Source organism: Paenibacillus sp. FSL K6-0108, assembly GCF_045040695.1.
GTDB classification, from domain to species: domain Bacteria; phylum Bacillota; class Bacilli; order Paenibacillales; family Paenibacillaceae; genus Paenibacillus; species Paenibacillus pabuli_B.
This window is the reverse complement of record NZ_CP150288.1, coordinates 1,441,783-1,499,453: the sequence shown is the minus strand read 5'-3', so window position 1 is coordinate 1,499,453 and position 57,671 is coordinate 1,441,783. Positions and strand designations below refer to the sequence as shown.

Below are 57,671 nucleotides of genomic sequence, written 5' to 3'. Positions count from 1 at the left end.
AATAATCATCAGCAGGATACCTGTCCAAGTTTTCAAAATGCTGGGCTCCTTATCTGTAGTGGAATACTACCATTATATCTTCATTTATCGCCCAAGCGTTGCGAATTTGTTAATGTTTCATAAAAATAACTTTACAAATTTCAGTTTTTACGAAAGAATGTTCGGCTTTAACCATAATAAGCAAAAAAACACCCCGGAAACAGCTCAAGGCTGCATCCGAAATGCTTTCGTTTTGTCCATTAATCGATCTGTTAACTGTCTCAGCTCTTCAGCTGAGGATGAAATCTCCTGCATGATTGCGGTCTCTTCATGTGCAGCATCCATAATTCGTCTCGCTTCATCCGAGAATGATCCGGCTTTCCCCTGGATCTTTTTCACATGACTGTGCGTCTGTTCCACGCGGCTGGTTTGTTCGCCAATTTTGGATCCGATTTCATAAGCGCCCTTCATAAACACTTCTACCGTTCCTGTAAGTTCCTGCAACGTCTGATCTACCGAGACCGTTCGTTCGGATTCGTTCACAACCAGACCATGCTGTTCATGAATCAGTTGGGCCGTATCGCCGATACGCTGCTGAACGCGGCTGATCAGCTCATTAATCCGATGCACTGATTGTTTGCTCTCGTCTGCCAGCTTGCGGATCTGCTGAGCTACGACCGCAAAGCCTGCTCCCTCTTCTCCCGCACGTGCAGCCTCTATGGAAGCATTCAGGGCAAGCAGCCCTGTCTCCTCTGCGATGTCTTTGACAGATTGAGTAATGACTTCAATATCGGATGCTTCCTTCTCGAGCAGAACCATGATGTCACGGGAACGGTTGTGGGATTCCGTCAGCTCGTCCATTCCTTTCATCAGAGAAGAGAACGTCTGCTTCGTATGATCGACTGAACGTTCCATTTGGCTGGACATTTCTGTCATCCCCATCGACTGGCTGTGCATACGCTGAAAATCGCTCAGCATTTCATCCGCTGTAATCAAGGACTGATGTGAAGTCGTCTTCTGCTCTTCTACCCCCACAGCAATATGGTCCACCGCATCGGACATCATCTCAATCTGTTCTGCTGCCTGGGCGATGGCTTCACTAAGTGACTGAGCGTTCTGTGAGGTTGTTCGTGTACTATCCGTAATATCGTTTACAATACTTCTCAGATTGGAAACCATTACGCGAAAAGCATCATATAATACAGTAATTTCATCCTGCGTACGCCGCTCTGGAATCTCAGCAGTCAAATCCCCCGATGAGACTTGTTGTGCCGCACGGGACAAATGTACGATTGGACGAGTCAACCAACGGGAAGCAAACCAGCCCAGAATCGCGTTCCAGCACACGCCCATAATGAGCACGATAGAGATATACAACCAGCTTGGCATCGAGAACGAGAGCCAATCCTGAAGGAAAAATATAAAAAAGCCGCTAGTTCCGTACGTAATCAGAGAAATCAGTACCAAACCTGCGACGGTTTTTGCGCCTAAAGTCCATTTCATATTCACACCTCATAGTCCTTTTTTCCTATTTTACCAATAGATAACCAAATAACATGTGATTTAGATCACTGAAAACGACAAATCCACCACCCATCTTATTCTTCATGCATGACTTCTCCTCCAAGTGGAGCATAATTGAATAAGAGAAGTCATAACTGTCCGAACCTTCAATCTGCCAGGGTGATATCCTTAATTTAAATTATTTATCGGCAAGAAGGGTGAAATGATTTAGCTTGGCATCCATTTTGCTTAAATGATATACTGAGTGCGCTTCGGCTTGCCGGAGTTGACCTATTTTTGGATGCCACTGGAGGCGAACGAAATGTCTACGATGTCCACTCGGACGGAGAAAGATTTTATTGGAGAAAAAGAAATTCCTGCTTATGCTTATTACGGAATACAGACGGTTCGGGCTGTAGAGAACTTCCCGATTACTGGCGTTCCGGTACACCGGGAGCTGATTACAGCTCTGGCCGCAGTGAAAAAGGCTGCGGCAATCACGAATATGGAGCTTAAGATGCTGCCACGCAAAATTGGCGATGTCATTGTCATGGCTGCTGAAGAAATGATGAAAGGCCATCATCTGGATCATTTTATTGTTGACTCCATTCAGGGCGGTGCAGGCACCTCCATGAATATGAATATGAACGAAATTTTGGCCAATCGCGGATTGGAACTGTTGTTGCAAAACAAGGGTGACTACTTCCACTGTAACCCGAATAACCATGTAAACATGTCCCAATCCACCAATGACGTGATTCCAACTGCTTTGCGTATTGCTGCATACCGCTTGTCTGAAACGCTGCTGGATACGATGAAACGTCTTCAGGATGCGTTCTACAAAAAAGAACAGGAATTTAACGATGTAGTCAAAGTAGGTCGGACACATCTTCAGGATGCCGTGCCTATTCGTCTTGGACAAGAGTTCGGTGCCTATGCGCGCGTGATCGGACGTGATATCGAGCGCCTTGAATTCGCAAATCGTCGCCTGCTCACCATCAATCTGGGTGCCACGGCTGTAGGTACTGGCCTCAATGCCAAACCGGAATACATCATTAAGGTAACGGAGCATCTGTCCGATGTGACAGGATTGAATTTGCACACGGCTGAGGATCTTGTGGATGCCACACAGAATACGGATGCTTATCTGGAATTGTCGGCTGCACTGAAAGTATGCGCTGTCAGTCTGTCCAAAATCTGTAACGATATTCGCATGATGGCTTCCGGTCCACGTGCAGGATTCAATGAGCTGCGCCTTCCACCACGTCAGCCAGGTTCCTCCATCATGCCGGGCAAAGTGAATCCGGTCATGGCGGAAGTGATCAATCAGGTGTCCTTCCAGGTAATGGGGAATGACCATACGATCTGCATGGCCTGTGAAGCTGGTCAATTCGAATTGAACGTCATGGGCCCTGTTATTGCGTTCAACTTGCTGCAATCGCTGAAAATCATGAATAACGGCATTGATGTATTCACTCGTTATGCTGTTGAAGAGATGGAAGCGAACCGTGAGCGTTGTGCATTAATCATGAAGCAGAGCTTCAGTGTAATTACAGCTCTCAATCCACATCTGGGCTATGATGTGGCAGCCTCCATTGTGAAAGAAGCGTTAAAGACCGGACACAGCTTGCAGGAGATTATTCTGGAACGGGGTTTGCTGACACCGGAAGAACTGGAAGAAATTTTGCATCCTGAGCAGATGACTACTCCTGGTATTGCAGGTGAGCACTTCCTGCGTAATATGGAACGGTTGTAGGCTATTTAAGTTCAACTAATGAATATTTACACTGACAGTCCGATGACATAACATCCTTCCGATCGCTGTCAGATCGGAACGAACAACCCCCGCAGACCGTTACCACGGCTTGCGGGGGTTACTTGTTTCTCAGTTATGATTTTGTTACTAACACATGGTCATTTCCCCCAGCGTTTACGCTCAAATGAAGGCAAAATCTGAAGCTCCTCCCTGTATTTCGCAACCGTTCTGCGGGAGATAACGATGCCTTCATTCGAGAGAAATGCTGTGAGTTGGCTGTCCGTGTATGGGCGGTCCGACCGTTCCGAACGAATCAGCTCTTTCAATCTGAGCTTCACCGCCGGCGCAGAGGCCATTTCTCCGTTCGTTGTTTCAAGACCTGATGCAAAAAAAGACTTGAGTTCAAACACTCCATGCGGTGTCTGAACATACTTGCCTTGGACGGCACGGCTCACCGTCGACTCATGCATACCAATAGCCTCGGCAATAACCGCCAGATTCAGCGGTTTCAAACCGGCAGGACCTTCACGCAAAAATGATTCCTGTTCGCTCATGATTGCAGCCAGGACACGCATCAAGGTTCGGCGGCGCATGCGTATGCTGCGAATAATGGCTCTCGCTTCTGCTGCCCGAGCAGACCAGACCTCATCTGCATCGATTTCCCTGATCCAGCGACAACAAGCTTCGTTCAGTGATACCCGCGGCACCCCTGCTGAGTTTAAACGTAGAGAAAGCTCATCATTTCTTATCTGCACAACTGCATCCGGAATAATATAATGTGCACGTTCCGTACACCCGATGGATCGGCAGGGTTTCGGGTCCAGACAAGTAATATATTCAAAAGCGGCCTGAGCCTGCTGTGACGAAATTCCCAGTCTTGTTCCTGCTCTGCCTGGATGGAAACGAACCAACTCCTCCAGACCTTCCTCCACCATGTGCTCCGCATGCTGGTTAGCAAACGGATCACGTTTAATCTGAATTAACAAGCATTCACGCAAATCGCGTGCGCCCACACCTGCCGGGTCCAGCGACTGGAGAATATCCAGGGCTGCTTCAGCCTCCGGCATCGATACCCCTTTTGCCAATACAACTTCAGTCAAATTCATTGTCAGATAACCATCATCGTTGACACAACCGGCCAAATATACAGCTGTTTTCTCTAGTGCAGACGGAAGATTCTGTGCCCGAATCTGAGATATTAACAATTGTTCAAGTGTAGGTTCGGTTCCTTTTACCTGTAACAGCGAATCATGAGAGGAGAACCTCCCCTGATTCAATCGTCGGGGAAGACGAGTGCGCGGGCGCAGGGCAGAAGGCTCTTCTAACTCAAGCACCGGGTTTTCATCTGCAGCTTCCTGCAAAAAACGAGCCAATTCCTGACCCGACATGGTCAGCAGATGAATGGATTGCTTCATCTCCGGCGTAATGGATAATCGAATGCGCCCATCCTGCACCAACTGAAATCCTAACATCCGTCTCCCCCCTTAAGTGCTGCTCAAGCAACTCCAATAAACTGAAGAATAAAGACTATTTTCAGGAAATAATAACATAAAAAACAAGAGATTGTTAGCGTGCCCAAACCCAATTTCAACTTAATATTTCTCCGATACCAGCTTCGCTTGAGTGAACAGCAGCAAGTAGTCCCTGCCCCCTGCCTTGGAATCCGTTCCCGACATGTTAAAACCGCCAAAAGGATGTGTACCCACCAATGCACCTGTACATTTACGGTTAAAATATAAATTCCCAGCAAAAAATTCCCGTCTGGCTTGTTCCAGATGTTCGCGATTGCGAGAGATCACCGCACCTGTCAGTCCATAATCGGTATTATTGGCAATATCCAGTGCATCCCCGAAGGATTCTGCCTTGATGAAGGCCAATACCGGTCCAAAAATCTCTTCCTGTGAAATCCGTGCTTGCGGGTCCACATCAGCAATAATGGTCGGTTCAATGAAATAACCTGCCTCGTTTCCTGTACCACCACCGAGCACAAGCCGTCCTTCACCCTTGCCTATTTCAATATATTCTGTAATCTTGGCATACGCCTTGTCATCGATAACCGGACCTACCTGATTGCCAACTTCAAGCGGGCTGCCCATGCTCAGCTGTTTGGTTCGTTCAATCACTCTCTGCAATACCTCGTCATATACATCTTTATGAATAATGGCGCGGGAACACGCAGAGCACTTCTGTCCTGAGAAACCAAATGCTGAAGCCGTGATGGATTCCGCAGCCAACTCCAGATCACTGTCGCAATCTACAACAATGGAATCCTTGCCGCCCATTTCAGCAATAACCCGTTTAATCCATTTCTGCCCCGGAGCGGTGCGGGCTGCACGTTCATTGATCCGCAAACCAACATCTCTGGAGCCTGTGAAGCTGATAAAACGGGTAAGTGCATGATCCACCAGATAATCGCCAACCTCACTGCCCGGTCCTGGCAAATAGTTCACTACGCCATCCGGCACACCTACTTCGGCAAGCAGTTCCATGAATTTGGCTGCAATCACCGGAGTTGTACTGGCTGGCTTCAAAACAACCGTGTTGCCGGATACCAATGCAGCAGAAGTCATGCCCGCCATAATGGCGAGCGGGAAGTTCCATGGTGGAATGACAATCCCCACACCAAGCGGAATATAACTCAATTCATTATCTTCGCCTGCAATGCGTGTGAGCGGCTGTGGTTCACTCAGACGCTGCATCTCACGGGCATAAAACTCCATAAAATCAATAGCTTCAGCGGTGTCCGCATCCGCTTCCGGCCATGTCTTGCCCGCTTCATATACCATCCAGGCGGAGAATTCATGCTTGCGGCGCCGCATGAGCGCCGCCGCTTTGTACAAATAACGGGCACGTTCATTCGGGTCCGTATGCTTCCAGGTGCGGAATGTTTCCGCAGCCGTTTGGATGGCCTGCTCGGCGAGTTCTTGATCCGCCTGATAAATCTTTCCGACGATCTGATTTTTGTACGCAGGATTTACGGAGGATAACGTGCGGGCGCTCGTTATTTTTTGCCCCCCGATAATAATAGAGTACTCCTTGCCAAGTTCAGCCTCCACCTTGCGAAGTGCGTTCTCAAAAGCTTCCCGGTTGGCCGGAACTGCAAAGGATGTGAATGGTTCGTTAGCAAAAGGGATATTCATGAATGATTCCTCCTTCAGATGTGGGGATTCGCTGGCTGTTTGCCTGAGTTGCTGTGCATTTTACCCATCACCCAATATATGTAGCAAGATCCGTGCCAACTCCGGTTGAAGAATGATTTTTTTCTAAAAATAAATATCTTTTGTTTAAATCACTGCCCATTTTCTTCTATGAAGACCAACTTTGGCATGATTATTGCTTGATAACTTTGATTAAAGAAGCATGATCCATAAGGAGGAAACCCGATGAGTATCGGAACGGAAATGTACCGCAAAACGCTGCTGACCGTCGCAGGTAATAAAGCTGTGGAGAATCTCTCCATCAAATACGGCAAAAAGCTGGCTGGCAAGTTTATCGCAGGCAACACACTGGAAGAGGCTCTCGAAGAGATTCGGGTACTCAACAACAAAGGCATTATGGCTACACTGGATCATCTGGGTGAGGGTATCACCCATTTAAGAGAAGCCGCATTGTACCGGGATGAGTATATACGTTTGGTGGAAGGCATTGCCCGTCAGGGCGCTGACTCCAATGTCTCACTAAAACCAACCCAAATGGGACTTGCGCTGGACCCTGAAGAAGGTTATCGAAATATACGTGCCGTTGCCACCCAAGCGAAGCTGCATGATCTGTTCGTGCGAATTGATATGGAGGACAGCCCGTTTACCCAAGCAACTATAGATATTGTGCGCCGTTTACACTCGGAAGGTCTGGACAATACAGGAACGGTATTACAAGCCTACTTGCATCGTACCGTCGAAGATACACGTGATATGATTCGGGAAGGAATCCGCCTGCGTCTGGTCAAAGGCGCTTACAAGGAACCTGCATCCGTAGCTTATCAGAACACCTCAGAAGTCATTGATCAATTCAAAACGATGATTCGCAATCATCTCGATCAGGGTGTATACACTGCGGTTGCTTCACATGATGACCACATTATTTCCTGGACCAAACAATACGCGAAGGATCGGGGCATTTCCCCGGATGCATTTGAATTTCAAATGTTGTACGGCTTGCGTATGGGCGAACAGGAACGCCTGGCCAGAGAAGGATACCGTATTCGTTGTTACGTTCCCTATGGAACCATGTGGTACCCGTACTACACCCGCCGTCTGGCCGAGAAACCAGCAAATCTCTGGATGGTGGTCAAAAACATGTTCAGATAAACTTCCGGATGAATTAACTTATATAAAACACAACGACAAGAACAAAAACCATGCTGTCATTTTCTTTCAGGGCACATGGTTTTTTCTATTTGCACAGCATTCCGGAGAATCCAACTTCTTCTTCTCCTCGACTCAACTCTTAATGTCTAAAAAATGAGCATCCCCAATTTAAAATGTCCATTCTCCTGGACACTTTTTAAATATTCTTGCATGAATACCGCCCCGCTTGAGCCTGAGTGCTCAGAATTTATGTAGCGACGATCATATTATATGTTAGTTTTCATAACTTACAACTCACCTGAAATTCCGATCTATCCTTATGAATCCACAACAACTCCTAAGCTATAGAAATGAAAGCGCATTATAAAATTAAATAACCAATACCTCTCTCTTCCACTCCGACAACATGTACGCTTCATGTCAAAAAATATATACACAATACATTTTGAAAGCTATAATATGGATAACCCTCATTACCTTAATTTTTTCTTGTGCAGACCACTTGCAAGCAGCTTGTGTTACAGATGTAGTTTCCGAAAAGTTATGCCCTAACTGAGGTGATTCCGATGAAACATTTACTTCCAGATTTGATGACCTTATTACGTACAGACATGAGTACCCTGGATTCAGGACTCTCCATGACCGTAATCCCTTCCTCTACAACGTTGGCAGAAGCATTACCGCTATTCAACACAAGTCCTTATCTGTTCATTCAGGATGAAGGACCTCTATTGGGCTATATCGCTGTATCCGATGTTCTGCAAGAAATGATCCATGCCCATCGGCTTATGGAAGCTTATTTTGAGACAACACTGGAGACGGCAGGCTCAGCTCTGACATTGATTAACGAAGAAGCTGAGGTGATCTACTGGACATCAGGTGCCGAGCATGTTTTTTCCATTAAAAAAGAAGATATCATCGGGAAACCGGCAGCTGACTTCTTTCCCCCTGACCGCCTTCAATCGCTCAAGACGTTATATACAGGGGAAACCGTATACCGAAAGCAGCACCAGCCAAGGCCCGATCTATTCGCCCTGATTAATGCACGTCCGGTGCAGCTCGATGGACGTATTGTAGGCGCGGTTGCTGCCGAAGTGGATATAACAACCGAAATCCGTCTGCATCAAGAGTTATTACATATGACATCCAAAGTCCAGCATCTGGAGAAAGCCGTTGCCCGTCTGCGCCCGGATTCCGATCCGTTCGCCAGAATCAAGGGCAGCAGTCCGGTAATCAACCAGTGTCTGGAGACTATTCGCAAGATCAGTACTACCTCAGCTACTGTGCTCATTCTTGGAGAGAGCGGCACGGGCAAGGAGCTGTTTGCCAAAGCCATTCACGACCTGCGTGAACCGCAGACAGCGCCGTTTATCGCCATTAACTGCGGGGCTATTCCCGGTTCATTGTTTGAGAGTGAGTTATTCGGCTACGAAAAGGGTGCATTTTCAGGAGCTGATCCAAAGGGAAAAAAAGGGAAAATCGAACTGGCCGAAGGTGGCACGCTCTTTTTGGATGAAATAGGTGAAATGCCGCTGGAACTTCAGGTGAAGTTACTGCGAGTATTGCAGGAGAAAAGTTACTTCCCTGTTGGCGGAACACGCATGAAACAGGCAAACTGCCGGATTATCGCCGCTACCAATCAGAATCTGTTAAGCATGATTGCCCGCAATCAGTTTCGGGAAGATCTCTACTATCGACTGAATGTCATTAATCTCGTCATTCCTCCCCTGCGTATGCGCAAGGAAGATATTTACGAGCTGACACAGACCTTCCTGCAAGAGTTTTCCTTACTCTATAATCGTCATATTGAACTGGTTCCTCCTGAAGTGTTCAAGCTGTTATTCCAGTATGACTGGCCGGGTAACGTACGGGAATTAAGAAATGTGATCGAACGGATCACCATTCTCACCACGGATGGCGAGGTCAAGCCCGAATATCTGCCCGACACCTTTATTCCATCCATGGATCACGGACAATCCATTTTACACGAGGAGGTACAGCTTCATCCACAGCCTGACCTGGCATCAAACTCTTCTCCATTCCCTGGCAGCGCTGACCCATCAGTTCCATCACATGTAGGAGAAATGGATAACTCCCCGAATTCTTCTACCCTTTCCTATCAGGAGCAGTTGGATACCTATGAGTCGGAACTCCTTCTGCAGTATCTGAAAGCCGCCGGTGGCAATAAAAGAACGCTCGCCCGACAGCTCGGTATCTCCAGAGCAACACTCTATAACCGCATGAAGAGGCTTGGTCTATGACCAGCCTCTTCTTGTCGTTATAATGAATGTTTCATAGAATGGTTAAGCCTTGATGAAGAGTGGGTTGTAGCTCATGAAGATACAGAATCATTCTGAACGTGGAAGCCGGACCAGAAGGGTTCGAATATGATTGCGTTTATTATAAAGCAAAACGGTTAGCTATAGCACTCTTGCCAGTCGAACCAGAGCAGATCGCAGATGCCGATAGAATGTCGCCCGGCTCATTGAGCATGCCTGCGCTGCGGCAGTTGGATTGCCAGCATGTGTCCAATAAGCTGTATGTAGCAGCATCTGATCCTGCTGGGAGATACCATGAATCCGCCCCTCCAGCAGACCCAGGATATGCGTCTGCAGATAAATTCCATCCGTCACACCATCCACCCGCGCTGCGTATTCATGCAATTCTCCGGGAGAATGCAGATGAGTCAGCATTTTGCGCACCTCCTGCTCGGACCAGGGTTCCCGGCTGACACCACCAGATGTCCACTGCTGTAACGCGCCGCCCTTCGTATCCGGAAGCAAAAGGGACATCACCCAGTCACCGAATTGTCCACTGCGCAAATCCAGATCCAGCACATATGCCTGATCTGCATACAGGTCACATAAACGTGTACGTGCTCTTTTACTCCGAAAACCAATACTCTGCAAAAACAACTTCAGATACGGGTTGGTTGCGACCAGTATGACCCGGGCCCCCTCCCCCAATAGGGACAACCGGTCCAGAGACATGTAACCCACGAGTTCTTCACGTTTGTAACCTGGCACATCATCCCTTGCTGCAGCGAGTACTGCAAAGTGAGTATCCGTCTGGTCCGGGTCGCAATCCAGCTCTTCCGGTGTGAAACACTCCTGCATTTCGGCCGGAAAATAGTTGGTCAACATCCCGCTGCTCTCCCGGTGCACAAGCACCGTAATAAACATCGCGATCGGATCGCCCTCCTTGTCACGCATCAAAACAATTCCTTCAGGATAACGCTGTGCGAGTTCGTCTAAAAAAGCAGGGTAAGACGGCGCCTGCCAGGGTTCTACACTATATTCACACCACTGTTGGAGTAATTTTTGTAGTGCCGGCAAGTCTTCCTTTCGCATCACTTCCAAGGGAGAAAATAGTGAATCCGCCGATACATCAGCGTACTTCCGATGCTGGAGCATGGATTCCTGACACAAAAGAAGCATTTTCCTGGTAATCTGGCGTCTCTCATGTGGACCCGCTTGTTCATGCAGCGGCTTAAGCAGCCCTGCTATTCGCACACGCATGGCTTGCAGACGCTGCGGTTCACGTTGGCGAAAATCCCGAAGCAGATGCAGTCTGGCCATATCATGCAGCGCCAATCCGTTAGGACCAGAACGTATGAACGACATCCGCCTCAGGACGTTGTATTCTTCAAGCGTCACCTCTGTTTGCAGCACGGATGCGAGCAATTCCTGATTTGCTGTTTCCAGCAGAGTTAATACCTCTACCATCGGATGCAGGCGGGGAAGCGTCAATTCAAGCAGCAGTCTTGCACTAATCATTTGTGACAATTCGGTCCAATCGGACAAGGGAACATTCCTGCGCTGATCCGCAGCCTCCACAGCAAGCGCCAGCCCGAGCGGATGTCCATCTGTCATACGCGCAATCGTCCCGGCCAAGTTCTTATTTAATGATCCTGCCACCGCAATATATTCGGACACTTCTTCACCCGTAAAGTGTTGGAGAGGCATCTGTACGAGGCGCTGCCGCAACCTTGGATGTGTCCGCCACGCTGAACCGGGCTCCGGCCTTGAGGCCAAAATGATAAGTACACCATATAAAGGGAGCTTGGATAGGAAGACTTCCATAAACCAACTTTCGAGAAGAGCCAGCTCTTCATAATTATCCACAGCAAGGACCAGCCGCCTCTGTACTGAAGGCTGATTCAGCAGGCTCAATGGCCGCGAGTTACCATCACTCTCCATGGTCTCAAGTCCCAATGTAGAGGAGAGATACTCCAAAAAAACTGACGGTGTCGAGCCGCAGGATCTGCCATCCATCCATATGGCGGTCGCTCCCTGGTTTCGAGCAACGGACAACATCTCGGACAGCAAGGAAGATTTGCCGATGCCTCCCATGCCCGTAACTGAAAAAATGGTTAAAGGTGCTTCCGGATTTCCGAGCCATGCTTCCAACAGCATCAGTTCCCTGGCTCGACCCACAAAACGTTTTCCATGACCATAGTGGCTGTCGTATTGAACCTCACTACTGTTTTCCATCTGTGTCCTCCGTACTAGATACTGGTACTTTCCATCTACCTTATTTTCTCACAAGTTGAGACTATATTGAGACGCACAGTTACATATGAAGTGATAAAATCTAGATAAAAGCCAAATTATAGAAAAACTCACAATACAGCGGTATACAAACATTTAATCGGTTTACATACAACCTTTCACACACCGCTATTCATCATTATCAATTATTCCGCCGATCGGGCACACCAATCAATTGGGCAATTCGCATGATGCAAATTGCTGAAGTCCATGAACATCCACTCATTTCGAACTTCATGCTTCCCTTCCAGAACCTATACAGCCCGATATTCCAGGAAAGGCGGATTTGCGTGAGAAAAAACCTCGATATCTGTAATCTGAGCGGACAACTAGGAATCAACTACGAGCGATTTGATGAATGGTTGCGTCAAACCGTTGTTTCATCCAAAAAAATGGAGACGGAGGCTCTTCCGGAGCGCAGCTCTTCGCCTTATCGCTTGGCCGCTCCCACCTCCTTATCCCTTGCACCCTCCTCCGGCCAACCCAAACTGTTCCGGGGCCGCCGTCCGGCTTCTGGCAACCCTGTATTACCAAGAGCCTCACGACACACTCGTCGCATCAGCAAAAATTGCTAGACTGTGCACATCTTTCTATGATTGCACAGTCTGGACTGTCTTCCAGCCCGATCCATCAAGACGGGAAATCCTGTTCCTCCTCGATCATGGCATGAGCAAGCAAGGCCATCTCCAGGCAGATTCTTCTTTCCTGATCCATAAAGTCAGGTCCCATCAATTCTTCTAACTTCTCCAATCTATTGTACAAGGTTTGCCGATGTATGAACAATTGAGCAGCAGCATCCCGCTTGGAACCGAAGTTTTGCAGAAAGGCATCCAAGGTCTCCACCAGCCTTAGATGATGTGTCCGATCATATTCAATCAGAACGCCCAGATGGTCATTCACAAAAGGCTGCAGAAACGATTGAGGTAATGCTTTTAGCATTTGATATATACCCATACGTTCGTAAAAATGAATATGTTCCAGCCGATCTACGGATCGTGAAACTTCGATGACCTGATACGCTTCCCGCAGACTGTCCGGCAATCCTGTTAAACGGTTACGAACCTTGCCAAATCCGGCATGGATCGTAACCTGCTTCAGGTTGCGACTTGCAAATCTCTTCACATCACCAATAATACCTTCAAGTGATTTTACCAGTTGATTTCGCGTGGATGTCTTGCTCTCTTCCTTGGCACAGCATACATATACCTGATTATTTTTCAGCATGATGAGGCTGGAAAGATTGTTCTTTTTGAGCAAGGAACGCAGCAGAACCAGAATATCCTGATGATTGGTTTCCATTCGCTCACGGCCGATACCTTTCAGACGGTGCTCCATCTCAATAACCCCGCCTGCAAACCAGTACTGTCCCTTCACCAGCAGACGAAGTCCCATTCGGGTCTGCGCCTGCTCCTCGTGAAGAATATTACCGTTCATCAGATCCTGGATCAGCTCATTCTGGTTGCGCACCATCTTCTCCTCCAGAAACTGAGAGCGCAGAGTCAGTGCCGCCGCAGCCTTCGCCGTATAATCAAGCAGCAGCTTAAGATACTCGACGGGTGCTGAAGGATGTACAACCATGCCAACAGCGGAAAAAACCTGTCCAAAACATACAACCGGGTGACACAGTAACACCTGCTCCTCGTCCAGATGGAACCATAACTCGGTGTCTGAATCATTAAGATCCAGATGCTCAACCTCCTGTTCATACCATGTGTAGATCGCTTGCTGTGTCTCCGAAGACAGCTCCGGGACAAAACTGCCCGGTTCCATGGACGAAATATACACAACCGGCTTGACCGCGTATTCATGCAGAAGATTAAGCACAGCCGACATGTCTGTACTCTGTAATGTTCGCTGTTGAAGCTGACGAGAATAGGTTTCCAGACTCTTCAGCAGCTGGTGCTGGTGATTAATCAGTAACGCGTGAATATCTTGCGTAATCTCTACGAAACGGACCGGCTGCTCAAACACGATAAGCGGGAATTGATGCCTGTCAGCCAGTTCTATCAATTCTTCGGGAATGCCATGAATACTCGTGCCAAACTCCACGCATAGCCCCGCCGCCTCGCTCCGGATTAGCTGGAGCAGATATTCTTCACGTCCTTCTTCCGATTGAAGCCATAGTCCGGTGGATAAAATAAGATCATGGGGGCTTACAAATGGAGAAACATTGGTAATCTCCAATACATGGACCCATCCGACCTGACGTGATGTTCCTTCTTTCCCCGCAGCAAGCCGGGCCTTGGCAAAGACAGGGCGAGCCAGAATATCCTTTATCGTAAATACGCGGTCATTTCTCAATATCAATCCCTCATAGTGTCATTTTTTCTTACATTATAAACGATGGACAAATGTCCTGAATAGTCTTTTATCGACATTTTGTTGATTCAAATTCATAAAAGATAGACATGAGGTAAGGTGCAAAACCGTTATCCAGGTCATAAACTTGTAGTATAAGCTAACAACCATTAAATGGACGAGGTGCATGGCAATGAGAATCGGAATTCCGAAAGAAATCAAAAACAATGAAAACCGGGTAGCAATGACCCCATCCGGAGCTGCTGATTTTGTCAGAGCCGGACATCAGGTCATGATCGAACGTGGCGCGGGACTCGGCAGTGGATTCACAGACAGCGAATATCAATCGGCCGGAGCGGAGCTTCGGGATACAGCTTCACCTGTGTGGGCAGAGGCAGATATGATCATCAAGGTCAAAGAACCCCTTGCCAGTGAATATGCCCATTTTCGTCCTGGCTTGATTCTCTTCACCTACCTGCACCTCGCAGCGGAACCCGCATTGGCGAAGGCGTTAATTGAAAGCCGGGTAACTGCCATTGCGTATGAGACACTGGAGGTCAACGGTACGCTTCCTCTGCTTACCCCCATGAGTGAAGTTGCCGGACGCATGTCGGCTCAGATTGGAGCGCAGCTGCTGGAGAAAACAGAAGGTGGCAAAGGCATTCTGTTATCCGGGGTACCCGGCGTAAGCCGTGGCAAGGTTGTGATTATTGGCGGCGGCACGGTGGGCACGAATGCCGCCAAAATTGCAATTGGTCTGGGTGCGGATGTGACCATCCTCGATTTGAATCTGAATCGTCTGCGCCAGCTGGATGATATCTTCGGCAATCAGATTCATACGCTGGTATCAAGTCCATCCAATATTGCATCAGCTGTTGCGGCTGCCGACCTGCTGATCTGTGCGGTGCTGATCCCGGGCGCCAAAGCGCCAACCCTTGTCAGCGAGCAAATGGTTACCACCATGGCACCAGGTTCGGTCATTGTGGATGTGGCGATTGATCAGGGCGGGATTGTAGAGACCATTGATCATATCACGACCCACGATGAACCGACTTATGTGAAGCATGGTGTGGTGCATTACGCGGTAGCGAACATGCCTGGCGCGGTGCCGCGCACGTCTACAGTGGCGCTGACCAACGCCACCATGCCTTATGCGCTGCAGCTGGCAAACCACGGTGCAGCCGCCGCGATTCGCGGCAGTTCATCCATTCGCAGCGCGGTGAACGTGCTGAATGGACATATCACGTATGAGGCCGTTGCCCGGGATCTCGGGCATGCCTATGTACCCGCAGGACAGGCGCTGGAGAATACCGCCGCAGTCCAGTAATCTGGATATGACCGTTCCACCTGGCACCTTGTGGCCGGCCTGTGGAACGTAATAGAAGCGCCAGTCCGGGCAGATTCTGTCCATGCTGGCGCTTCTCGTTTTTTTTACATGAAATAGGAATGAGTTCTCTTTACGGTGCCCCACTACACTACACTACACTACACTACACTACACTACACGTTCACTGCACACTTCGCGGAAATTACAATCCCGGCAAGCACGGCGTGAAGGCATTGGGGTGAAATACGAAACGTCCTTAGGACGGTTGTAATACTCATCATCCACACAGGAGCGCATCTCCGCAATATACCGTCCTACGCTCTCCTCCACCTTAAGAATATCTTCTTCCGTTGCCGTAAACTCCCGGTGTGTCCCGGTTAACAGGTACTCCACCCGCAGCTCAATCTGCTCCAGAGGTACCCGGTAATGCTCTCTCACATAGGATGCATACAGCATCAACTGATCCGAGAAGTCATCCTCTTTGCCCGTCTTCCAGTCCACAATGACGATGTTGCCGTTGCTGCGGCGGTATAACAAGTCCATTTTCACATACACACGCGTATCGTGCAGCATCATGGTGTCCCATTTCTCGATCTCCAAAATAACCGTACTCGCACGGGACAGGTCCTCCCACGTAAGTGTTCGGTACAGATTACCGACACAGGCCGAGGTTCGCTCTTTAATCGTCGCGATTCGGTCATTCAACGTGTCATCCCCGTAATATATCTCGGATAACATCACCCGGTTCTTGGGGTCCAGCCGCCACTGATCCTGATCCATCGATTCCACATACGCCTGATTCAGCAGCTTGCGTATCGTCTGTTCCAGAAAGTGTTCACGCGGTTTATCTTTGCCTTCCTCTCTGCTGCGAACCGCCGATTCACACATCCGATGCGCGAGATCACCGAATACGAGGTATAGATTACTAAGCTGCTTCAATCGATACAGACGTACCTGCATCTCATCAGCCGAATCTGCCTTCCAGCCGTTATGTGCTCCATAATAATGATAATAATATTTGCGCAGGCACTCATCGAACATACTCGCCCGCGACTGCGAATAAGACCACTGCGGGTATTGTGCCATAAGAACTTCTGCCTTTCTGTATGCCGGATCTACATGAGATCCCTTGATGCTCACAGTATATAGGAAAGGACAAAAACGCCGCAAGCGCCCTTCTGTAATTTTCTTCTATCCGCAACCGTTTCCGATTCAATGCGTAACGTTTATATAGTAACATCATCAAAAGATGAAATTACAGAACGGAACACATACTATACTAAAAAAGTACAGGCATATCCTAAAAGGAGGCACCACCCATGAATCGACCGGATTGGTTCCAGGCGGAAGAGGCATTACAACAAATCCAAGTCATCGGAAGCGACCGGAATGAGCTCGTGAACATCATTGGCCATGTAGAAGGACTGAATTGTATTGGCACAGGAACAGACGCGGCGGTATTTACGTATGACGGCTTGCCGCAGTACGCCTTTAAGGTGTACTCAGATCATGCCCTGGACAAACTGGAAAATGAAAAACAGGTATATGAGCAGCTCAAAGGCCTGCCCTATTTCCCTACCTATTACGGCAGCGGCCGAAATATTCTTGTGATCAGTTTTGAAGCGGGAGATACCCTGCTCGAATGTCTGGAAAAAGGAATCCCGGTCCCTGAGCAGGTAATGCTCGATGTAGACGCAGCGCGAGAAGCCGTTCGCAGCCGCGGGCTGAACCCTCGCGATATTCATCTGAAAAATGTAATTCTTCAGAACGGACGCGGGAAAGTCATCGACGTCTCGGAGTATATTCAGGACGGCAACGATAATCGCTGGGAGCATCTCGTCTGGGCCTATCACAACATTTATCCGCGGATCAAAGGTACGCCCATATCCCCTCGCATGCTGCAAACGATCAAATGGGGATACAATCAACTGGATCAGGCCAATATCAAGTTGGACGACCTCTCCAAAAAGGCTAATCGATTATTCTCTAAATTCATGAAATAAGCATGTTTATACAACAGATCAAATGTTTGTTCTGATATTTGATATTCATAAAATAATCCGGATTACTCGCACATCTCTGGCGGTGATCCGGATTTTTGTTTGTACCCTGTTGACCGCAAGACCTTCCTATTTTAGCCGCCCCTGCGAGGGTGTCATCCCTTTGTATTGTTTATACAACTTCGTAAAATAGTTAGCATTCTCACAGCCAACCTGGGCAGCGATCTCGGTAATGGTCAGGCTGCTCTCCTGCAGCAGCTGTTCGGCTTTCGTCATTCGGCACCCGTTCACATATTCCACAAAGGTGCGTCCGGTCAGTTTTTTAAACATTTTGCAAAAATGATACGTGTTTAGCCCCACCTGACCGGCTGCCTCGGTAACGGATATTTTTTCTGTCGGCTCCGCCTCAATCTGTTCAATCAAATGCTTGAATCGTTCCCGGTTGGGGAAATACGATCCCCTTGTCTTTTCAGATAGCTGGTGTGGCATAAATGTACGGGCAAGCAGTGTGAACAAGGCATGCAGCTTGGACTTCACAACCAGTTGGTAGGCCAGCGGCTGTGAGGCCATCTCCTCAATGGCTTCATCCAACAGGGAGTAATAGCCTTGGCAAGCCATGTCATGCTCCGCTGGTTTTACCGGAAACCTGACCTTTCCCTCTAGATACGGCGCAACATATTTCAAGTGAACGGGATCATGGGTAAAATCATGAAATAATGCACTGTTGAGCACAACCGAATCATAGTGGATATCCCCTTCCTCCAGAGCATACCCGACATGCAGCGCTCCTCCAGGAATGATAATGACCTCACCGGCTTGAGCCACATAGGGCCTGCTGTCGATATGAAACAAGGCACTGCCCTTCCGCATCAAAATCAGTTCAAAGTGTTCATGCCAGTGCAGGTACAGAATGCATTCCTCCGTTTTCATGCCCCAACAACGATTCTGGAACAGCTGAAATGGATGAGATTTATGGTCAATGCGGGTATTTTCGTGAAGCGCTTTCAGATCCAACACACTGTCTCCTCCTCCCCCCACAAGATCAGACTAATATTGCACAAGATTGTATAGAGCCATCCGGCAGACACCCGGCTATAATGAGTGTGTCACGAAGTACTATAAGCCAATATTGGAGTGAAATACAACCATGAATAATCCGTTACGCATAGGCACGCTCGTAGGTGGGCACGACGCAGTCCGCATCATTCCACAGATCATGAAACACGGCTTCGAATCCTTCAATCTGACCTTCTGGCAAACAACAGGTGATCTGGACCTCGCCGAAACAGCCAAACGTGTCCGTGAAATTGTGGACGAACAAGGAATTGTTATCTCTGCAGTAAGTGTGTTTGGAAATCCGCTCACCGGAGCCGGCGATAATGCTGATACACTGGCCAGTTGGGAACGGGTGATTGACCATGCCCATCTCTTCGGAGCGGATATCGTTTCCGGGTTCACCGGACGACTGACCAATCAACCGATTGACCAATCGATTCCACGGTTCAAGGAAGTGTTTGGAGAATTGGCACGCCGGGCAGCAGACCAGGGTGTACGCATTGCTTTTGAAAACTGTGATATGGGTGGTACTTGGCAGACGGGTGATTGGAACATCGCGCACAACCCAACAGCCTGGGAAATGATGTTCGATGCGGTTCCCACTGAAAACATCGGATTGGAATGGGAGCCTTGCCATCAAATGTCCAGCCTGATCGACCCGATTCCACAGCTCCGCAAGTGGGCTAATAAAGTATTCCATGTGCACGGCAAAGATGCCACGATTGCCTGGGATATTGTCAAAGAATATGGCGTTCACGGTCCACGTGAATTCGTCTGGCACCGTACGCCCGGTTTCGGAGATACCAACTGGTCTGACATCATCACGATTCTGAGACAAAACGGGTATCAGGGAACAATCGATATTGAAGGCTGGCATGATCCTGTTTACAAAGATGAACTCGAAATGACCGGACAGGTGCACGCACTAAGATATCTAAAACAATGCCGCGGTGGAGATTTTGTTCCCAATCCGGTATAGAACGGATTCACATTGAGTGGCAAGTGGCATGATGTCCATTGCACGAACATAGAAAATGAAAAGAATAAGGAGATGATAGGATGAGTCATCCTTATCGGGTAGTTGTGGCAGGCTGTGGAGCCATGGCGAACACCTGGGTCGATTACGCCATGCAAAGGCCGGACACGGAAATTGTAGGGCTTGTCGATCTGTATGAACAGACTGCCGCCGCACTCGCTGCACGGCACGGCCTCTCCTGTCCCACGTTTACGGATATCAGCGAGGCCATTCGGGCAACCGATGCCAATATTGTATTTGATGTGACCATTCCGGCGAGCCATCATGGCATTGCTCTGACGGCGTTACAACAAGGGTGCCATGTTTTTGGTGAAAAGCCGCTGGCCGAATCCTTCGCAGACTGCGAAGATATTGTTCAGACTGCACGCCGTACGGGAAATATTCAGGCTGTGATGCAAAATCGCCGTTTCGATCCACGCATTCGTGCTTATCGCCAGTTGATTTCCAACGGAACGATTGGTCAGGTCGGTTTTGCAGGAGCAGACTTCTTCCTTGGGCCGCATTTTGGAGGCTTTCGTGACCTGATGGATAGTCCACTGCTGCTGGATATGGCGATTCATACCTTCGACCAGGCACGATATATTCTCGGTGCCAATCCGGTCTCGGTGTACTGCCACGAATTCAATCCCCCAGGCTCCTGGTATAAGGGCAATGCGATGGCATTATGCATCTTTGAAATGTCCGATGGCTCCGTATTTAACTATCGCGGGTCCTGGTGTGCAGAAGGTGTACCTACTTCATGGGAAGCATCCTGGCGCGTAACCGGAGAAAAAGGAACCGCCATCTGGGATGGACATGATGACATTTATGCTGAAGTTGTCTCGGCACAGCATCTGGATGCGGAAGGCAAACCGTCTTTTTTCCAACCGTGTGAGCGGATTGAGGGGCAGCTGCCTGTCATGGAGAAAACGGGACATCACGGCTGTCTCGAAAACATGTTCACTGCACTGGAATCCGGGCAGCTGCCTGAGACCGATTGCAGTGATAACCAATTCAGTATGGCCATGGTCCTTGCCTCCCTCGAAAGTGCCCGCACAGGGCAAAAGGTGCTCATCGCCGATCTGATGAGGACTGTATAGTGTTGAGCTCTTCATTTCATAACAAGCCAAGCCCAAACTGCGAATCTTCTGCAGTTTGGGCTTGGCTTGTTTTTTACCTAGTCTCCTATTCTAGAAATGATATCTACAAAAAAATAGTTATGCCTAAACGCAACAGTAGTGCAGGGGACGAAATCGATTCTGAAGAAGCAAAGCGTTCGCCTTTATCACCGGATTTCGACTTTACAAAAGTCGATCAGGAAATCCGGGGATAACAGCGATCGAAAGAACGATTCGTAACCGGAACGGCTGCTTTGCAGGCAGTCATTTTTTTGAAAATGTATCATTTATAGAATTCCTTTTTTCATTGCCTTGTACACAAGCTGTGAGAATAGACTGTTCGACCAGGCAAACCATGGCCTTGTGAACGTATTCGGATCATCCGAATGAAAGCCTTCATGCATGTACCCGGTGCCTGCATCCGTGTTCTCCAGCAGATCAATCATCTCCAGCATTTCCTTATCATTGTCTGCGGTCAAACCCTGCATGGACAGCGCCATATGCCAGATGTAGCCGGGTGGCGTATGGGGGCTGCCGATCCCTTTGGCTGCTTTTCCTTCATAATAAAACGGGTTTTCCTTACTCAAAATAAATCGGCGTGTATTCTGGTACACAATGTCCTCGGTGGAAGCATACTCGAAATATGGAATGGACATAAGTCCTGGGGTACCTGCATCATCCATCAGACAAAAGTTGCCGTAACCATCCGTCTCATAAGCATAGATCTGTCCATACTCGGGGTGACGGTAAGTACCGTATAGGGTAATGCCATGTCGTATTTCTTCTTCCAGATGAGCCATCTCGCTGACAAGCTTCTCATCCCTGAAAACCCACCTCGCAATCTCCCCCATCTGGCGCAAAGTCACCGCTGCAAACATATTCGCCGGAATATTATAATGAAAATCACATGCATCATCGCTTGGGCGGAAACCGGACCATATCATCCCGGTATAGTTTACCGGCATCCCCAATCCTTCGTTGCGGAGCGTATCATGAGCTGGACAATTCCGGCGCATGAATTGGTATGGCGATTGCTCGCCATGACGCTGCTCCGTTTTCCACAGACTGACTATGCTCTGCATCACCCTCTTGAAACGCTCGTCAAATATATCCGTCAATTCCGTCTCACGCCAATACGCAAAGGCGAGCCGCATGGAGAAACAAAGTGAATCCAGCTCAAACTTGCGTTCCCAGACCCAAGGCGACATCTCTGTCTCATCATTCGCATCCCAATGCCATCCATTAGCCGTTTCGTTGAACGCATTGGCATAGATATCGATGTCTGCATAGAACGTATGCCGTTTGATGAGCCCCCCAATGATCCGCTGCAGCTGTTCGTCTTCTTTTGCCAGCGGAACGTAGTGCATTACCTGCTCCACTGAATCACGCAGCCACATGGCCGGGATATCCCCTGTAATAACAAAGGTTGTTCCATCATCCAATAGCTTTGTTGTCGTTTCCAGCGTGTTGGGAAAACAGTTACGGAACTGTGCCAGCAATCTGGGTCTATGCTGTAGCCGTTCCTCAGCCTCGGTGAGAATGTCCCGCACAGCTTGCGGCAATTCCAAATGCGGCATGGGGATTTTCGGTAATCTGAACTGTTCCATGGATGTCGTCTCCTTTGAAATGAAGTTTGCTATATTTGTTTACATGGTTGTACTTATTGGACCTTGTTGTTATTTTCGTTATCATAATTTATAATAACATTATTATTTGTAAGTTTACTGTGCCGGAAGATGATCGTCAATTCATAACGGATGGTTCATTAAAAAAATAAGTTTGATCAGCTTTTGTATATAAATTGAACTGGCTCATTGGTTTTAAATAAATTGTTTACATATGAAGGAGTAATGAAATGTCACGTAAAGTATCCATCCAGTCGCTGGCCGACCAGCTTGGATTATCCAAATATGCCGTCTCCCGCGCACTCAGCGGCAAGACAGGCGTCAGCGAGTCGACTCGCGCTCGTGTGCTTGAATTAGCTCGTGCCCTTGGATATCGCCAGAGCACCCCAGGCAGCAGAACTGTTCCAACTACAATCCATACAGAACAATCCGAGCCCCCATTTGCCCTCATCTGCATGAATCAGCTCAACCGGGGTGAGCCCCACTACTGGCAGCGCGTCCTCTCCGGCATGATCTCTGCCTGTAATGAAAGAGGATGGCATCATGCCATAGTATCTCCCTCTCTGGGAGTCGCTGATGAACACACGCCGCCAGAACGGGCAATCGCTCCCCACTTGGACTGGGAAAGATGTGCCGGGGTCATCGTCATGGGCGCTTTCCCCCATGCGGTCCTGCAACGACTGGCTCAGACAGGTCGTCCCATTGTGCTCGTGGATCATCAGGAGCCACTGTTGAACTGTGATACCATCAGCCATGATAACCTGGAAGCAGGCATAACTGTGGCAAGATATTTAATGTCGATGCAGTGCCGCCGTATCGGTCTGATTACGGATGATGGCCGAGCTGCCAGCTTTGCACAGCGGAAGATCGGCATCGAACTGGCTTTGAACCATTTCCACGCAGACAGCAGTCGGTTGACCACGTTCAGAGAATGGAATATTCCTTATGAGAATGGCGAATGGATCGACCAAATGGCTGCCACAATCAAAAACATGCCCGCCGACGAACGGCCCGATGCCTGGATTGGCGTCAATGACGATATCGCCTTGCAGTGGATGAATAAGCTGCAGGAGATGGGATTCTCCACACCTGGGGATTGCCTTGTCATCGGTATCGACAATGTGCATGCAGCTGCTACATCTTCCCCGCCTCTGACCACAGTCAACCTGTGCAAAGAGGAACTAGGGCAACGTGCAATCGAAGCTTTGCAGCGCAGAATTGAACGCCCGGGAACACCAAAGGAAACGGTCATGTTATCCACGTCCCTTATTCCACGGGAATCGGCATAACTTTATTTATTGAATACCAAAAAGGCCTCGCATGTTATTATGCGGGGCCTTTCATCACTATCTTGTTATTCATCCAAGCTTATTCCATTCCGTTCTTGGCATTCATAACTGTTATTTCTGCCAAGGCAGACTGGTGTACGACGGAAGATCTACTTCCCAATTCACGTCTCGATACTCACGATTAACTACGGTTCGTTTTAAGGTTAATTTCGTTCCATCTTCTTTGTAAAAACCACGGATGACCAATTTCAGATTGTCTGCAACGTATTCTCCGTCATTATTAGGCTGGTCTGGATAACCGATTACTTGAACAGGATACTCTTTTCCTTCCGAATCTACGGCCACCCAGCGATCTCCATTAAAAGCATTTCGGAACGTCCCTATTCCCTCCAGGACTAGTGAGTAGTTTTTGTCATAGGATTCCCACACCGGTTTGTAATTGAAGTCAGAAAATAAAATTTCATCTCCATATTGTTCAAATTGCAATACGTAGGTGTAAATTTCAGCATCCTTACGCATCTTTTCCAGATCCACTTCCACGGACTTCTCCTCCCACACTGGGATGGTGTAGCCTTCCAGAACAAAACGAATCTTCTTCGCATCCACCGTAACAAAAGCAGGGTCCCATGTCTCCGATAACTTCAATGGACCGCCATCCATTAGTCCACTCAAATCTCGGAGCCGGAACTTGGCTTGACGGGCATCTGGTCTGCTCCCGTTGAATATTCGATACTCATTCGTTTCAGGAATTTCGAGGTGATACATTAAGTCCATATCATTCGCCCAATTCTCTCCGACTTTGGCACGCAGTTGATCATCCAGACTGATGTTCATGTCAAGACGGGTCCCGTTTGGCGTACGTACAAGCTGTGTCATATCCAGTTTCATGCCCTCAGGAGTGGTGTAGGTGTTGTTCATGGGAGCCTCAACAGCCAGTGATTTGGCTTTGGTCATATCGATGTTGAATTGAAAGCTCCAATCTATAACAGCATTTTTATCTTCGTATGATTTTGTCTCAAAATTATAATAGCTGCCTACTTTTAGATGCCCAAGTTCTCCACGCACGATCACCTGATCCGGGATATCATCATGCAACTGGAATATAAATCGTTCAGCTGCCGAACCGCTTGTTCTGGTATCCCGGGCGAGAGTTGCAACCTGCTGCCCCTGATCGTCCGTAATATGAATTCTCCCCGCCTCTGGAGATATCGCAAAAAGCCCTAGCCCATCAGGTGTTGTTTGTTTCATTGTGATCACGATTTGAGAACGATCCACCAGTACATCTTCGATCTTGAGCGTATAGCCCTTATCCTCGATTTGGATGTTGGGATTAACCACTAGACCGAGAGGCTTCAAACGTTTGTAATCATCGGCAAAATAGGAATACTTGAGTTCTTCTGGAACAGGTATGTTAGGCAAAGGCGGGTTATTTACAGCATTTACCGTTGGCTGCGTCGATTTTGCTGTGTGATCAAAAGCAAACCAGGCCCCTCCCACAAGGATTACAACTGCCGCCGCTGTGATTCCCGTACGGCGCATCCAATGGGACTTGGAGGCCTTTTTCGTAAATGGATTCTCATGCTCTGCGCTCTCCATGGACACCCCTTCCAGCTTCCGCATCACCTCAAGCGTAAAATCGGCATCCGTTTCCTCACGGAACAAGTGCTGTTCCCACAATCGATCCTCATCATTTGGAATAGGCTTCATACGTCGATAAACCTCCTTTGCGCTCCATTTGTTTCTTCAACGTTTTCTTCCCTCGATAAAGTGCATTACGCACTTGTGCGGGACTCATGTCCGTGATATCTGCAATCTCTTCGTAGCTCAGCTCATTCGTATATTTAAGCAACAGCACAAGCCGATACGATTCTGGTAGTTGGTCCATCTGACGATAGATTTCACGCTGCATTTCCTTATGCAGCACATGTTTCTCTGGCGTTTCACCATTGGTTTGTTCCAAGCCCGTATGAACAGCGGTCATCACGGGTTTCTGTTGCCGCATAAAATCCCGCATCCGATTTACAGCGATGGTGTATACCCAGGACGAGAAACTGCTTCCTTCTCTTCGTGACGGAAGATAGCGATAAATTCGGAGAAACGTATCCTGAGCGAGATCCTGTGCATCCTGATGACTCGCACCCATGCCGCGCAAAATGCCAAAGACTTTATTTTTATATCGATCCACGAGCACAGCAAATAGCTGTTTGTCCCCCGCGATTATACGCTGAATGAGCTCCTCCTCTGGTATTTGTTGAGTCATGTAATCCCCCTTCTCTACAGCTCCCATGCATGGTTCTGTACTATATAGACGGAAGTACTTCCTGAAACCTCTCACTTTATCCAAAAAAAAGAATTCGCGCCGCTCGGTAAAAGCCGAATGGGCGAACTCTGCCACCTTAATGATTCCTTGTTGCTGCTGCCTTGCTGCAATGTGGAGCTCTTTGCTTCTTTTTTCAGTCTTCCTTGTTTTTTCCTGAGACAAAAACACTAAGCTGTGAATAGATGGCTACGATCTCATCCATCGACATGCGCACGAGTCCACTGGATGACGGAGCAACAAATTCATGAATTTCCTTAACAATCGGGTCGTCTTGGAACCCCCATTCGGCTTTGGCACGCTGGCTGTACTGGGTGTATACCCCTTTCCCCACAAAACAGGCGATGTCTGGTCGGTATTCCTCCAGCTTTTGCCGTAAAATCTGCCGTCCCTCTGCATATTCTTCCTTCGTGATATCGTCCATGCCTCTTGTAGGCCGGGCCACAATATTCGTAAATCCGTACCCCAGCTTCAGCAACTCTCCATCTTCTTGTGCATCATATAAACGAGGGGTCAATCCGGAACGTTCAAGTATGCGCCAGAAACGATTTCCTTTGTAAGCGTAATGATGACCCGTCTCTCCAGACGTGATGCTGGGATTGAAACCGATAAATATGATCGATAAACCATAATCCAGATGATCTGGAATCATAATGAAAAGCCCCCCTTATTTTTTTAGTCATTTACATCTTTCATCAGTGTCAGCATTTTGCATAATTCGATTCTAATCGTTCCCGGGTACAAGATATTGACGAATAGAACCATTTCGATCTATATCTTGCTGATTGAAAGTCACTCTTTGGATTTTTGCAAAATACTCGTCTATAAAATGATATAATGGGTGAAGTATTTTCGAAATCGGACTGAAATTTTCATGAAAAAGGAAGCTGAACTGATGATTGCAGACATCATGCTTGAAGTCGTCCTGCCCGTCTTTCTCCTGATTGCCGTCGGGTCCTGGATGCAAAAGGTGTTCAAGTTGGACTTGTACACCCTCGCCAAAATCAATTTCTATTGTATTACCCCCGCAGCCGTCTTTATGAGCATGTATCACTCCGATATGTCGGGGGAATTGCTCGGTACCGTTACGCTTTTTTACGCCTTATATGTAGTTATTCTCTATATTGTGGGGTCTGTGTTCGCACGCTCGCTTCGCATGAATAAAGGCATGAAGGCCGCCTTCAACAACAGTATCATGCTGGACAACGCAGGTAATTATGGTCTGCCCATCAACTCTCTGGTGTTTCGCGGTGATCCGCTGGCCTCTTCCATTCAGGCGCTGGTCATGTCGCTGCAATCCCTGCTGACTTTCACTTATGGCGTGTTGTCCATTCAGGGTGCGAAGCTCAAAGGCAATTACCGTGCAGTGATCATTGGATTTCTAAAAATGCCCGTTCCTTATGCACTGTTGCTCGGCATTTTGTTTCATATGGGAAATATTCCATTGCCAACCTTTCTATCCATGCCGCTAACCTATGCTCAGCAAAGTATGGTCGCTGTAGCATTGTTGACACTCGGCGCTCAAATTGTAAAATATCCAATCCGCCTGTATCGCCTTGATGTGTATATTAGCACATTTCTGCGTTTGCTGATTGGCCCGGCCATCGGGATTTCGATTGTACTGCTGCTTGGTTTGCAAGGTATCGCTGCTCAGGCTCTGATTATCGCATCCGGTATGCCTACCGGAGTCAATGCGTCCATTCTGGCCGAGGAGTATGATAACGAGCCAGATTTTGCGGCCCAGACAGTTTTGATCTCGACGCTGCTTAACATCATTACCATTACCGCACTGATTTCGTTTGCGAAGACGTTCTGACCTTATACGCAAAAAAACTAGTCCACTCTCCCTTATGGAGCTGTGGACTTTATTTTGTCTGAGGAGAAGCCAACACAATCAAAAAAAGTTCAAACGCAGCCTTACCCGGATGCGCTTGAACTTCCTTTGTTAATGAATATTCCATCTAATCTAGTCTATTTGTATAACGACCAACCCTAAGAAAACTACGATTCACATGTCGTTCGTTCAGGGAACTTGCCGCCTTCTCTGAACAAACATCGAACCAAGCGCTGCGCGGCCCGATTGAAATAAAAACTTGGACTCACTCCCTCCACCTGAACAGGCTCCAGCTCCTTCACACTTTCCTTAACCTTATTCATTTCAATGAGTCCCATCTTCCGCTCATCCGGTCCGAATCGATAAATAACCTTTTCATCGTCTTCCGTCTGTTTCACCAGCAGAATCATTGACGCCATACAGGTTACCTCCTATCGTTACGTTGTGATTCCAATGACCACTTGCTTACTATTAATTATTACCCAGAACGGACTGGAAACCTATAGGGCTTTAGTTATTTATATCAACGTTAAAACTCCTAATTTTAATTATCTTGAATGAAATATTTTGCCGAAAAATAAACAAAAACAGGCTTGGATATACCAAACCTGCCCTAATACCTTGCATTCAAAGGAACCATAAGTCTCATGCTTCACCGATCCCATTACAAACGTGGGTCCACCGGTTCAGACTCATGATGTGTAAATACGCACGACCTTGTATTTTAATCGTACGCCCCCGCCCACACCTCTTGCAGCGCAAAACGGAAAATCCGGTCGAGTTCTTCATATTGAATAATCTGTTCATTCTCCAGTTGGGAGGCCAGTTGTTCAAAATGCGCGATCTTCTCTGCCAAAAAAGTCTGTATCGCTGGCAGCTGTGGTTCCAGATCGAGTTCCTCGCCTGCCTTTTTCCGGCGCAGCAGCTCATGGATTTCCGTATAGAGCGGCGCGCTCTGAGGAACAAGTTCCTCAACCAGCTCTTCGAATGCCATCGGCGGCATCGCATCATAACGTTCGATCCAGCCACAGGCCAGCAGTGGGCGCAGTACATAGAAATACTTTTTGATCTTCACCTGCTCACCCTGCAAGTAATCCCGGAAGTTTCCCTTCGCCATATTCAGATAATGGTACATACAGGACTTTGGTGAGAAGGTCAAAGGCGATAATGCACGAATATGCTCTGCCACACTGTAGGGTTCGTCATACTGAATCGGGGATTGTAACCACTCCAGCAGCGGTGGATTCGACTTGCGAAACAGCTTCAAGGCTTTGCGCAAATCCCAACCATTGATATCGAGCTGTTCACTGATCGGGCGTTCGATAACATCTCTTTGTTCTTCAATGGACAAGTACCAATCCAGCGGTCTCACATACAGGAAACGAACATCATAATCGCTGTCCTGTGAAGGAAACCCCCATGCCCGGCTGCCCGATTCACAGGCATAGATGATCCGTACGTTTTCCTCCTGTTCAATCTGCTTCAGCTGTTGTCTAATCGTATCTCTCATTTCTTTATGAACATGAGTCATCTCCATCACCTCCACATCTCTAATCTAAATATCCATCGCTCGCACTCGGTTCGCCAGTGTATCATATCCCGCTATAGTCTCAGCAATATACGTTAGTACCGTTTCACTCCAGCCGTAGATATAAAAGGTTTTACCATCCCGTGGCGGCACCATGGCCTGCTGATAAGGTGCAATATCCACGATAAATGCTTTCAGGTCCGGATTCATCATCCGGCGATAACGTTCAAGCTCAGCATATAACGGACTGCCTTCATTCTGCTGTTCATCGGTAATCATAATGATCTGATCCACTTTCTCTCCAATATCCCGAAGCTCTCGGACAGGCCGTCCCGTATCGGTTCCGCCTTGTGCACGAATCCGGTGAGCTTGGGAAAGGATGCTTTCATCCATTTTGGGACGAGCATCCTCAACCATATGGTCGAATAACCAGAACAGCGAGTTGCCTCGTGTTTGTTTATATAGCGCCAGTGCCAGCACCGATCCAATCCGCAAATAATCCCCTTGCATAGAACCGGATCGATCCAGGAAAATGGCGGTTCTTCCCGGCAGCGATGGCAGGTTGCCAATGGATAGCTCCACCGCTTCCCGCAAAGCATAGCGCAGCTCTTCCCTTGCGATCATTTCATACGCACTGGCGAATCGAAAAGGTAGGATGCGCGACTTGCGCAGGGCTTCCGCATCCGTTAGACGGCCCGTTACGTATTCGATATTTTTGTTTTTTTCAAAAACTCCCGCCCGATCCATTGCATTCAGATGACGCAACAATGCAAAGGTCGGCATCTGGGACATCAACGCCTCCCATACCGTACGTGTCGGCTGCATGATGGATGTGACCACCGAATACGGCAGTTTGCCTTTTTCGATCAGATGCATCCGACTCGCCGGGTTTGGAATAGCTTTCAGCTCTTCCAGCGCCTGCAACTGCGGCAGTTCCGTTAGATCCACCTCATGTCCTCGCAAATAACGGAACAGGGCTTGTTGCTTCATATCTGTCGGCTTGGGGTGTGCCGTAGCGATCATATCGCCCAGACTGTATCCACGTCCGCGCCCGTTGTATTTGATCGCCCAATATTCAGTAATGCTGTTCAAAAATTGACTTACCTGACGCTTCACCGCTCGACCGCCCTGCCCCCGACCTGTTCCTCTTAGAATCGTCAGAAAATCGGCCAAGTCAGCCGGTGTCTGTACGACCTTGGAGAATATCTTCGCAAACTGATCCGGCTCCACCTTGGACAACAGTGCCAGACCGTACAGAGGCTGTAAACGCATCAAGCCTTCATTACGAGCATAGACCAGCGCCCGAGCCATAAACCCTGCATCGACCTCAGCCATCTCCTGATGACTGACCATCGCATCGTCCATCAATTGCTGTGTATCTGCATAAAACGTATTGTTCAATGTATTGGTCATCAACATCTGTATATATTGTTCCTCCACCAAACGCTCATAGGCTCCGTATCCCCCATGATTACGTGTCGTTGGCTGAGGTTGATTGAATAATTGTTTCGCTCTGCTCATCACTCATGACCTCCCGGTGTGAGTCTATTTACTGATATTCCATAATAAAATGTTCCGAGGAAAAAGGTGGGAAGGTATAATACCCGCTCTACCGCTGAGCTACACCGCCATGAACGGCGGCGATTGGATTCGAACCAACGACCTGGTCGATTAACAGTCGAAGTAACCCTCCCTGGCGCCTCGGAACCTTGATCCGCAGAGCTTGTTGCCGCCCCGCTTCACAACCTTATTATGCCTCACACATTTGCACGCGAACATGGCGAAAGTATGGCGACGAATCCATTTCATCACTCATTAAATTAAAATGAAACCCGTCACTCATCCTGATACAATGAAGGGATAACAAGGAGTGAATGCTCATGGCTAAAGAGAGCTTTGACAAAGAAATTCAATTTCTGCGCATGCTGTCCCTGACAAGTGGTGCGTATAACCGTAAACAGTATGCCGAACGGCTTGGCATATCCGTACATACTTTTGATAAAACCCAACGCAGATTAAAAGAAATCATGCAAACCGTCGCGGACCAACGCTCAGGCTCGGAACAAAACAAAGAAATGGCAGATCTCGTACGCTTCCAATATGGAGAATCTGCTGAACCCATGCTGCTCTTCCTCTTTCGCGCCAAGTCGATGAAAGAGACTGAAGTGCAGCGACTTTCCGTTCTTTTGCATACCCTTCAAGATCAAGCTTTAACCGCTATGGAATTACTGGACGCCTGCTGCGCAGATCTGCCAGAGGATTTGGCGCTGCCTGACGAGAAGACCATTCGCTCCGATCTGAAGTATTTGGAAGAAGTCGGGGTGATTCGCAAGGAATCTGGCGGCAGACCTTACCGTTACCTTTTGCAGCAGGACGTACTTACGGGTCTAACCGTGGAAGAACAGCTGGAGCTGTATGATTTTGTGGATATTATGGCCAACACCCAGGTTCCGTCTGTTCAAGGATATATACTGCGCGACAGTCTCAAAAAAGCCATTGCCGCAAGCTATCCGCAGGAAGAAGCCACCGAGCCATTTATATATAAATACCATTATTATTCCCGCATTCTGGACGAAGCACATCTATACACGCTGCTTAGTGCGATTCGCCAGCGCAAACATGTGCAGTTCCTGTACTATTCACCCAAAAAACCGTCCAGCTACAGCTCACAGAATACGAATCCACGTTTTGAACGGGAAGCAGGCGGACGATCCAACCGGATCTTACCGCTTGAAGTGGTCTATGATCATCAGTATGGCCGTTGGTATGTCATTGGATATCAGGGACGTCGTGGCTTTGTGAAATTTCGGATGGAAGGCATTACGCAGTTGGAGGAACAGGATTCAATTGAAGAAGAATATATGATTGAATTGAAGAAGCAGTGGGCCGAGATCAGCCGCTACAGCTGGCTGGTGGACACAGGAAACACCGTAACGGTTCAAGCGCGATTCTTTCATCCCCGGGACGGACAGCGCAACTTCATTCTGGATCGGGTTCGTTTGCAAGGCCAGTGGGGAACGATCACGCCCGAAACGGAACATACCTTTCTCTATGAAATTCAGGTCAACGGTACCACCGAGATTAAGCCGTGGCTTCGGAGTTTTGGATCAAGCTGCGAGGTGATTGCTCCACAGAGGCTGCGTCAGGAGATGATTAAGGAATGGAAGGAGATTGCGCAATATTATGAATCTGTTCGAGAAGATGTTCAACTACCAGATGATGACGAGATTGAATGAAACCGGACTGTTCACTTGGACTTCACAGGAACGAGCTTGGCTGCGCATGATGCTGAATCACCCTGCCGCACCAGAAGCGCTGAGCCCGGATACGTTACACAAACTGCATGACATGCTGGATGGGGAGCAGGAGATGGACCTCCGGGATTACCTCACTGAGAAGGCCAAAAGTGAAGAAAACAGCGTTTTTCACCCGCTGCTCAAACCATTGCGGCAGATCATTTTACAACATCAGGGGTTTCGTTTGACAGGGCGTGTCCGCAACGGGCGAATCAGTTCGGATCAGTTCGGATTTCCCTACAAGCTCGAATATTCCATGGTCAAAAAAGAATGGTACGTGCTCTGGTATGCCCCGCTCTACAGCAAACTGATGTCGACCAAGCTGCACAGCATCACTGCCGTTGAAGCCCAACTTCTTCAACCGGAGGCCGCTTCGGAATACGCTGACAAAATCGCGATTTTAACGGAGAAGCGGAAGACAACCGTAACGATCGAAGTGCTGCCGGAGTTCAATCAGGAGTTGTCGCGAATTCTGTATGCCTTCTCCTGCTTTGAGAAACAGGTGGAATATGTGGAAGCAGAACAGACATACCGTATTGAACTGACCATTCCGCGGAATGAGGTGGATTATGTGCTTTCCAAAATGCGTTTCCTAGGCAAACGGGTACGGATTGCAGACAATGCTGCACTTCGAGAGCGAATGTCTGAGACAGCCGCCAAAGTATTGGCACGTTATACAGAATCCGAGTCTGAAGCACCGCCTGAACGGACTTCTGGAGGAGGACGGAGCCACCACGAAGAGAAACCTATTTTAAAGACGGAAGGCAGTGATTCCGCATAGCTCATGTTAGTTGTGATTCGTTAAACGTCCAACTTGTGCAAACGGGGACAAATAGCGTGTGTTCGTTTCATTAGATTAAAATAATACAAAAAGGGCTGTCCCCCTTTATGCTAATGACCTAAGGGACAGCCTCTTTGTTCATATGTTTTGTCTACGCGCCACTACCGGCAGCCGAATTCCTCCTTTTATTAATCGCATGCACACCCATCACAACCGCGATCAATTCATACGTACCCAGATGTTCTGATTGGTTATCTAACACAAACGCGCCAGAACCGAACCAGCCACTTGTACGCCTGAAGCTTGCCACAACTTTACCGCCCATCCCGGTGATATCATATTCATGTGAAAACGCCGGCGCGGAGACATCATACACACCACGCGATCCTGCATCGTACTCATACTTTTTACTGAAGAAGCTGATTCTCGCCCGTAAGACACCCCATTCCCTTCCATCGGCTGAGGTCACATCCCAACGGTTACTTAACATGCGGAATTTACCACTGCAGATGAGTCCCGATTTATCGAATACATCAAGCGATGAACCAAAGGCACTTTTCAAATCGAGATGACCTGCCTGTTCCTGTTCTTCGTTCATAATCTCGGTGTACCCCGCATTAAAGAAATTATCTCTGAAATAGAGTTCCATGGAATCCCTCCCTTACAAGAAATAAATTTTCTCCCTTATTGTAAAACGACATATATCCCTATTTACGTATAAGAACTGGAAAATGCTTCAAATAAAAAAATCTGCCAGCTAAACTGCAGCTGACAGCATCTTAACTTAAACTTCAACTTTTTTATTATTCAGATACACGGCAACACCAACCAAAATCACAGCCACGATGATTTCAAAGATGATACTTGCCCACGTTCCATCTGACCATGTAATCCGATTGGACGTAAAGGAGAGCGCTGTGCTTTCTTCAGTGAAATGAAATAATTCGTTTGAATTAAAGCGACCCGAGAAGATGATATTCTCCAGCCAGCTAATGACATTGATTAGTACGAAAAATGCGACAATACTAATCCATGGTCCTGTTTTAAAGCGGAAGCTGCCCCCAATCGAAATGGAGAGGAAGATGATTATGATACAGAATATAGCCACCCACCAGAGAAACAGCAGCACATTAAGAATCTCCGAAACATGAATACCCGAATCGTTCATGTAGCTGGTAAAGTTAATCCCTGTATGCGTTGTACTGTAAATAAAGTAGTGAATGGCAGCAACAGCCATTAAGCCCAGCCAGCAGAGTGTTCCGAATATGATCGGAGACAAGACGTGAGACAGCCCTGTTACCGGCACAAGACGGCGGTTGAACGAACGGATATTGGATCGGTATGTCTTGATCATTTTCACATAAATGGCCACACCTGCTCCGACATATGCAATGATACCTACAAGACTCCCTGTTACTTCAGAAAAAAACAATGCCAGCCCAATCTGAACGATAATCAATACGGCTAGCCCAGCCAACAATGTATTCCAATTCCTTCTAAAGTCATACTTCAGCAGTGTCATCATTCCGCATAGACCTCCTTGAACATTTCATCCACACTTTTACCGTACTTGAGACGCAGTGTCTCCACTTCTTCCCGCATCACCAATTCACCTTCACGGATGAAGATCACTTCATCAAAAATTCGTTCAATATCCGTTACAAGATGTGTAGAGATGATCAGACTGCTGTCTTCGTCATAGAACTTCACAATCGCATCCAGAATTTTGCCACGGGCAACCGGGTCTACCCCGCCAATCGGTTCATCGAGCAGATAAAGACGAGCTTTACGGGAAAGAGCAAGTGTTAATTGCAGTCGTTCATTCATGCCTTTCGATAGATGTCTTACCTTTTCTCCCTCTCCAAGCTTCATGAAATCAAGCATTTCTCTCGCTTTCTCTTGATCAAAATCAGCGTAGAAATCGCGGTAATACGCAATCGCGTCCCGTACCTTCATCCAACTCTCGGTTAACGGGCGGTCCGGCATAAAGGATACCAGTGACTTCGTTTCCAAGCCTACCGCCTTTCCCGTAACACGAACATCTCCACTGCTGGGGTGCAGAAGCCCTGCAACCAATTTCATCAAAGTACTTTTACCGCTGCCGTTACTGCCCAGCAGACCTACAATTCGGCCTGGTGCAATATCAAGCGTGATATCATGAAGGGCTTTCTTGCCGCCATACGTTTTGCTCACATGGTTCAGCTCAAGAATATTACTCATTCACTGTTCCTCCTCTTCCATCGCCATTCAGTGATTGCTTTCCTTCTGCAACAGCATCCGCCACGATATTTACGATATCCTGTTCTTCAATTCCCAGCTCCTGCATTCCTGTCAGAAAACGCTCCAGCAATTCGCCAGCCATCTCTTTTTTGATCGTCATAATTTTCGACTCCTCACTTGTCACGTATCGGCCCAGACCTCGCTTGGTTTCAACCACTTCTTCCCGCTCCAATTCCTGAAATGTTCGCTGTACTGTATTGGGATTGATCTGTAATTCGGCCGCGAGCTCACGAACCGAAGGAATTTTATCGCCTGCCTTAAGTGTTCCGGTCACAATCTGTCTTTTGATGTACTGCATAATCTGCAGATAGATTGGCAAGTTGTTGTCAAATTCAATGCTCACAATGTCCTCGCTCCTCCCTGTATCTGTGTGTTAGTTACATAGTACACTAGTGATTTGATGTTGTAAAGCCCATTTATTTAAAATGGCTTCAAATGCAAAAAAAGGGCTGTCTCAAAAAATTCCGCCTCGCTCCAAGCGCTAACGAACCTACCGCACCTTAAAAGGCGGATTATCAACGCTTGTAAATTTAACGAACCTCCGTAACGCTATTTCGTCATAACACGTTGCCAAAATCTAAAAAATCGACCGAATCGACGAAATAACGTCTCTGTGATTCGTTAGATCTCAGATCTGGGCAGACGGGAGCGAATAGCGTGTCTAATGTTCATTAAAACAAAATAACACGAATAAGGGATGTCCTCTGTCATATTCATGACTGATGGGACATCCCCTAATCTTCCAACTACATTCATTGTATGATGTTATTGGTCTGACAAGAAGTTTTTACACAATATCCAAAGGCACTTTGCCCTTAGGTGCAGGGAATGCCTCATTCAACCGAACAATTTCATCTTGGGTCAAAATAATGTCCATTGCCGCAGCATTTTCGGCAACATGTTCCAGCTGTACAGCTTTCGGAATCGCCAGTATGTCTCCATCCCTGATAACCCAGGATAACGCAATTTGGGAGGGACTGACACCTCGATCCTTGGCAATCTCCTGAATGACTGCATGCTCCAGTAATTCTTTGCGAAGTCTACCACCTTGGGCCAGCGGACAATATGCCATCACAGGAATACGGCGTTCCCTCAACCAGGGAAGAAGCTCGTATTCTATACCACGAGAAGCTGCATGATACAGCACCTGATTCACTGCACAATGCTGACCAGCTGGAATGTTCCAGAGCTCCTGCATGTCCTCAGTATCCAGATTCGAGACACCCCAGCGCAGAATTTTGCCTGATTGTTTCAACTGTTCCAGAGCTTCAACCGTCTCTTCCAACGGCACACCTCCACGCCAGTGCAGCAGGTATAGATCCAGGCGATCTGTACCCAGACGCGAAAGGCTGCGCTCACAAGCAGTAATCATCTGCTTCCGATCCGCATGATGAGGATACACCTTGGATACCAGGAATACATCATCGCGACAGTCTGCTATCGCCTCACCAGTGACCTCTTCCGCCCCGCCTTCTGCATACATCTCGGCCGTATCTATCACTGTCATTCCACGTTCAATGCCATAACGCAGTGCCTGAACTTCTTCTCTCCGACTGGATTGTTTCTCACCCATGTACCATGTTCCCTGTCCGATTGCAGGCAGTGTTGTCCCATCGGGCAGCTGGATCGTACGCGTTTGATTTCCTTGTTGCATCTTTACTCCTCCAATCTGAGAATACTCTAATCCGAGAATACTGATTCTATTCTGACCATACGGTATCTCTTTGTTATCTATTCATTATGGGGCAGATCCGGGCTATAGCCTTCATTCGATCGTTCCCAACGCTCAATCATCATGTAATACAGCTGATCCAATGGTAACGTGAGGCTGTTCTGGACAATACTTACCGTAGCATCGACCATGCTGCTGTTTACCGTCATTAATTTGCGTTTCATCCCATTCTGGCGATCCAGAAATGCCTTTTCATCCCACAGTTTAATCCCAATCATCTTCTGTCCCATGAATTCATACATAAAAATATTCTCAACATCTTTCCAGGCAATGAACCCTCCCGATGTGTAAGACGATGAATCCACAAACCCATGCTCATCGAGAACAAAGGAAGGTTCCTTCTTAATCATCTTCACCAGGCTGTAGCAGAGACAAAGCCCAAAAAACAAAATGGATAACAAGCCTATAACGGAAGAAATGACAGACTCCTTGGCTGAAGAATCATCAAACATCAGAAAAAATCCGGCTGCTACAAAAAGTGCCGCCCCCACGGTAAGCCATACCATGCGTTTCCGACTCGGGTATTCCACGTGCTGTTGTTCATAGGGTGTGGACATGTGATGTTCCTCCTTCATGGTGACTGAGACATGTAAACTGGGTACAGCTCATTGAATGGGCTGTATGACCAAATATACTTAATTAGCATTGTCCATTAAACAAATTCAACTGGCATCAAACATCCATTCCAGACAACATTTTGTCCATTTCATGACTATTCAACAATTAGGATTCGTCACGCTTCCAATAATTCCTTTTCGGTAAAGGGGGAATTGTTAAGAAAGTGGAGTACGTTCGATCAGAATCGTGTTGTCCTGCCTCATGCTTTCCGTTAATATAAATGGAAAGCTTAGGAAATTAACACATTCTGAATTGTGGTGGGAGGACAAACAATGAAGAGTCTGCGCGGCATAACATCGGAAGATCTTTTTCAGATTACATGGGTTAACGATCCAACTCCGTCTCCTCAAAACGGACAATTGGTATATGTAAGCCGGAAAACAAATCAGGCACGGGACGGTTATTCTTCTCACCTGAGACTCCTTAATCTGGAGAACCAGAAGGACAGACCTTTCACATCCGGGGATAAGGATCACGCTCCTGTTTGGTCACCGGATGGTTCACAGCTTGCTTTTTTACGAGAGCATGAAGGCAAAACTCAAGTGTGGCTGATCGCCTCAGATGGTGGAGAAGCACAGCAAATCAGTCATTTGAAACATGGTGTCAGCTCCCTCCTCTGGTCACCGGATGGGCTCACTTTGCTTGTTAAATCATCTGTGGACTTAAGCGAAAAAGACGAAAATGAAACGGAAGACACAGATAAAAAACTGCTGCAAGAACTTGTCGTGGATCGAATTCGAATGAAATCTGACAGCCGTGGACTTTGGAACGGTAGACGAACCCATCTTTTCCGTGTTCCAATCGAAGGCGGAGAGGCGATCCCTGTAACTACAGGCCATTATGACGTTGGGGACTATGCGTGGTCACCGGATGGAGAGTCCGTTGCCTGGATTGCTCAGTTGCCGGAAGAAGGCGAGGAGCATAACGATTACACCCTGACGAACCATGTGTATCTCTCCAAGGCTGACGGATCTGACGTGCAGCAGTTGACTCCGGAAGGATACTCTTTCGGTAGGCTGACGTATGCACCCGATGGACAGTCCTTTGCGTTGCTTGCCAGCGACCGCTCCTATGGAAATGCTACGCTGGTCAAACTCTACACTCTTCCGATCGCGGGTGGCAAACCCACATGTATTAGCAAGGATTGGGATGTGCAGATGAATCACAGTATCGTTGGAGATATGCGTTCGCACCTGACGAATACGGGTCCTGTATTCAGTCGTGATGGTTCATCCATCCTCTGTCTTGCCACGATTGAAGGCAGCGTCCGGATTGCCCGTTTTGCACGGGACGGCAGTCATGCCGAATACATTTTGCCGGACGAGAAAGAGTTCTATCAGTTTGCTGAGCTGGAAAATGGACAGATCGTGGCAGCCGTAGCAGATGTACTCAATCCTGGCGATCTTTTTCTATATACTCAGCCTGAAGAGGCTGGAGTCGAGCCAATCCAATTGACCCATAGCAATCCCCAACTGGAAGAAGAGATTCAGCTTAGCACACCCGAGACCTTCTGGTTCGATTCCTCTGACGGCCTGCGACTGCAAGGATGGATATTGAAACCGGCAGGCATGGTGGAAGACGTCAAAGTCCCAACGATCCTTGAAATTCATGGTGGCCCACACATGATGTATGGGTTTACGTTTATGCATGAGTTTCAGATCCTCGCAGCACAAGGATACGCTGTTGTATATATCAACCCGCGAGGTGGGCTCGGATACGGGCAGCAATTTGTGAATGCCTGCCGGGGTGATTATGGCGGTGGAGATTACCGTGATCTGATGGAAGCGATGGATTACGCGTTGTCCCGATATTCGTTTATCGACGAATCACGTCTTGGTGTCACTGGCGGCAGCTATGGCGGCTTCATGACCAACTGGATTGTTGGACATACCAACCGTTTCAAGGCAGCCGTCACTCAGCGTTCCATTTCGAACTGGCTCTCGTTCTACGGGGTCAGTGATATTGGATTCTTTTTCACGGAGGACCAGATCGGCGGTAATGCATGGGATGACACTGAGAAGTTATGGAAACACTCTCCGCTGGCCTACGTGGGTAACGTCAGCACGCCACTGCTGATTTTGCATGGTGAGCAGGATCTGCGTTGTCCGATTGAACAGGCTGAACAACTATATGTTGCCTTGAAGCGGCGCAGACAAACCACTCGGTTCGTTCGTTTCCCGGGAGCCAATCACGAGCTGTCTCGTGGAGGTCACCCGCACTTAAGGGTACGTCGTCTGGAGCATATTGCCGGATGGTTCAATGAGCACTTGTAACGCGATCATAAGATCATAGGATATGTCATAAAAATGACTTCTCCATTCTCCTCATTTTCACCTGATTGAGAAGTATCGAGGATCAGCCAAAACCACCAGTAGAAGCGGTCATACTCATGACCTTCTCTGGTGGTTTTTACTGTATGAACGTTTGGGATATGGAACCATTATTGCGTTATTATTCGCACGCTCGAATTGTTGTTCATACATGAATAAAATCCCGGTTGCAGCTCGATATATAACAAATCCCAACTATGGGTCACAAGTTGCGAAATCACCAGAAATATTAGATAATAATCTGTCGATTGTAGTCGAAGGAACGGATTATCAAGGGGGATTTGAGCAATGAGCAAGAACAATAATCATACATTTGACGAGCCGATTAGTCGGCTCTCCACGGGATCAGAGAAATGGGATGCGCTTGAAGAGATTTTTGGCGTCGCAGATGCGCTCCCCATGTGGGTTGCTGATATGGATTTTGCCGCTCCACCATCAGTCATTCAGGCGTTGAAGACTCGAATGGAGCATGGGATTTTTGGCTATACAGTGCGAACAGATGCGTATCATGCAGCGCTATCGGGATGGATGGAGCGACGTCACAACTGGAGTATTAACGATGAATGGGTTGTATTCACCCCAGGTATTGTGCCTGCACTCAGCATTGCCGTACAACGGTTCACCGAACCGGGAGATGCAATAGTGATTCAGACGCCGGTATACGCCCCCTTCTATGAAGTGGTGCGCGGTCAGGGCAGAGAACTGATGACCAATCCACTGGTGGAGAACGATGGACATTACGCTATGGATTTGGAACATCTGGAAGACTGCCTGAAGACCGGTCGCGTCAAAATGTTAATTCTGTGCAGTCCTCACAACCCGGTTGGACGGGTATGGAATCGTGAAGAACTTCAAAGCCTTGCTGCACTCTGCGTGCAATACAATGTACTCATCGTATCAGATGAAATACATGCCGATTTGGTCCATGAGCGCGGAACACATACACCGCTTGCTCAGATTTCTGAAGCTGTCGCTGATCTCAGCATCATCTGTACAGCACCAAGCAAAACGTTCAACATTCCAGGTCTCTGCACCTCCAATATCATTATCCCAAATGCCAAGCTGCGAGAATCATTCATGCAGGGCGTGAAAACGATGGGGCTTGCTAGCATCAGCACGTTGGGAGCTGTCGCTGCTGAAGCAGCCTATAACGGTGGTGAGGAATGGCTGGATGACTGTCTTGCCTATATCCGCGGAAATATGGAATACGTGCAGCAGTATGCTGCAGAGCATATGCCGCAAATCGGAATCAGGCTTCCGGAAGCCACTTATCTACTGTGGATGGATTTTCGGAAGCTGGATATTCCTCATGCACAACTATGTACGCTGCTGCTCAAGGAAGCGGGACTCGCCTTCAATGATGGAATTATCTTCGGAGCAGAAGGCGCAGGATTCATGCGCATGAATGTGGCCTGCCCACGATCAACCGTAGAAGAAGCCATGCGCAGATTGTCTGTGCTGGTGGGCAGGCTGTCGGATAAGTAAGTTGAAATACGTTAAAACTATTGAAGATGCTAACGAATCGGCATAAGGTGTCTACGATTCGTTCCAACACCGAAACTGTAGAATTGCGTCTCATAGCGCGCGCTCGGTTCGTTAAAATATTAGTTTCGTTAAAATCGCAAAAGGGGCTGTCCCTGTAGTCAAATCCATGATTCATGTTCATGATTGACTACTCGGACGCCCCTTTATATTGTAAAACGGTTTATACGTCACAAGCTATGAGTGTGGCATCTGCACAATCCGATCGCATAACCTGTCCAGCAACTCCCGATCATGGCTGATGATCAGCAGTCCCAGATTGCGCTGACGCGCGATACTCATCACGGTATGCCAGATCTGTGCCTGTGTGATCGCATCCAGCATGGTGGTCATCTCATCAGCGATCACGTAACGAGTTGCTGTGCCGAGTGCACGTGCAACGCAGAAGCGCTGCAATTCTCCGCCTGACAACTCACCGGGCCTTCGATCCAGCCAATTCATCTGGATACCCAAGTCATCGAGCAGCTCCTGATCCTCGATCATAGCTTCTTTCAAGACACGGCGCATCCGCCAGCGTGGATTCACCGCTTTCTCCGGATGCTGGAATACAAGCTGAACGGGACAGGCTTCCGCTTTGGGAAGCGGCTGTCCATCCAGCAGCACCTGACCTTTCATCGGTTCCACATACCCTGCAAGGATACGCCCAAGACTTGTTTTTCCACATCCGCTGGGACCCCATAAGCCAACGACTTCCCCCTGCTGTACTTCCATACTTATATTCTGAAATACCCAAGCACCTTTACCATAACGATAACTTGTCTTTCTAGCCTCAAGTGGCATGAATGCACCTCACTTCCCCGCCGCGAACCTTACGCAGCTCAGGACGTTGATTCGTGCAAGCCATAGTCGCTCCGATGCAGCGCGGCGCAAATGAGCATCCTTCCACCTGTTGCTGGCCGGCTGCGGGCTGGGTACCGGACAGGGGTTGAAATTCATTTTGCGGCAGTGCATTCCAAAGCGCCTTTGTGTATGGATGTCGTAACCTTTCACCCTTTTCTGTAAAATCACAAACCTGCGCCGTTTCTACATTGGAACCTGCGTAAAATACACATATGCGGTCTGCTGCCGTCAAGGCAGTCGTAATATCGTGGGTAATCCACAGGATACCGACGCCTTCATTGGCCAATTGGCGAAAATGCTTCATCGTCTCAGCCAGCACCTCAGGATGAATGCCAGGCGTTGGCTCATCTGCAATAATGAGTTTTGGCTCCCCGGAGGTAGCCGTTGCCATCAGCACGCGCCGAGCCATACCACCTGACAGCTCAAACGGATATTTGCCCGACGTGCCCTGAGGCAATCCATAACGTCCCGTCAGTTCCTGCTCTGCCTTTTGCATCACAGTTCGGGGTCCGGTTTGGGTCGCAGACCGATGCTTACGCTCAGAACTACGGCTTACAGGTTGAACCTGTTTGCCTACCTTCAACAACGGGTCCAAATAACTGACCGATTGCGGAATATACACCAGTTCATCTCCACGCAGATGAAACTGCCGATCCTTGGTCAGGGGCTCGCCTGCATAGCTAATCCAGCCTTTTATCATCGCATTGGCAGGAAGAATGCCCATGATTGCCTGCGCCAGCACACTTTTGCCTGATCCACTTGCCCCTACGACAGCCACAATCTCCCCTTCACTCACAGACAGATTCAGGTCCTGAATAACTTGGGTCTCCTCGTGCCCAAACCATCCCCGAGCACGCCGGAATGAAACCGAAACTCCCTCCACTTCAAGAAGAGCCATGTCTACACCACCTCCCTTGAACTGCCGGTTCCCGTTAATGTCTTCAGACTACCGCCCAACACATCAAACGCACGGACAACCAACAACAATGCAAGACCTGGGAAAAAGGCCAACCACCACATCCCTGCGGACAAATATCTCATCGACTCCGATAAAATAATACCGATCGCTGGCTGCTGCGGCGACAGCCCCAGCCCCAGAAACGTAATCGCTGCCTCATGCAGAATGGCATGAGGGAAGATCAGCAGCACTCCCACGAACAGCTGCGGGATCAAATGAGGCAGCATGTGCTGCACCGCAATACGAATTCGCGAATGACCCAATCTGCGTGAGATGTGAATATATTCTGCTGATCTCAGCTGAATCATCTCTGCCCTTACAATCCGGGCCAGATTCGGCCAATGGGTCAGGGCAATGGCTAACGCTACTCCTGGCAAACCCCCACCGAATACAAAAGCCAACATCACCAGCGATACCAGGTGCGGTACGCTCAGGAAAAGATCAATGATCCATGAAATGATCCGGTCCGCAGCTTTCCCTGAAGCAGCAGCAAGACCCAGCAAAAGAGCGATAAGTCCGCCGCCACAAGCCGCGAGTACCCCCACCTGAATGCTCGTTGCCAATCCTTTCAATGTGCGCATGAACATATCTCTTCCCAGCCAATCCGTACCGAAAGGATGTGCCCAGGCTGGAGCTAGATTCCGATCCATTAATGAGGTCAGTGTCGATTCAGCCGGAAGCAGTCTGCCTGTCAGCCACACGGTGGCAATCCAGATCACACCCAGGCCACCCCAGATCATCGCCCATTTGCGCGGATTACGAAAACGAGGAGTACTGCCACCTGAATAACCTTTCCCACCATGAGTACGTGGATGTACTGACCTCCAATTTCTCTTGTTCACTGCCTCCCTATTGGCAGAGTTTACTTTCGAGTGCTGTTCAGTCTGGGGTGCAGATGGGGAGGGACGTTCCATTGTCTGTTTCATCTTATCGTCTCCTCCTTAATCCGTGGATCAATGAGCCGATAAAGAATGTCGGCAATCAGATTTCCTGCAAACACAAATACCGCACTGCACAGCACAAGTCCCAGCAGCAGCGGCACGTCACCGCGTAATCCCGCCTGGACTGTTGCTTGACCCAATCCGGGATAGGAAAATACTTGCTCTGCGAGCACAGCTCCACCGAACAATTCACTAAATGAAGCAAATTGCAGCGTCAACGCTGGCAGTACCACATGCCTGAACCCATGACGACGAAATAGTTGAACACCTTGCTCACCTCGTGCCCTTGCAAAAAGAATATAATCCGAGTCCAGCACATCCACCAGCTTCTGCCGGGTATGCAAGGCGATAGCGGCTACACCTGTCAAACTCAATGTAAGCGCAGGCAGTATCATGTGTATGACCCGATCGCTCCATGACACTTGATCTGCCGCCATGCCCGCAGGTACACCAAGCCCAATTGGCAGCCAGCCAAGCCACACACCGAATACCATGAGCAGTAACAGCGCGATCCAGAATACCGGCGTGGAAGCCAGTGTGTAACAGTACCAGCAAATCAGACGATCCAGCCGTGAATCCCGTTTCATGGCTGCAACGACACCCAGACCGAATCCAATCAGACCGGATAACACCCATGCCACCGCCATAAGAGCGACAGAATTCATGAATCGTTCCTGGATGATGTCCGCAACCGGCTGTCTATAGATCATCGATGTTCCCAGATCACCCTGAATCAGTGCCTGTCCCCAAGTAAGCAGCCGTTCTGCGGGTGAATCATTGAGCCCCCAACGTTCCTCAATAAGACTGCGCTGCTCTGCGCTCACCCTAATCATATCTCCACCAATGTAGGCCTCAACCGGGTCCACTGGAGAGAACTGCATCAATATAAAAGACACCACGCTGACTCCCACCAGCAAAGATAAAAGACGCAGCATTTTAAATCCGACAAATCTGGCCCATTCCATCCTGTCCTCCATCCAATCTCTCCCCAATTCAGGCTAAAGCTAATACAGATTTTATTTCGAATCTTCATCCCAGGACCATTCTTCTAGATTGGATGTCACCGGCCAGCCGTGACCATGTGGATGAATTTGCTGCTCGCCGATATCCAGACCATTCTTCACCAAATACAGATGATCAATGTTCACCAACCATGCCCATGGTGCATCACCCTGGTAACTGAACCCTGTCGATCCATCCCACTCCGCCTTTTGCCAGAAGGGCAGTGCCTCCTCTTCCGTTGTTGCTTGCAGAGCCTGCTGCATCCAGTGGTCCACGGTTGGATTACTGTACAATCCCGTGTTGTAATATCCTTCGCCTTTATGTTTGCTGCTGTAGAGATTGTAGGTTTCAAGCGGATCATGACTTCCCCAACCAAATAATACGGCATTGGTATAGGCCAGCTTTTTTGTCTCTTCCCGGCTCTTGCCCTCTACATTGACCTTGATCCCTGCCTGAGCTACCATATCCGCAGCAGCCAGTGCCAGAGATTGTCTCGTTAGATCCCCTGCAAAATAAAGCAAATTGAACTCGGCCTTTGTGCCATTCTTCTCGACAATTCCGTCACCGTCTGTATCCACCCAGCCGCCATCAGCCAGAATCCGCTTCGCTTCGTCTATATTTGCATCTGCAAATACAGAACCCGGATTGCTCCACGGCAGATCGTCGCTGACCGAATAGGCCGGACGACCATGCCCCTCCAGTACCCCTTCCACCAATGCAGTCCGATCAATCGCCACATTTACCGCTTTGCGAATGGAGATGTCGGATGTAACATCATTACCTGCCGGCAGGCCGTCACCAGACTTCGCACCTGCGGGTTGCATCGGGAACATGATGCCACGGTTATCGACTGTTTTCACTGATTCCAGCTTCATGCCGTTCACCTGCTGCTTGCTGAACGCGGCCGGGATCGCCGCGATATCGACTGTTCCGGCTTGTGCCGCCGCAAAGGCTGCATCTTCATCCAGATAGAGAAACGTCAGTTTATGGAATGTGGACTTTTTCCCGTAATATTGTTCGTTTGCTTCGACGATCGCCTGCTGACCCTTATCCCATTGCACCAGCTTGTATGGACCAGACCCAACCGGATGCTCGGCATAATCAGGACCATAGGCGTGCTCAGGCACAATTCCGAGTGTCGTCAGCAGACTGATAAACGTGGACTGCGGCGACTTTAATGTAAAGACGACCGTTGTCTTATCCGGTGCTTCCACATCAGCCATATTGGTCAAATCGATAACCGAACCACTCTTGGCAGCCGTTTCAAATGTAAACCTGACATCTTCGGCCGTCAGTGGCTCGCCATCGGAGAATTTTACATCATCCCGGAGTGTGACTGTCCAGGTTAGTCCATCTTCACTGACGGAATGATTCGTCGCCAAATCATTCACGAGTTGAAGCTTGGCATCCCTTTTCAACAAGGTACTTTGAAAGAGTGGCGAACCGTATTGCCCCCAACCTGTCGTTGGATCAAATCCACCTTCCGGTTCTGTACCAACGGCCAGCACAAGTTCATCCTTGGGAAGAGAGGCCGCCTGCTGTACGGTTTCTGTTGCTGATGATGATCCTTGCGCACATCCCGATAGTCCAACTGTGCATATTAGTAAAATGACAACTCCCGCTCTAACGGATCGTTTCCCCCATGAAAATCCGCGCATTTACGTTGTTCCCCCTTCAATTTTTACGATTCAACCAATTCCGTGTTACTTTTTTTGAAAATTGTAGCACAAAACAGTTTTGTTGTGTCAACAAACTTAACTTCAAAATCCATTTATTTTCATTTACAGGGAATTTAAATGAGATTAACAGGGGGTTCCGTAGATGATACAGCGCTTCAAGTTAGGTATTATAACAAAATAAAAAGAACAACAGATTATTGGTAATGGACCAATAATCTGTTGTTCGAAATACGAGCTATGGACAAAGTCGGCTAAGCCAATGAACCGGTTATTGAAATTTTGAAAGTTAATCCGTTGAAGAATCAGGAGAATGGTCAGGATGGTGATGGCTTTGTTGATTTTGGCTGTGATCATGGTTGTGCGGACTGTGGTGGCTTGCCATTTTGTTGAGCTCATCCACATACGTTACAGACAGCTCTGCATACAGTACTCCTTTTTGAACCTGGATCTGCTGATGCAGATGACGCAATCGTCCCAGGTTGCCCCGTACCGCAATGACCTCCAGACACTGATCATGGTTCAGGTGCACATGCATATTGGAGATGATGTCATGGTGTGCCTCGTGCTGCAGCTCCATTAACCGAATAGGAAGATCACTGATATGGTGGTCATACACCATCACAATGGTTCCAGCTACATCCTGCTCGGAATGCAATGCAGAAGGCTCCAGCAATGTTTTACGGACCAAATCACGGAAAGCTTCCGAACGATTCTTATACCCCTGCTCTTCGATATAGCTGTCAAACTGTTCAATCAGAGGCGTGGGAAATGCCACACCGAACCGGGTCAAATCTTCTTTGTCTGCCATTCATATCCTCCTGCCGCCTCGTTTGCTTCGAGTGTACCACAGTCCTGTCTTCTCATCGACTATACTGTTGTTTTTTGGTAGTGGCCGAAAGGATAATGTAGCTCGCTTTTTATTTAGGTCTCTTGGTCAGTTCCTGACTGACCTTGGCATAAGTAACACTTACCTTCTGTTCCAGTGTGTAGATATGTTGTTTGGAGCCTGCCCATTTCTCTGCTGCTGCAGCTAAGGAGTTCAACGAGCTTAGTACACGTGACGACTGGCCTTGCTTTGTGCTCTGTTTGAACTGCTGCAACGCGTTTGAATATCGCTCTCTCGACAGGCTCGCCTGTTTTTTGCCCGTTTGAATCTGCTTCTTCACCGAATCAGCTCCAGCCAGTAAAGTTCGCAACCGTTTCACTTCTGTGCTCTTTCGTTTACGGGCTTCGGCAAGCTCCTTTTTCTTGAAACGAATGTCTTCCCGGGCAAGCTGAACAACGGGTTTCAACGTATCCGCTTGGGTGCGAATAGCGGCACTCCATTCCTTGTTTTTGATCGCTTTGGCGGCATCGAGCTGCTTATTCACTGAACTGTACAAGGCAAACAAAGGCTCATACTGTGCCTCGGTTTGTTTTACCTTTTCGGTTAGACCTGCAATTTTCGCGTCATCGATTTGCCTTATACCTACACGTAATTGTTCCAGCTCCTTGCTATTGGCGGCATGAATGGTCTTTGTCTTTTGTTCCCAAGCTTGTTCCTGCGTCGTCCAGTTGCCAACGTTCTCGTACGCTCGTTGCAGAGACAACTTGGTCTGCGAATCGGCCTTGCTCAGCACGGTTTCCCACGCCTTCTGGGCGGTTACACCAAGCTCAGGGCCCGCTGCTTCAGCAACGGAGGAATAATACATCACACTCATACTGAATAGGATGATGAGTCCCAGGCTCATACGGGTCCATACGTTAGCGCAAAGGTTTGGGCGTGACCCGTATCGGTTGCTCAGGTTGCTCATGAAACTATGATTCTTCATGCTCCTCATATGGTATTGGTTCATAATTTGTTGCTTGTCTTCATTTCCCTCAAATATGCCGTGTTCCCTGATTTGTGTTGCACACGAACAAAGACCCGCCTGATGATTTTCCTTTTCTTCCAAAATTCCAGTTTGCATTCTCTTCTGCTCCCTTCAATTCGATAGATAGAACATGCTGGATGTGCCTGTGCGGTAGTTCGATTACGATCCCTGGTATAAAAACTGGCAAAAAAACAAAAAAAGCACCCGCAAGTCAGGCGTATTGCCTGCTCTTACGGGTGCTTCCCTCATAAACCGTTCTATATGGGATTCGCCGAAATGGTCATCATTTCGATTCGAACCACTACCTTTTTCTAATATATTCCATACTTGTATTCTGGTCAAGTCAGATAGAGAAATCAACATATTAACCGGGAGAACCCTTCCCGCTTGCAGATTACTTTACCGTCCAGCCAGGATGGCTTTCATTTCTTCTGTCAGGTCTTCTTCTTTCAGGATCATGTAAATGTTCTCCCCCTGGGTAACATTCAACTTGATCTGATAGATGGTATCTTTCTCTGTTTGATAACCGGACCTTTGACGTTGAAGCAATTCGCTGATAATTTTTTTATTTTTGGTAGCGATCTGTTTGTTGCCACTTAAATTCCCGTCCACATATTCTGACTGAGGGTACACCATCTGAGGATTTCCGGGACTGTTAATCTCTTGCTTCACAAACTGCGCGGAAGCCACCTCATCTACTGAAAATTCCAGTTGTTCGTATAATTTGTTTTCTTTCAGCCAATTCAATACCCGATCATAGCTTGGTTTGATCTCAAAATTCCACATCTCCTTAGGCTGAAAAGGATCATTCGATGAAGAATCCTGATTCATTTCCGCAAATGCAAAAGACTGCCACGGGGAACGTTGCTCCTCGTAAGTCTGGTCCATAATGTCCTGCTTCAGCAATTCCTTGAACTCACGAACTTGCTGCGGACTACTGATATATACCTTCAGATAAGGACTAATGGTTGAGCGAATTCCAATACTCAGCGCGTCCTCTTCTAGCTTATACGTATCGTATGCAACTCTTTTGTAGTCCTGGGTCTGTTTCAAAGTCATTAATTCCTGACGGAACTCCGCTTCGGGAATGTAGTATTTACGTTTCATCACCTTGCCGTTATCCAGCTTGTAATTAATAAACACATACTCGTCATTACGCATACCTGGATTGATGGGATCATCCAGCAAAGACAGATCAGAATCCACGATCTTCTGATGAAGAGCAATAACAGCTTTCATATATTCAGAATCACTTGAATAGAAAGGACCATCATCCATTTTCGATGAGACACCGTTAGTATAAGTGTATCTCTCTCCACCTAGCTTGATACTGTTAACCTTGTTCAACTCAGGCACTCGTGCAGCATATCCATTCCAGCTGGCAACAGGCACGTACAAAATCAATCCGGCGACGATAGCATATAAAACCATCTTGGGCAGCAGCTTGCTGCTCCAAATCAACCACGTCTTGCGAATAATCATCTCGGCTACAATATAACCGACAACTCCACCGAGGATATATCCGAAAATTCCCCACCCCGATGATCCTCTTGGAGCAATAATGGTGAAGTAGGCTCCGCTAATTAAAACCAGCGTAAACATTAAACCAAATCGGAATATGGGTTTAACAAGTGTAAATGTCACCGCTTGGGTAGCAGATTCCACCTGTCTCTTCGCATAGAATACGTAAGATAACAGAATGAACAACACTGTCAATATGTAATAAATAATGAGTTCCCAACCGATCACAGGAGCTCCACTAATCGAACCCATGCGAAGAACTAAAGATATTTTTTCTGCATTTCGCCCAACATCATCGTACGGATATCCAAGCAGGTAATGTTGAAGATGCAAGGAAAAAATGAACCATACAACAACAGGCAACAGTAGGAGTGCGTATACGGTGAGTCCCTGTAATACAGACTGTCCAATGCACATGCCTACCACCACGGTCAGCATGAACATAAACAGCGAGTAAATGCTCATACTGAGGCCCCACATCCAGATTGAACTACCACCGAAAGTAAAAGCTGGATGATCCAGTACTGCCCATACCCAACCGGTTATTGCTGCGGTAATCCAGACCGGAACCAAAGTCACGACGAACCCCGTCAACAAATTAACGGTTAACAGATGCTTGCGGCGCAGCGGCAAACTGTGGAACAGATCCGAAGGTGCACCAGATTGCATATAACGGAATAAAAATATACCCGCAGCTACCGGAAACGTAATGGCAAACAGAATTTGCACTTCCCCATTCGCCTGGAACAAGCTGGTAATCTGCTGTGGTACTTCCCGGTACTCTGTACCGATATAGAGCGGCAGCGAAAACAACAACGTGAGCAGATACAAAATGCCAATCCATCCATGCTGCCTGAAATTTTGGAACAGGATGCCCCGGTTACAGAACAATCGGTTGAATATCATATCCTGCATCCTCCATTTCATAGATAAATATTTCTTCCAGCGTCAGCGGCAGCACATCCAGCAGATAGGGATCAAGTGCACGGAAGCGTTCCGTTACAGCCTCGCGATTGCCTTTCACAATAAACAGGGATACACTGCCACGCTTCTCTTCATGCAGAATATTCACCTGTTCCTCCATAGCCTTGGCATGATCCGGATGACGGAATGCGACCTGTATTTTATGCGTATCAGCCTTCAGATCATCCAGATCTTTCTCTACGATAATCCGGCCTTTGTGCATGATGGCAACATGGTCGCACAGGTCTTCAATTTCGCGCAAGTTGTGAGACGAGATCAGTATCGTCACCTGACGCTCCGCTGCTTCCTGGAACAGCAGATTTTTGATCTGCTGCCGCATGACCGGATCGAGTCCATCGATCGGCTCATCCATGAGCAGCACTTCGGGCATACAGCTAAGTCCAAGCCATACGGCTGCCTGACGGCGCATGCCTTTGGACATGCGATGCAGTTTACGTTTGACATCCAATTTAAAAACACTGCCAAGTTGCACAAAACGTTCCTCATTCCAGCGCGGATATATCGAACGATAGAAGGCAGCCATCTGATGGATGGACGATTGCGGGAAAAAGTATGGCGCGTCTGCCATAAAAATGGTACGTCCCTTGAGGTCCATATTTTCATATATTTCTTGTCCTTCAATGCGAACCGTTCCACTATCCTGACGATAGATGCCTGCCAGTATTTTGAGCAGCGATGTTTTGCCTGCCCCGTTGGAACCGAGCAAACCGTAGATCGACCCCTTATGTACTTGCATCGTGACTCCATCAACGGCTTTTTCCTGTTCAAATGCCTTAATGACCTGATTCAGCTCAATCATGAGGCTCCCCCTTCTCTATACGGGCCATCGCTTCCTCAAATAAAAGCGTCATATCGGCTTTGCTCAAACCGGAATATGAAGCTTCCGCAATCAGCTTCACCAGAGCGGCTCTGATTTCATCTCTCATGGCTGCATTCGGATGTTCCACGGACGATGATACAAAGCTCCCTTTTCCCTGCAATGAATAGATATAACCTTCACGTTCAAGTTCCCGGTACGCTTTCTGAATCGTATTTGGATTAACCGTGAGCTGCCCGGACAGTGTGCGAACGGAAGGCAGCTGCTCTTCGGGTTGGAGAACACCGTACACGATCATTTCTTTGATTTTGTCCACTAGCTGCTCATAGATCGCCTTACGGCTGCGTACATCCAATTCGAACATCCCGCACCTCCTCTCTATAAATGTGGTAATACCCTATTGATGAACGATGACTGTATTTTGAAGTGTATGTTTTCAACGCTAAGGTGTATTAACTGTATTACTATTATTAATACAGTTAATACAGATTGTCAACCATTTACTTTGACTTATCTTATTTTTCGCGTTACGTTTATATATGATCAAAATGACATATCAGCCTAAGAAATAGATTGCTCTGGATTTTATGAGAGGCCATTTTCGGGATCAGATTAGTTCGAGTGACGGATTGGTTCATGGGGGTTATTGTTAACGTTGGACAAACTGCTTTTGTGTTAAATACGTTCAGAGGTTGTTCTGATCTTTGCCCTTCCGGTATGATGGAGAAGAACGTTGTGCTCGTACACTGGTTCTCTTACTTGCTTCGCTCGTTTCTTGTACAGTTGGCCTAACGTCTGACATATGCGTACATATTTTATAGATAGCTTTTAACAACCTCAATAAGGGAGAATCCGGGATGAATGAACAGAAACAGAATGATTCCATAGAACGTAATCGCCCAGAAACGACAAGCGTGTCAAATAGCTTTGAAACTAAATCGGCAGCCAAAGCTTCGGCACAGCGTGTATTAATCGTAACCGCCGTTGATGCGGAAAAAGAGGCTGTACTCCGCGGCTTGGGTGACCAAGCTGCGTGCTTTGATGTGATTGCTGCGGGTGTAGGCCCTGCCTCGGCCGCAGCAGGAACCGCTGCCGCGCTGGCCTTTGCCTCAGCAGCGGCTGGCGCACATGCGCTGGCGCAAGGCACCGCCGCGCCAAGCGAAACCGATGCGGCACAAGCATCTGCCGCATCCTCAAGGCCGGGGCCCCTGGCCGGGACCGGACTGACCCCAGCGTACACGCTGGTGGTCAGTGCCGGCATCGGCGGCGGGTTCCCCGGCCGGGCAGACGTCGGCTCCATCGTGGTAGCCGACGCCATGGTTGCTGCCGATCTGGGCTCGCAGACGCCAGACGGCTTCCTCAGCGTGGACGAGCTGGGCTTCGGCTCGTCCCGTGTAGCGGCAGACGCGGTGCTTGCCGCGCGCCTGCGCCATGAGCTGCAGCGGGCAGGGCTCGCTGTCAGCGGAGGCACGGCGGTCACCGTAACCACGGCGACCGGAACGGCCGAGACGGCCGCGGAGCTGCTGCGCCGCGTGCCGGATGCCGCCGCCGAAGGCATGGAAGGCTTCGGCGTGGCAACCGCAGCCCAGCAGTTCGGCGTGCCAGCACTCGAACTGCGGGCCATATCCAACGCGGTCGGTCCACGCGACCGCGATGCCTGGCGCATCAAGGACGCCCTGGATGCGCTCCAGGCTGCAAGTTCCATTTTACGGGAGGTATTTACATCATGAAAATTGCATTTTCCCCTTGTCCCAACGATACATTTATCTTTCACGCCTGGGTGCACGGACTGATTCCTGGTGCACCTGAGCTTGATGTCAGTTATGCGGACATCGATATTACCAACGGCCTTGCGGCTAATCCGGATGGTCCGGATACACCTGAAGTGATGAAAATATCCTATGCAGCGCTTCCTTATGTGCTGAAAGATTATGCGCTCTTGCCTGCAGGCGGCGCACTTGGCAGAGGATGTGGCCCACTAGTTCTGACTGCTAATGGCACAACCGATCCCGGCTATCTGTCCGGACGTCGGGTTGCCGTGCCAAGCGAACGTTCAACAGCCTACCTGTTATTCCGTCTCTGGGCAGCACAAAATGTTCCCGGCGGCGTAGGCGAGATTGTCGTTATGCCTTTCGACCAAATTATGCCTGCTGTCCGTGATGGCAAGATCGATGCTGGTCTGGTTATCCATGAAGCACGCTTCACGTACCAGAACTACGATCTCAAACTTATGACTGATCTCGGTAACTGGTGGGAGAGCGACACTGGCCTGCCGATTCCGCTGGGGGCGATCATTGCCCGCCGCAACCTGGATGCTCATGCTCTTGCGGGTTGGGCACGTGCCTCTGTGGAATACGCTTGGGCGCATCCGGATGAGTCCAAAGCATATGTCATGGAACATGCACAAGAGATGGACCCCGATGTAACTGCACAGCATATCGGCTTGTACGTTAACGAGTTCAGCGCCAACCTGGGCGATGATGGTTACGGTGCAATTACAGCGTTGCTTGGACGAGCGATGAAAGAAGGACTTGTTCCCGAGTTCGATCTGGATTTGCTTCGGATTTAATTCGCCAAAAATTAAGTTTAATACATTCATGCATAAGGACATGCTTTTGCTTTACATTTCGATCGTTTACAGTTCATTCTTTCTATCTCACTGCTGCCCGCTGCTTTCGTACTCTTGACCTACGACGTAGTGATGTGACCCAGGCGCTAACGAATCGGTAACATCTTATTAGGCAGAAATAAGCCATATGGAAATCCTAACGAACCTCAATCACGTTATTTCGATAAAACTCGACAAAAAGACAGAAAAAACAGGAATATCGATACTATAACGCTTCTGTGATTCGTTAGATTCCGGGATCTGTAGATAATCACTCCATAACGTGACTCAGGTTCATTAAATGTGACGGCTGGGCGAATCAGGCTATCCATCCGATCCTCTGTGTTACGCCATTGGTTGGTGTGGTATGAGTGCTTGAGTTGCAACGCTGTTAACCCGCTATCGTTGTACGTATGGATGTAACTATTCACTGTCATTCGGTTTTTGCACAGGTACAAAAATCAATAATGATAAAATAACAAATTAAGTGTTGTATGCGGCACAGATGTTTAATAAAATGTGAGTAAGACAAAAATAAGAGTAGCCCGGCCAGGCTACTCCTGCACAGCATTTGTAGTGGGATTACCTCCGAGTCTGTTGCATAATCAGAAGAAGTAACCCGCACTTTGGCTCTCAACCTGTGGCGGGTTACTTTCTTTTACGGTCAATGTATGTCAGGAGCGCAATAAGAAACGTTGCGAACATGATAACATCCGAAAAAGCGAGTTTTCATAGACATCACCTCCTACTGAAGGCTTGTCTATACCCACCACAAATTGGCTGTACAGTTTAAATTATACCAGCACAGGGACACTCAGACGAGTGTCTTTTTATGTTGCTGTTTTCTTTTACAAAATCGAGATTTTGCACGTATATCTATAGCTCTACAACCAACATAACCCCCCGAACACATTGACACTAATGATCCAAAACACTCCGCACAACTTATAACCACTAACTCTAACCACTCATACATCCAATGTGCAAGCGCAAAAGTTGGTCCGCACGACGGACAACCCCGATAATCCAGCACTTATTACACCACCTGCAACACCTAGCGAGCGATGAGGCGTATGGTGCGAAACGGACCATCCAGGGTTCACCTTTCACTATGTGACCGTCACCACTCAATTACTCCCCTACTACCGTGCGAATCATAATCCGCAGAGCATCCAGCATCATGGGGATCGGGAGCGACGGCACGGAAGGCTGAAGCACGGCCATCTCCGTAGAAGCCGGAAAATGTACAAATCCGGCACGAATTGGCAGCTGTTTCAATCGGATATGATCCAGCACCCGGTACATCGTATTGTTGCAAATATACGTGCCTGCCGTATTGGACACCGCTGCCGGGATGCCTGCTGCCCCCATGTTATTCACCATCGCGCGAATCGGCAATGTGGAGAACAGGCCGTCCGGGCTGCCATCCACGATGAGCTCGTCCACAGGATGCTGGCCCTGGTTGTCTGCATAAGAGCCGGGAGGAATGTCTTTGATATTAACAGCAATCCGTTCAGGCGTAATGGCCGTTCTGCCTTTGGCCAAACCACAGGCGATGACAACATCCGGCTGCCAGGATTCCATTTCTGCAATCAGCAGATCCGCACATTCATCGAAGTGCACAGGCAGCAGCACTGTTTTTAGTTCCGCTCCCTGCATCACTTCATGTGCAATGGCCTCCATCAGCTCTCCTGTCGGATTTACCGTATCCCCGCCAAAGGGCTCGAATCCGGAGATCAGTATCTTCACCATCGCTTCTCCACTCCTGTCTATTTACTCGGATTTGTATCGCAGGCCCCACTGTCCACGGATCGTGTCCATCAGCTTCATGATTTCCAGGGATTCGTCCAGCTGGATCGTTCTGCTCTCTGTACGTCCTTCCAGCATGCAGCGCCCTGCTTCCTCCGCTTCAAACGCATATCCAATACACGTCCGGTCATCGGTAAATTTCTCCGGTTCATCCTGACCGTTCACATGCAGATAGGCTTCTTTGCCTGCCAGGAAAAACGGTAAACGAATGTAACCTTCTGTGCCATAGATGACCGCTTCGTTACTCAGGTTCAGACGAATGGCCCCATTCAGCGAGGCAGAACGACCATCGGAATACGACAACAGTACGGAGAATTGTTCGTCCACACCCGTCTCTCCAATATTCGCTGTACTCCACACATGCTGAGGCTGCTCGCCAAAAATCATGGACGCAAACGAGATTGGGTACACTCCCGCATCGAGCAAAGCACCTCCACCCAGATCCGGGTTAAGCAACCTGCCTTCCGGCTCCCAACCTACGCGGAAACCAAAGTCTGCTTTGACCAAACGCACCTCGCCGATTCTGCCTTCCGCAATCCATGCTCTGGCCTGGGTAATCGGGGGCAGAAAGCGTGTCC

Annotated in this window: 49 protein-coding genes and 1 tRNA gene (2 of these 50 only partly in view); 16 read left to right on the top strand and 34 right to left on the bottom strand. The window is 48.3% G+C overall.

Going from position 1 to position 57,671, the window contains the following annotated elements; all coding sequences use genetic code 11:
• Positions 1–36 carry the start of a hypothetical protein gene (locus MHB49_RS06785; RefSeq protein WP_405155549.1) on the bottom strand. The gene continues 810 nt to the left of window position 1, outside the view, so the window shows 36 of its 846 coding nt (coding positions 1–36); its start codon is at positions 34–36; the stop codon falls past the left edge of the window.
• A gap of 168 nt (positions 37–204) precedes the next feature.
• Entirely contained in the window at positions 205–1,482 is a 1,278-nt protein-coding gene (locus MHB49_RS06780) for a methyl-accepting chemotaxis protein (RefSeq protein WP_247901131.1), read from the bottom strand.
• A 322-nt stretch (positions 1,483–1,804) separates the two neighbouring features.
• Between MHB49_RS06780 and MHB49_RS06775 the strand changes: the two genes are divergently transcribed.
• Positions 1,805–3,238, top strand: coding sequence for an aspartate ammonia-lyase (locus MHB49_RS06775; protein WP_247901130.1), 1,434 nt, complete (start codon positions 1,805–1,807; stop codon positions 3,236–3,238).
• Positions 3,239–3,396: 158 nt separating this feature from the next.
• Here MHB49_RS06775 and rpoN read toward each other — a convergent pair whose 3' ends face one another.
• Positions 3,397–4,710: an RNA polymerase factor sigma-54 gene (rpoN, locus tag MHB49_RS06770; RefSeq protein WP_405155548.1), complete on the bottom strand. Its 1,314-nt coding sequence runs from the start codon at positions 4,708–4,710 to the stop codon at positions 3,397–3,399.
• A 120-nt stretch (positions 4,711–4,830) separates the two neighbouring features.
• On the bottom strand, positions 4,831–6,378 hold the full coding sequence (gene pruA, locus MHB49_RS06765) for an L-glutamate gamma-semialdehyde dehydrogenase (protein WP_405155547.1): 1,548 nt from the start codon (positions 6,376–6,378) through the stop codon (positions 4,831–4,833).
• A gap of 243 nt (positions 6,379–6,621) precedes the next feature.
• Here pruA and MHB49_RS06760 point away from each other — a divergent pair, with 243 nt between their 5' ends.
• Together MHB49_RS06760 and MHB49_RS06755 are read left to right on the top strand one after the other, a co-directional pair.
• The gene (locus MHB49_RS06760; protein ID WP_247901127.1) at positions 6,622–7,545 is read left to right on the top strand and encodes a proline dehydrogenase family protein; all 924 of its coding nucleotides are present in this window, start codon (positions 6,622–6,624) and stop codon (positions 7,543–7,545) included.
• Between the two features lie 566 nt (positions 7,546–8,111).
• Positions 8,112–9,806 (top strand): sigma-54 interaction domain-containing protein, encoded by a 1,695-nt coding sequence (locus MHB49_RS06755; RefSeq protein WP_405155546.1) that lies wholly within the window; start codon positions 8,112–8,114, stop codon positions 9,804–9,806.
• Positions 9,807–9,965: 159 nt separating this feature from the next.
• Here the strand turns inward: MHB49_RS06755 and MHB49_RS06750 are convergent, their stop codons facing one another.
• On the bottom strand, positions 9,966–12,038 hold the full coding sequence (locus tag MHB49_RS06750) for a hypothetical protein (RefSeq protein WP_405155545.1): 2,073 nt from the start codon (positions 12,036–12,038) through the stop codon (positions 9,966–9,968).
• Between the two features lie 347 nt (positions 12,039–12,385).
• Here MHB49_RS06750 and MHB49_RS06745 point away from each other — a divergent pair, with 347 nt between their 5' ends.
• Entirely contained in the window at positions 12,386–12,670 is a 285-nt protein-coding gene (locus MHB49_RS06745; protein WP_405155544.1) for a hypothetical protein, read from the top strand.
• Between the two features lie 55 nt (positions 12,671–12,725).
• Here MHB49_RS06745 and MHB49_RS06740 read toward each other — a convergent pair whose 3' ends face one another.
• Complete coding sequence (locus tag MHB49_RS06740; protein WP_247901123.1) at positions 12,726–14,396, bottom strand: PucR family transcriptional regulator ligand-binding domain-containing protein; 1,671 nt, start codon at positions 14,394–14,396, stop codon at positions 12,726–12,728.
• Between the two features lie 190 nt (positions 14,397–14,586).
• On the opposite strand from MHB49_RS06740, the gene ald reads away from it, so the two are divergent.
• The gene (gene ald / locus MHB49_RS06735; RefSeq protein ID WP_247901122.1) at positions 14,587–15,720 is read left to right on the top strand and encodes an alanine dehydrogenase; all 1,134 of its coding nucleotides are present in this window, start codon (positions 14,587–14,589) and stop codon (positions 15,718–15,720) included.
• Between the two features lie 168 nt (positions 15,721–15,888).
• Here the strand turns inward: ald and MHB49_RS06730 are convergent, their stop codons facing one another.
• Entirely contained in the window at positions 15,889–16,806 is a 918-nt protein-coding gene (locus tag MHB49_RS06730; RefSeq protein ID WP_405157060.1) for a PD-(D/E)XK nuclease family protein, read from the bottom strand.
• Positions 16,807–17,039: 233 nt separating this feature from the next.
• On the opposite strand from MHB49_RS06730, the gene MHB49_RS06725 reads away from it, so the two are divergent.
• Positions 17,040–17,723 (top strand): serine/threonine protein kinase, encoded by a 684-nt coding sequence (locus MHB49_RS06725; RefSeq protein WP_405155543.1) that lies wholly within the window; start codon positions 17,040–17,042, stop codon positions 17,721–17,723.
• Positions 17,724–17,849: 126 nt separating this feature from the next.
• Here the strand turns inward: MHB49_RS06725 and MHB49_RS06720 are convergent, their stop codons facing one another.
• Complete coding sequence (locus tag MHB49_RS06720) at positions 17,850–18,737, bottom strand: AraC family transcriptional regulator (RefSeq protein WP_247901120.1); 888 nt, start codon at positions 18,735–18,737, stop codon at positions 17,850–17,852.
• 130 nt (positions 18,738–18,867) lie between these two features.
• Between MHB49_RS06720 and MHB49_RS06715 the strand changes: the two genes are divergently transcribed.
• Positions 18,868–19,755 (top strand): sugar phosphate isomerase/epimerase family protein, encoded by an 888-nt coding sequence (locus tag MHB49_RS06715; RefSeq protein WP_405155542.1) that lies wholly within the window; start codon positions 18,868–18,870, stop codon positions 19,753–19,755.
• An 80-nt stretch (positions 19,756–19,835) separates the two neighbouring features.
• Positions 19,836–20,891: a Gfo/Idh/MocA family protein gene (locus MHB49_RS06710; RefSeq protein WP_405155541.1), complete on the top strand. Its 1,056-nt coding sequence runs from the start codon at positions 19,836–19,838 to the stop codon at positions 20,889–20,891.
• A gap of 305 nt (positions 20,892–21,196) precedes the next feature.
• On the opposite strand, the gene MHB49_RS06705 is transcribed toward MHB49_RS06710, so the two are convergent.
• A complete protein-coding gene (locus MHB49_RS06705; protein ID WP_405155540.1) occupies positions 21,197–22,516 on the bottom strand; it encodes a glycoside hydrolase family 125 protein in 1,320 nt (439 codons plus the stop codon).
• A gap of 248 nt (positions 22,517–22,764) precedes the next feature.
• On the opposite strand from MHB49_RS06705, the gene MHB49_RS06700 reads away from it, so the two are divergent.
• Entirely contained in the window at positions 22,765–23,823 is a 1,059-nt protein-coding gene (locus MHB49_RS06700; protein WP_405155539.1) for a LacI family DNA-binding transcriptional regulator, read from the top strand.
• A gap of 111 nt (positions 23,824–23,934) precedes the next feature.
• Here MHB49_RS06700 and MHB49_RS06695 read toward each other — a convergent pair whose 3' ends face one another.
• From MHB49_RS06695 to MHB49_RS06685, 3 genes are all read right to left on the bottom strand, one after another.
• Positions 23,935–25,530, bottom strand: coding sequence for a DUF4179 domain-containing protein (locus MHB49_RS06695; protein ID WP_405155538.1), 1,596 nt, complete (start codon positions 25,528–25,530; stop codon positions 23,935–23,937).
• The gene (locus MHB49_RS06690) at positions 25,511–26,083 is read right to left on the bottom strand and encodes an RNA polymerase sigma factor (RefSeq protein ID WP_405155537.1); all 573 of its coding nucleotides are present in this window, start codon (positions 26,081–26,083) and stop codon (positions 25,511–25,513) included. Before MHB49_RS06690 ends, MHB49_RS06695 begins: the two co-directional genes overlap by 20 nt.
• 193 nt (positions 26,084–26,276) lie before the next feature.
• Positions 26,277–26,792, bottom strand: coding sequence for a mismatch-specific DNA-glycosylase (locus tag MHB49_RS06685; RefSeq protein WP_405155536.1), 516 nt, complete (start codon positions 26,790–26,792; stop codon positions 26,277–26,279).
• 243 nt (positions 26,793–27,035) lie between these two features.
• On the opposite strand from MHB49_RS06685, the gene MHB49_RS06680 reads away from it, so the two are divergent.
• On the top strand, positions 27,036–27,956 hold the full coding sequence (locus tag MHB49_RS06680; protein WP_405157059.1) for an AEC family transporter: 921 nt from the start codon (positions 27,036–27,038) through the stop codon (positions 27,954–27,956).
• Positions 27,957–28,141: 185 nt separating this feature from the next.
• On the opposite strand, the gene MHB49_RS06675 is transcribed toward MHB49_RS06680, so the two are convergent.
• From MHB49_RS06675 to MHB49_RS06660, 4 genes are all read right to left on the bottom strand, one after another.
• A complete protein-coding gene (locus MHB49_RS06675; RefSeq protein ID WP_247901108.1) occupies positions 28,142–28,393 on the bottom strand; it encodes a hypothetical protein in 252 nt (83 codons plus the stop codon).
• Between the two features lie 305 nt (positions 28,394–28,698).
• On the bottom strand, positions 28,699–29,505 hold the full coding sequence (locus MHB49_RS06670; RefSeq protein ID WP_405155535.1) for a nucleotidyltransferase domain-containing protein: 807 nt from the start codon (positions 29,503–29,505) through the stop codon (positions 28,699–28,701).
• Positions 29,506–29,529: 24 nt separating this feature from the next.
• Positions 29,530–31,023 (bottom strand): TROVE domain-containing protein, encoded by a 1,494-nt coding sequence (locus MHB49_RS06665; RefSeq protein ID WP_405155534.1) that lies wholly within the window; start codon positions 31,021–31,023, stop codon positions 29,530–29,532.
• A 114-nt stretch (positions 31,024–31,137) separates the two neighbouring features.
• Positions 31,138–31,236: transfer RNA gene (locus MHB49_RS06660), tRNA-Asn, on the bottom strand.
• Between the two features lie 146 nt (positions 31,237–31,382).
• On the opposite strand from MHB49_RS06660, the gene MHB49_RS06655 reads away from it, so the two are divergent.
• Together MHB49_RS06655 and MHB49_RS06650 are read left to right on the top strand one after the other, a co-directional pair.
• Entirely contained in the window at positions 31,383–32,738 is a 1,356-nt protein-coding gene (locus tag MHB49_RS06655) for a helix-turn-helix transcriptional regulator (RefSeq protein ID WP_405155533.1), read from the top strand.
• Complete coding sequence (locus MHB49_RS06650; RefSeq protein ID WP_405155532.1) at positions 32,686–33,579, top strand: WYL domain-containing protein; 894 nt, start codon at positions 32,686–32,688, stop codon at positions 33,577–33,579. The genes MHB49_RS06655 and MHB49_RS06650 overlap by 53 nt, the downstream gene beginning before the upstream one ends.
• A gap of 151 nt (positions 33,580–33,730) precedes the next feature.
• On the opposite strand, the gene MHB49_RS06645 is transcribed toward MHB49_RS06650, so the two are convergent.
• The 6 genes from MHB49_RS06645 to MHB49_RS06620 form a co-directional block, all read right to left on the bottom strand.
• A complete protein-coding gene (locus tag MHB49_RS06645; RefSeq protein WP_405155531.1) occupies positions 33,731–34,228 on the bottom strand; it encodes a hypothetical protein in 498 nt (165 codons plus the stop codon).
• 135 nt (positions 34,229–34,363) lie between these two features.
• Entirely contained in the window at positions 34,364–35,104 is a 741-nt protein-coding gene (locus MHB49_RS06640) for a hypothetical protein (protein WP_405155530.1), read from the bottom strand.
• Positions 35,101–35,799, bottom strand: a complete 699-nt coding sequence (locus tag MHB49_RS06635) for an ABC transporter ATP-binding protein (protein ID WP_109997914.1) — start codon at positions 35,797–35,799, stop codon at positions 35,101–35,103. Before MHB49_RS06635 ends, MHB49_RS06640 begins: the two co-directional genes overlap by 4 nt.
• Positions 35,792–36,202: a GntR family transcriptional regulator gene (locus MHB49_RS06630; protein ID WP_405155529.1), complete on the bottom strand. Its 411-nt coding sequence runs from the start codon at positions 36,200–36,202 to the stop codon at positions 35,792–35,794. The genes MHB49_RS06635 and MHB49_RS06630 overlap by 8 nt, the downstream gene beginning before the upstream one ends.
• Before the next feature lie 444 nt (positions 36,203–36,646).
• Complete coding sequence (locus tag MHB49_RS06625; RefSeq protein ID WP_405155528.1) at positions 36,647–37,513, bottom strand: aldo/keto reductase; 867 nt, start codon at positions 37,511–37,513, stop codon at positions 36,647–36,649.
• A 77-nt stretch (positions 37,514–37,590) separates the two neighbouring features.
• Positions 37,591–38,148: an STM3941 family protein gene (locus MHB49_RS06620; RefSeq protein WP_405155527.1), complete on the bottom strand. Its 558-nt coding sequence runs from the start codon at positions 38,146–38,148 to the stop codon at positions 37,591–37,593.
• Between the two features lie 333 nt (positions 38,149–38,481).
• Between MHB49_RS06620 and MHB49_RS06615 the strand changes: the two genes are divergently transcribed.
• Both MHB49_RS06615 and MHB49_RS06610 read left to right on the top strand, forming a co-directional pair.
• Entirely contained in the window at positions 38,482–40,482 is a 2,001-nt protein-coding gene (locus MHB49_RS06615) for a S9 family peptidase (RefSeq protein WP_405155526.1), read from the top strand.
• 345 nt (positions 40,483–40,827) lie between these two features.
• Complete coding sequence (locus MHB49_RS06610) at positions 40,828–42,024, top strand: MalY/PatB family protein (RefSeq protein WP_405155525.1); 1,197 nt, start codon at positions 40,828–40,830, stop codon at positions 42,022–42,024.
• 234 nt (positions 42,025–42,258) lie between these two features.
• On the opposite strand, the gene MHB49_RS06605 is transcribed toward MHB49_RS06610, so the two are convergent.
• The 10 genes from MHB49_RS06605 to MHB49_RS06560 all read right to left on the bottom strand — a co-directional run bounded on the left by MHB49_RS06605 (position 42,259) and on the right by MHB49_RS06560 (position 53,040).
• On the bottom strand, positions 42,259–42,861 hold the full coding sequence (locus tag MHB49_RS06605; protein WP_405155524.1) for an ABC transporter ATP-binding protein: 603 nt from the start codon (positions 42,859–42,861) through the stop codon (positions 42,259–42,261).
• A complete protein-coding gene (locus MHB49_RS06600) occupies positions 42,851–43,819 on the bottom strand; it encodes an oligopeptide/dipeptide ABC transporter ATP-binding protein (RefSeq protein ID WP_405155523.1) in 969 nt (322 codons plus the stop codon). Before MHB49_RS06600 ends, MHB49_RS06605 begins: the two co-directional genes overlap by 11 nt.
• A gap of 2 nt (positions 43,820–43,821) precedes the next feature.
• The gene (locus MHB49_RS06595; RefSeq protein ID WP_405155522.1) at positions 43,822–44,805 is read right to left on the bottom strand and encodes an ABC transporter permease; all 984 of its coding nucleotides are present in this window, start codon (positions 44,803–44,805) and stop codon (positions 43,822–43,824) included.
• Positions 44,802–45,785, bottom strand: a complete 984-nt coding sequence (locus tag MHB49_RS06590) for an ABC transporter permease (RefSeq protein ID WP_405155521.1) — start codon at positions 45,783–45,785, stop codon at positions 44,802–44,804. The genes MHB49_RS06595 and MHB49_RS06590 overlap by 4 nt, the downstream gene beginning before the upstream one ends.
• 51 nt (positions 45,786–45,836) lie before the next feature.
• A complete protein-coding gene (locus tag MHB49_RS06585; protein ID WP_405155520.1) occupies positions 45,837–47,480 on the bottom strand; it encodes an ABC transporter substrate-binding protein in 1,644 nt (547 codons plus the stop codon).
• Positions 47,481–47,787: 307 nt separating this feature from the next.
• Positions 47,788–48,309 (bottom strand): nickel-responsive transcriptional regulator NikR, encoded by a 522-nt coding sequence (gene nikR, locus MHB49_RS06580; RefSeq protein ID WP_405155519.1) that lies wholly within the window; start codon positions 48,307–48,309, stop codon positions 47,788–47,790.
• A 109-nt stretch (positions 48,310–48,418) separates the two neighbouring features.
• A complete protein-coding gene (locus MHB49_RS06575) occupies positions 48,419–49,312 on the bottom strand; it encodes a hypothetical protein (RefSeq protein WP_405155518.1) in 894 nt (297 codons plus the stop codon).
• A gap of 441 nt (positions 49,313–49,753) precedes the next feature.
• A complete protein-coding gene (locus MHB49_RS06570; RefSeq protein ID WP_405155517.1) occupies positions 49,754–51,790 on the bottom strand; it encodes a hypothetical protein in 2,037 nt (678 codons plus the stop codon).
• On the bottom strand, positions 51,756–52,658 hold the full coding sequence (locus MHB49_RS06565; protein ID WP_405155516.1) for an ABC transporter ATP-binding protein: 903 nt from the start codon (positions 52,656–52,658) through the stop codon (positions 51,756–51,758). Before MHB49_RS06565 ends, MHB49_RS06570 begins: the two co-directional genes overlap by 35 nt.
• The gene (locus MHB49_RS06560; protein WP_247901086.1) at positions 52,651–53,040 is read right to left on the bottom strand and encodes a GntR family transcriptional regulator; all 390 of its coding nucleotides are present in this window, start codon (positions 53,038–53,040) and stop codon (positions 52,651–52,653) included. Before MHB49_RS06560 ends, MHB49_RS06565 begins: the two co-directional genes overlap by 8 nt.
• Before the next feature lie 493 nt (positions 53,041–53,533).
• Between MHB49_RS06560 and MHB49_RS06555 the strand changes: the two genes are divergently transcribed.
• Together MHB49_RS06555 and MHB49_RS06550 are read left to right on the top strand one after the other, a co-directional pair.
• On the top strand, positions 53,534–54,406 hold the full coding sequence (locus tag MHB49_RS06555) for a futalosine hydrolase (protein WP_405155515.1): 873 nt from the start codon (positions 53,534–53,536) through the stop codon (positions 54,404–54,406).
• Positions 54,403–55,245 (top strand): 1,4-dihydroxy-6-naphthoate synthase, encoded by an 843-nt coding sequence (locus MHB49_RS06550; RefSeq protein WP_405155514.1) that lies wholly within the window; start codon positions 54,403–54,405, stop codon positions 55,243–55,245. The genes MHB49_RS06555 and MHB49_RS06550 overlap by 4 nt, the downstream gene beginning before the upstream one ends.
• Positions 55,246–56,415: 1,170 nt before the next feature.
• On the opposite strand, the gene MHB49_RS06545 is transcribed toward MHB49_RS06550, so the two are convergent.
• Together MHB49_RS06545 and MHB49_RS06540 are read right to left on the bottom strand one after the other, a co-directional pair.
• A complete protein-coding gene (locus tag MHB49_RS06545; protein ID WP_405155513.1) occupies positions 56,416–57,036 on the bottom strand; it encodes a pyroglutamyl-peptidase I in 621 nt (206 codons plus the stop codon).
• Positions 57,037–57,057: 21 nt separating this feature from the next.
• Positions 57,058–57,671 carry the 3' portion of a Gfo/Idh/MocA family protein gene (locus MHB49_RS06540; RefSeq protein WP_247901081.1) on the bottom strand. The gene runs 388 nt beyond the window's last position, so only the last 614 of its 1,002 coding nucleotides appear in the window; the start codon falls outside the window, past its right edge; its stop codon occupies positions 57,058–57,060.

Excerpts from the sequence above, each read along its gene's own strand:
- MHB49_RS06560 (WP_247901086.1), bottom strand. The coding sequence starts at position 53,040 with ATGTTCGAATTGGATGTACGCAGCCGTAAGGCGATCTATGAGCAGCTA.
- MHB49_RS06655 (WP_405155533.1), top strand. The coding sequence starts at position 31,383 with ATGGCTAAAGAGAGCTTTGACAAAGAAATTCAATTTCTGCGCATGCTG.
- MHB49_RS06690 (WP_405155537.1), bottom strand. The coding sequence starts at position 26,083 with ATGACTCAACAAATACCAGAGGAGGAGCTCATTCAGCGTATAATCGCG.
- MHB49_RS06550 (WP_405155514.1), top strand. The coding sequence starts at position 54,403 with ATGAAAATTGCATTTTCCCCTTGTCCCAACGATACATTTATCTTTCAC.
- MHB49_RS06675 (WP_247901108.1), bottom strand. The coding sequence starts at position 28,393 with ATGGCGTCAATGATTCTGCTGGTGAAACAGACGGAAGACGATGAAAAG.
- MHB49_RS06705 (WP_405155540.1), bottom strand. The coding sequence starts at position 22,516 with ATGGAACAGTTCAGATTACCGAAAATCCCCATGCCGCATTTGGAATTG.
- MHB49_RS06780 (WP_247901131.1), bottom strand. The coding sequence starts at position 1,482 with ATGAAATGGACTTTAGGCGCAAAAACCGTCGCAGGTTTGGTACTGATT.
- MHB49_RS06570 (WP_405155517.1), bottom strand. The coding sequence starts at position 51,790 with ATGCAGGATATGATATTCAACCGATTGTTCTGTAACCGGGGCATCCTG.
- MHB49_RS06565 (WP_405155516.1), bottom strand. The coding sequence starts at position 52,658 with ATGATTGAGCTGAATCAGGTCATTAAGGCATTTGAACAGGAAAAAGCC.
- MHB49_RS06645 (WP_405155531.1), bottom strand. The coding sequence starts at position 34,228 with ATGGAACTCTATTTCAGAGATAATTTCTTTAATGCGGGGTACACCGAG.
- MHB49_RS06585 (WP_405155520.1), bottom strand. The coding sequence starts at position 47,480 with ATGCGCGGATTTTCATGGGGGAAACGATCCGTTAGAGCGGGAGTTGTC.
- MHB49_RS06635 (WP_109997914.1), bottom strand. The coding sequence starts at position 35,799 with ATGAGTAATATTCTTGAGCTGAACCATGTGAGCAAAACGTATGGCGGC.
- pruA (WP_405155547.1), bottom strand. The coding sequence starts at position 6,378 with ATGAATATCCCTTTTGCTAACGAACCATTCACATCCTTTGCAGTTCCG.
- ald (WP_247901122.1), top strand. The coding sequence starts at position 14,587 with ATGAGAATCGGAATTCCGAAAGAAATCAAAAACAATGAAAACCGGGTA.
- MHB49_RS06775 (WP_247901130.1), top strand. The coding sequence starts at position 1,805 with ATGTCTACGATGTCCACTCGGACGGAGAAAGATTTTATTGGAGAAAAA.
- MHB49_RS06715 (WP_405155542.1), top strand. The coding sequence starts at position 18,868 with ATGAATAATCCGTTACGCATAGGCACGCTCGTAGGTGGGCACGACGCA.
- MHB49_RS06670 (WP_405155535.1), bottom strand. The coding sequence starts at position 29,505 with ATGACTCATGTTCATAAAGAAATGAGAGATACGATTAGACAACAGCTG.
- MHB49_RS06700 (WP_405155539.1), top strand. The coding sequence starts at position 22,765 with ATGTCACGTAAAGTATCCATCCAGTCGCTGGCCGACCAGCTTGGATTA.
- MHB49_RS06610 (WP_405155525.1), top strand. The coding sequence starts at position 40,828 with ATGAGCAAGAACAATAATCATACATTTGACGAGCCGATTAGTCGGCTC.
- MHB49_RS06760 (WP_247901127.1), top strand. The coding sequence starts at position 6,622 with ATGAGTATCGGAACGGAAATGTACCGCAAAACGCTGCTGACCGTCGCA.
- MHB49_RS06625 (WP_405155528.1), bottom strand. The coding sequence starts at position 37,513 with ATGCAACAAGGAAATCAAACGCGTACGATCCAGCTGCCCGATGGGACA.
- nikR (WP_405155519.1), bottom strand. The coding sequence starts at position 48,309 with ATGGCAGACAAAGAAGATTTGACCCGGTTCGGTGTGGCATTTCCCACG.
- rpoN (WP_405155548.1), bottom strand. The coding sequence starts at position 4,710 with ATGTTAGGATTTCAGTTGGTGCAGGATGGGCGCATTCGATTATCCATT.
- MHB49_RS06620 (WP_405155527.1), bottom strand. The coding sequence starts at position 38,148 with ATGTCCACACCCTATGAACAACAGCACGTGGAATACCCGAGTCGGAAA.
- MHB49_RS06640 (WP_405155530.1), bottom strand. The coding sequence starts at position 35,104 with ATGATGACACTGCTGAAGTATGACTTTAGAAGGAATTGGAATACATTG.
- MHB49_RS06595 (WP_405155522.1), bottom strand. The coding sequence starts at position 44,805 with ATGAAACAGACAATGGAACGTCCCTCCCCATCTGCACCCCAGACTGAA.
- MHB49_RS06590 (WP_405155521.1), bottom strand. The coding sequence starts at position 45,785 with ATGGAATGGGCCAGATTTGTCGGATTTAAAATGCTGCGTCTTTTATCT.
- MHB49_RS06680 (WP_405157059.1), top strand. The coding sequence starts at position 27,036 with ATGATTGCAGACATCATGCTTGAAGTCGTCCTGCCCGTCTTTCTCCTG.
- MHB49_RS06685 (WP_405155536.1), bottom strand. The coding sequence starts at position 26,792 with ATGATTCCAGATCATCTGGATTATGGTTTATCGATCATATTTATCGGT.
- MHB49_RS06730 (WP_405157060.1), bottom strand. The coding sequence starts at position 16,806 with ATGGCACAATACCCGCAGTGGTCTTATTCGCAGTCGCGGGCGAGTATG.
- MHB49_RS06605 (WP_405155524.1), bottom strand. The coding sequence starts at position 42,861 with ATGCCACTTGAGGCTAGAAAGACAAGTTATCGTTATGGTAAAGGTGCT.
- MHB49_RS06555 (WP_405155515.1), top strand. The coding sequence starts at position 53,534 with ATGAATGAACAGAAACAGAATGATTCCATAGAACGTAATCGCCCAGAA.
- MHB49_RS06545 (WP_405155513.1), bottom strand. The coding sequence starts at position 57,036 with ATGGTGAAGATACTGATCTCCGGATTCGAGCCCTTTGGCGGGGATACG.
- MHB49_RS06725 (WP_405155543.1), top strand. The coding sequence starts at position 17,040 with ATGAATCGACCGGATTGGTTCCAGGCGGAAGAGGCATTACAACAAATC.
- MHB49_RS06750 (WP_405155545.1), bottom strand. The coding sequence starts at position 12,038 with ATGGAAAACAGTAGTGAGGTTCAATACGACAGCCACTATGGTCATGGA.
- MHB49_RS06695 (WP_405155538.1), bottom strand. The coding sequence starts at position 25,530 with ATGAAGCCTATTCCAAATGATGAGGATCGATTGTGGGAACAGCACTTG.
- MHB49_RS06665 (WP_405155534.1), bottom strand. The coding sequence starts at position 31,023 with ATGAGCAGAGCGAAACAATTATTCAATCAACCTCAGCCAACGACACGT.
- MHB49_RS06650 (WP_405155532.1), top strand. The coding sequence starts at position 32,686 with ATGAATCTGTTCGAGAAGATGTTCAACTACCAGATGATGACGAGATTG.
- MHB49_RS06600 (WP_405155523.1), bottom strand. The coding sequence starts at position 43,819 with ATGGCTCTTCTTGAAGTGGAGGGAGTTTCGGTTTCATTCCGGCGTGCT.
- MHB49_RS06755 (WP_405155546.1), top strand. The coding sequence starts at position 8,112 with ATGAAACATTTACTTCCAGATTTGATGACCTTATTACGTACAGACATG.
- MHB49_RS06575 (WP_405155518.1), bottom strand. The coding sequence starts at position 49,312 with ATGAAGAATCATAGTTTCATGAGCAACCTGAGCAACCGATACGGGTCA.
- MHB49_RS06710 (WP_405155541.1), top strand. The coding sequence starts at position 19,836 with ATGAGTCATCCTTATCGGGTAGTTGTGGCAGGCTGTGGAGCCATGGCG.
- MHB49_RS06615 (WP_405155526.1), top strand. The coding sequence starts at position 38,482 with ATGAAGAGTCTGCGCGGCATAACATCGGAAGATCTTTTTCAGATTACA.